32 protein-coding genes (1 of these 32 cut by a window edge) are annotated in these 53,517 nt (G+C 44.2%); 18 read left to right on the forward strand and 14 right to left on the reverse strand.

What is annotated here, in order from left to right; genetic code table 11:
- From AC04NP_RS09770 to AC04NP_RS09785, 4 genes are all read right to left on the reverse strand, one after another.
- Window positions 1-101: the 5' portion of a ParA family protein gene (locus tag AC04NP_RS09770; RefSeq protein WP_482859472.1), read on the reverse strand. 676 nt of this gene lie to the left of the window's left edge; only the first 101 of its 777 coding nucleotides appear in the window; it begins with the start codon at window positions 99-101; its stop codon lies off the left edge, out of view.
- A 10-nt stretch (window positions 102-111) separates the two neighbouring features.
- Complete coding sequence (locus tag AC04NP_RS09775; RefSeq protein WP_482859474.1) at window positions 112-792, reverse strand: metal-dependent hydrolase; 681 nt, start codon at window positions 790-792, stop codon at window positions 112-114.
- A gap of 192 nt (window positions 793-984) precedes the next feature.
- Complete coding sequence (yidC, locus tag AC04NP_RS09780; protein WP_482859475.1) at window positions 985-2,829, reverse strand: membrane protein insertase YidC; 1,845 nt, start codon at window positions 2,827-2,829, stop codon at window positions 985-987.
- Window positions 2,830-2,850: 21 nt separating this feature from the next.
- Entirely contained in the window at window positions 2,851-4,482 is a 1,632-nt protein-coding gene (locus AC04NP_RS09785; RefSeq protein WP_482859477.1) for a CTP synthase, read from the reverse strand.
- 591 nt (window positions 4,483-5,073) lie between these two features.
- Here AC04NP_RS09785 and AC04NP_RS09790 point away from each other — a divergent pair.
- The 14 genes from AC04NP_RS09790 to priA all read left to right on the forward strand — a co-directional run bounded on the left by AC04NP_RS09790 (window position 5,074) and on the right by priA (window position 35,914).
- On the forward strand, window positions 5,074-10,440 hold the full coding sequence (locus AC04NP_RS09790) for a PKD domain-containing protein (RefSeq protein ID WP_482859479.1): 5,367 nt from the start codon (window positions 5,074-5,076) through the stop codon (window positions 10,438-10,440).
- A gap of 340 nt (window positions 10,441-10,780) precedes the next feature.
- Window positions 10,781-12,448, forward strand: coding sequence for a tail fiber domain-containing protein (locus AC04NP_RS09795; protein ID WP_482859480.1), 1,668 nt, complete (start codon window positions 10,781-10,783; stop codon window positions 12,446-12,448).
- A 23-nt stretch (window positions 12,449-12,471) separates the two neighbouring features.
- Window positions 12,472-13,671: a T9SS type B sorting domain-containing protein gene (locus tag AC04NP_RS09800; RefSeq protein WP_482859481.1), complete on the forward strand. Its 1,200-nt coding sequence runs from the start codon at window positions 12,472-12,474 to the stop codon at window positions 13,669-13,671.
- A 6-nt stretch (window positions 13,672-13,677) separates the two neighbouring features.
- A complete protein-coding gene (locus AC04NP_RS09805) occupies window positions 13,678-14,808 on the forward strand; it encodes a PorP/SprF family type IX secretion system membrane protein (protein ID WP_482859482.1) in 1,131 nt (376 codons plus the stop codon).
- Between the two features lie 416 nt (window positions 14,809-15,224).
- Window positions 15,225-15,362, forward strand: a complete 138-nt coding sequence (locus AC04NP_RS09810; protein ID WP_482859484.1) for a hypothetical protein — start codon at window positions 15,225-15,227, stop codon at window positions 15,360-15,362.
- Window positions 15,353-26,902: a PKD-like domain-containing protein gene (locus AC04NP_RS09815; RefSeq protein WP_482859485.1), complete on the forward strand. Its 11,550-nt coding sequence runs from the start codon at window positions 15,353-15,355 to the stop codon at window positions 26,900-26,902. Before AC04NP_RS09810 ends, AC04NP_RS09815 begins: the two co-directional genes overlap by 10 nt.
- A 51-nt stretch (window positions 26,903-26,953) precedes the next feature.
- Complete coding sequence (locus tag AC04NP_RS09820; protein WP_482859486.1) at window positions 26,954-27,964, forward strand: PorP/SprF family type IX secretion system membrane protein; 1,011 nt, start codon at window positions 26,954-26,956, stop codon at window positions 27,962-27,964.
- A 234-nt stretch (window positions 27,965-28,198) separates the two neighbouring features.
- Window positions 28,199-28,726 carry a hypothetical protein gene (locus AC04NP_RS09825; protein WP_482859488.1) on the forward strand — a complete coding sequence of 176 codons (528 nt, stop codon included), beginning with the start codon at window positions 28,199-28,201 and terminating at the stop codon, window positions 28,724-28,726.
- Between the two features lie 15 nt (window positions 28,727-28,741).
- A complete protein-coding gene (locus AC04NP_RS09830) occupies window positions 28,742-30,169 on the forward strand; it encodes a CCA tRNA nucleotidyltransferase (protein ID WP_482859490.1) in 1,428 nt (475 codons plus the stop codon).
- A 139-nt stretch (window positions 30,170-30,308) separates the two neighbouring features.
- Window positions 30,309-30,998, forward strand: coding sequence for a tetratricopeptide repeat protein (locus AC04NP_RS09835; RefSeq protein WP_482859492.1), 690 nt, complete (start codon window positions 30,309-30,311; stop codon window positions 30,996-30,998).
- A 149-nt stretch (window positions 30,999-31,147) separates the two neighbouring features.
- Window positions 31,148-31,717, forward strand: coding sequence for an RNA polymerase sigma factor (locus AC04NP_RS09840; protein ID WP_482859493.1), 570 nt, complete (start codon window positions 31,148-31,150; stop codon window positions 31,715-31,717).
- On the forward strand, window positions 31,702-32,250 hold the full coding sequence (locus AC04NP_RS09845; RefSeq protein WP_482859494.1) for a hypothetical protein: 549 nt from the start codon (window positions 31,702-31,704) through the stop codon (window positions 32,248-32,250). The genes AC04NP_RS09840 and AC04NP_RS09845 overlap by 16 nt, the downstream gene beginning before the upstream one ends.
- Entirely contained in the window at window positions 32,231-33,307 is a 1,077-nt protein-coding gene (locus AC04NP_RS09850; RefSeq protein WP_482859495.1) for a DUF4097 family beta strand repeat-containing protein, read from the forward strand. The genes AC04NP_RS09845 and AC04NP_RS09850 overlap by 20 nt, the downstream gene beginning before the upstream one ends.
- A gap of 78 nt (window positions 33,308-33,385) precedes the next feature.
- Window positions 33,386-35,914 (forward strand): replication restart helicase PriA, encoded by a 2,529-nt coding sequence (gene priA / locus AC04NP_RS09855; protein ID WP_482859522.1) that lies wholly within the window; start codon window positions 33,386-33,388, stop codon window positions 35,912-35,914.
- Window positions 35,915-35,916: 2 nt separating this feature from the next.
- On the opposite strand, the gene AC04NP_RS09860 is transcribed toward priA, so the two are convergent.
- Both AC04NP_RS09860 and AC04NP_RS09865 read right to left on the reverse strand, forming a co-directional pair.
- Window positions 35,917-37,335: a hypothetical protein gene (locus tag AC04NP_RS09860; protein ID WP_482859496.1), complete on the reverse strand. Its 1,419-nt coding sequence runs from the start codon at window positions 37,333-37,335 to the stop codon at window positions 35,917-35,919.
- Window positions 37,313-37,870: an RNA polymerase sigma factor gene (locus tag AC04NP_RS09865; protein WP_482859497.1), complete on the reverse strand. Its 558-nt coding sequence runs from the start codon at window positions 37,868-37,870 to the stop codon at window positions 37,313-37,315. The genes AC04NP_RS09860 and AC04NP_RS09865 overlap by 23 nt, the downstream gene beginning before the upstream one ends.
- A 151-nt stretch (window positions 37,871-38,021) precedes the next feature.
- Here AC04NP_RS09865 and AC04NP_RS09870 point away from each other — a divergent pair, with 151 nt between their 5' ends.
- Entirely contained in the window at window positions 38,022-39,320 is a 1,299-nt protein-coding gene (locus tag AC04NP_RS09870; RefSeq protein ID WP_482859498.1) for a type IX secretion system plug protein, read from the forward strand.
- Here AC04NP_RS09870 and cas6 read toward each other — a convergent pair whose 3' ends face one another.
- From cas6 to AC04NP_RS09890, 4 genes are all read right to left on the reverse strand, one after another.
- Complete coding sequence (gene cas6, locus AC04NP_RS09875) at window positions 39,321-40,142, reverse strand: CRISPR-associated endoribonuclease Cas6 (RefSeq protein WP_482859499.1); 822 nt, start codon at window positions 40,140-40,142, stop codon at window positions 39,321-39,323.
- 301 nt (window positions 40,143-40,443) lie between these two features.
- Window positions 40,444-41,538, reverse strand: coding sequence for a redox-regulated ATPase YchF (gene ychF / locus AC04NP_RS09880; protein WP_482859500.1), 1,095 nt, complete (start codon window positions 41,536-41,538; stop codon window positions 40,444-40,446).
- 12 nt (window positions 41,539-41,550) lie between these two features.
- On the reverse strand, window positions 41,551-42,615 hold the full coding sequence (locus AC04NP_RS09885; RefSeq protein ID WP_482859502.1) for an AI-2E family transporter: 1,065 nt from the start codon (window positions 42,613-42,615) through the stop codon (window positions 41,551-41,553).
- A 125-nt stretch (window positions 42,616-42,740) separates the two neighbouring features.
- Window positions 42,741-43,079: a DUF3276 family protein gene (locus tag AC04NP_RS09890; protein WP_482859504.1), complete on the reverse strand. Its 339-nt coding sequence runs from the start codon at window positions 43,077-43,079 to the stop codon at window positions 42,741-42,743.
- A 133-nt stretch (window positions 43,080-43,212) separates the two neighbouring features.
- Between AC04NP_RS09890 and AC04NP_RS09895 the strand changes: the two genes are divergently transcribed.
- Both AC04NP_RS09895 and AC04NP_RS09900 read left to right on the forward strand, forming a co-directional pair.
- Window positions 43,213-43,575, forward strand: a complete 363-nt coding sequence (locus AC04NP_RS09895) for a septal ring lytic transglycosylase RlpA family protein (RefSeq protein WP_482859506.1) — start codon at window positions 43,213-43,215, stop codon at window positions 43,573-43,575.
- A gap of 1 nt (window position 43,576) precedes the next feature.
- Window positions 43,577-44,482, forward strand: coding sequence for a DUF58 domain-containing protein (locus AC04NP_RS09900; RefSeq protein WP_482859507.1), 906 nt, complete (start codon window positions 43,577-43,579; stop codon window positions 44,480-44,482).
- 148 nt (window positions 44,483-44,630) lie between these two features.
- Here AC04NP_RS09900 and AC04NP_RS09905 read toward each other — a convergent pair whose 3' ends face one another.
- A complete protein-coding gene (locus tag AC04NP_RS09905) occupies window positions 44,631-44,978 on the reverse strand; it encodes a 4Fe-4S binding protein (protein WP_482859509.1) in 348 nt (115 codons plus the stop codon).
- 130 nt (window positions 44,979-45,108) lie between these two features.
- Here AC04NP_RS09905 and AC04NP_RS09910 point away from each other — a divergent pair, with 130 nt between their 5' ends.
- Window positions 45,109-46,125, forward strand: coding sequence for an acyl-CoA reductase (locus AC04NP_RS09910; protein ID WP_482859511.1), 1,017 nt, complete (start codon window positions 45,109-45,111; stop codon window positions 46,123-46,125).
- Window positions 46,126-46,579: 454 nt separating this feature from the next.
- Here AC04NP_RS09910 and AC04NP_RS09915 read toward each other — a convergent pair whose 3' ends face one another.
- The 3 genes from AC04NP_RS09915 to AC04NP_RS09925 all read right to left on the reverse strand — a co-directional run.
- Window positions 46,580-47,767 carry a carboxypeptidase-like regulatory domain-containing protein gene (locus AC04NP_RS09915; RefSeq protein ID WP_482859513.1) on the reverse strand — a complete coding sequence of 396 codons (1,188 nt, stop codon included), beginning with the start codon at window positions 47,765-47,767 and terminating at the stop codon, window positions 46,580-46,582.
- A 55-nt stretch (window positions 47,768-47,822) separates the two neighbouring features.
- Window positions 47,823-48,557: a porin family protein gene (locus AC04NP_RS09920; protein WP_482859515.1), complete on the reverse strand. Its 735-nt coding sequence runs from the start codon at window positions 48,555-48,557 to the stop codon at window positions 47,823-47,825.
- Between the two features lie 868 nt (window positions 48,558-49,425).
- Window positions 49,426-53,517, reverse strand: a 4,092-nt coding sequence (locus tag AC04NP_RS09925) for a T9SS type B sorting domain-containing protein (protein ID WP_482859517.1), incomplete at its 5' end; no start/stop codon positions are given.

Here is a 53,517-nt window from a genome sequence, read left to right on the forward strand (position 1 = left end):
ACCTTTTGCTCCAGCGCAGCTAAACTTGCTGATAGATTAATGGCTGTAGTTGTTTTTCCTACCCCACCTTTTTGATTAGCTATCGCTATTATCTTGCTCATTAATGACTATTTAAATGACAATCGTTTCACCTATTTTTAATAATTGCAGTTTTTTGTTTTGTGTTTCGGCCTTGGCTATAGCTTCATCCTGATTTATTTTTATTACTGGAAAAGTATCATAATGTACACCGATGATGTGGTTGGTTCCTACATAATCTGCGGCTTTTAGCGCATCATCAATACCCATGGTGAAATTGTCACCAATCGGCAATACCGCGAAGTCGAGTGCAAACTCATCTGCAATTTGTTTCATATCCTGATGCAATGCCGTATCACCGGCAAAATAAAAGGTTTTCTCCGTGGCACTGATTACAAACCCGGCCGGATGGCCACCATAAGAGCCATCAGGCATGCTGGAAGAGTGCACGGCATTGACCATTTTGGCCGTACCGAAATCTAAACTGATCTTCCCGCCATGATTCATCGGATGGGAATTCTCTATTCCTTTTTGTTGAAACCAGTTAACAACTTCAAAAGTAGAAATCAGTTGCGCCCCTGTTTGGGCATACACTTTTTCTACATCCGATACATGATCACCATGCCCGTGTGAAACCAGGATAAAATCTGTTTCAATGTCATCCACTTTTATGTCGGAAGCCAGAGGATTACCTTCTATAAAAGGATCGAAAAGTACTTTTACTCCCTCGCTTTCAATCTGAAAGCAGGAATGGCCAAAATAAGTTAATTTCATAGATTCCCAATGTATAGTTTATTTAACTTTTACCAGAAATATACAACCCGATTGCAAAGATAAAAGTTTAATTTAAATTATTTCACAAGAAAGGAAAAGGCTAAAGTTTAATTCAATATATATCATTCTAATATACTGAATATCAATTAATTAAAAAGTAAGCAGGGCGCCGTTCGCCCTCAGATGGTGCTGTCATCGCTTTTTTCTGGCCTCTTCGCTGGCCTTCATCGCTTCTTCAATTTTAAGCTGGAACTTCGATTTCTTCTTATTCCGGTTTTTCTTCCTGTTTTCATCCAAAACTTTTCTGATTTTTTCCTCATTGACAAATTGTCTGATGATATATTGCTGACCAAATGTGACAATGTTGGAAACAAAATAATAGAAGGTCAGTCCTGCCGGATAGCTGTTCAAAATAAACATAAACATTACCGGCATGATGTACCCTATACTTTTCATAGGTCCCTGCACCGCACTCATTTGATTATTGGACCAGGTGTATAATATGGTAGACAAAGTCATCAGCAAGGTAAAGAGGCTAATGTGGTTACCATAGATAAAACTAATCAAAGGAATGTCGGCGTTCCAGGACAGAATGGCGTCATAAGTAGATAAATCATTGGCCCAAAGAAAAGACTCCTGCCTCAGCTCGACAGAGTTTGGAAAAAAGTTGAACATGGCAAGGAGTATCGGCATCTGTAACAGCACCGGAATACATCCGCTTAACGGATTCACCCCCACCTGTTGATAAAGCTTCATCTGCTCGGCCTGAATCTTCTGCATATCATTGCCATATTTTTCTTTCAGCTCATCCAGTTCAGGCTTCAACACCTTGGTTTTGGCCATGGAAATATAGGACTTATAAGATAAAGGTGACAGAACAAGTTTTATGAGAAGCACCAAAATGATGATGATGATGCCATAATTGCTGATATAGTTTTCTAAAAAATTGAAAATGGGTATAATGATAAATTTATTGATCCAGCTAAACAACGCCCAACCCATATCCACATTTTGTGAAAACCCCGGGGTAACTTTCTTGAGTATCTGGTAATTGTTGGGGCCGAAGTAAAACTGGAAATTACCTTTATCGCCTTTCAATACATCGGCAGATAATCTCAGCACCGACTTTGTATCTTTAACTACAGAAGAGTCATTCGGGTTAAAAGCTGTCCTGAACTCCCCACCTGTAAATCCGTTTTCTGCGATAATGGCCGCGCTAAAGAATTTTTGTTTAACACTCACCCAATCTATAGACAGATTAGCCACTTCCTGCTCTGTTTCGTCACTGGACGGGTTAAGATCCTCAAAGGAACCGGCAGAAGTATAATAATTGATAGTAGCCTTTTTCCGGGCGCCGTGATAACCATCGAAATGCTCTTCCAGTCGCTTGATTTTATTGTGCCAGGTCAGCACCACATCCTGATTGGCAATCACACTTTCAAGCCCTTCAAATTTTAGCTGATGCCATAACTGGTACCCTTTGGCCGGAAGTTTATAAATTTTTTCAATACGGCTTCCGGAGGCTACCTCCATGGTAAAACGGACTTCAGTCGTGTCATTGCTGCCGGTTTTGCGGGTGTTTACTTCATAATATAACTGGTTTAAATCAATGATACTGCCCTGGCTGTTAACTGCCAATTCCATTTGGCTGCTCTCAGCATCCAGCAAAATCAGTGGTTTTTGATCATAAGTCACATGATTTTTAAGTGTTACCTCTTTAATTGCACCGCCTTTGGTATTAAAAGTAATTTTCAAGTCTTCATTTTCAATGGTAACATCCTGCTCATCTCCTTCTACCCCCTGGTAAAATGCGCCAAATTGCTGTTGTTTCAGAAGTAAATCGATAGAGTCGGATGTCGCCAGGTCTGTCTGTTCGATAGCTTTTGGTGTATCGGCTGTTTCGGGCAGTTTTTGTGTTACGGCAGTGGTGTCTGCAGCCTGCTCAACGGGCAGCTCGGGCTTTGGTGCGAAAAAGTAAAAATAGACCAACAGCAACAATGAAATTAACAATAATCCGATTGTCTGATTCTTATCCATATTCCAAAAATAGCATTTAAATTAATTATTATTCTCCCTTTTGCACTCAAGTGCCGCTTTGATAAACTTCACAAATAACGGATGGGGGTTCAACACCGTGCTTTGTAACTCAGGGTGATACTGCACACCAATAAACCATGGATGATCCTTCAATTCCATGATTTCCACCAAATCGGTCTTGGGGTTTATTCCGGACGCGATCATTCCGGATGCTTCAAATTGTTTTTTATATTTATCGTTAAACTCATATCGATGACGGTGGCGTTCTTTAATTTTTGCTTTGCCATAAATGGCAGAGGCTTTGGTGTGCTTTTTGATCTCACATTCGTAGGCTCCAAGCCGCATAGTGCCCCCCATTTCCTTGATGTTTTTCTGATCTGCCATTAAGTCGATAATAGGGTTTTTGGTATTCGGATCCATCTCGGTCGAGGCCGCGTCTTCTATCTTCAAAACATGTCTTGCATATTCTATCATGGCACATTGCATACCCAAACATATCCCGAAAAAAGGAATTTTCTGCTCCCTGGTATATTTAACGGCACTTATCTTACCTTCGATGCCTCTTTCCCCAAAGCCCGGAGCTACCAAAACGCCATGTAAATCATTCAATATAGCATCCACATTACCATTTTCAATGGCTTCCGAAGAAATACATTTAAGATTGATCTGACATTCATTGGCTGCCCCCGCGTGAACAAAAGACTCTACGATAGATTTGTAGGCATCCGGTAATTCGACATATTTTCCAACCAACCCAATATTTACCTCATTGGTAGGGTTTTTCAGTTTGCCCAGGTATTCTTTCCATTGATCGATCTTAGGTTCTGTTTTGTTTGAAAGCTTGAATTTGGTTAACACCCGCTCATCCAGTTTTTCCTTTCTCATTAACAGGGGCACATCGTAAATAGTATCCGCATCGATGGCTTCCACCACCGAATTGATATGCACGTTGCAAAACAAAGCCAGTTTTTTCCTGATTTCATTGGGTAAATTGTGCTCTGACCGGCATACGAGAATATCCGGCTGAATACCTGATTCAAGCAACTGCTTAACAGAATGTTGCGTTGGTTTGGTTTTTAATTCCCCGGCAGCACTCAAATACGGCACGAGGGTCAAATGTATCACAATGGAATCATGGGCTCCGAGTTCCAGCTTTGCCTGTCTTACCGCCTCGATAAAAGGTAAAGATTCGATATCACCCACACATCCGCCAATTTCGGTAATAACGATATCATACTTTTTTGTTTCCCCCAGCAGGTAAATATTTCTTTTGATTTCATCAGTGATATGGGGTATCACCTGCACGGTTTTACCCAAAAAATCACCCCTTCTTTCCCTGGTAATCACATTATAATATATCCTGCCTGTGGTAACGTTATTGGCCTGGGATGTTCTTACATTCAAAAATCTTTCATAATGCCCCAGATCCAGATCGGTTTCCGCACCGTCTTCGGTGACATAACATTCTCCGTGTTCATAAGGGTTCAAGGTTCCCGGATCGACATTAATATAGGGGTCGAATTTTTGAATGGTCACAGAAAATCCCCTCGCTTGCAATAACATTCCCAATGAGGCCGAAATTATCCCTTTTCCCAATGAAGAAGTTACCCCGCCGGTGACAAATATATATTTAGTCGATCTAACTGATGCCATAAGTTTTATTCATATCATACTTATGGGACACAAAGGTAGAAATTTTAAATGGAAAAGCGCATGATATTTTTTTGATATATTATTTGTATACCACGGCTTGCGGGCTTTTCAACCTGTTAAATAGTTATTCCCGATCCGGCAGGCTTTCAGCATTTTTAATAAGGTCAGGGTTAATGCTAAAAGGATACCTGAATAACAGGTAGATAAATAGCACTAAAAGTATCATCCGGCAGTTTTCCATGCCTCTTTTGAAAAGAACACCCTTTCATCAATCTCAAATGGCATTTTAAATAATATATTATATAATTATTTCAAGAACAACATAAATTGGATTTTTAAATTCAGATAAAATAAATACATCTAAAAACAAAGAATTAGCCTATAAAACTTAAAAAAATACAATATGTGGTTACCTTATACAATCTGCCTGTATTAATATTCAACCAAGATTACGACCTGAACTTTAGCCTACCTTTACTCGACAAAACGCCATTTGGGAAAAACTGGCTTTTTGTGCTGACTTTATAATTTCAAATAAACCTTCTTGCCGGTACCGGCAAGACATGCATGTAACTGACTAAACAAAGGGCTATGATCAAATTGAGGTATTTCATCGTCTTATGGATGATACTTTCATTCATGAATGAGGTGGGTAAAGGGCAATCCTGTAATCCTCCGCCACTGGCCGGATTCAAGTTTGTTAGAAATGGTATCGGTTGTGCCCCTCTTCAAACTGAAATCGAAACTTTGTTTAGTAATTTGAATGCGGGATCACAAATTACCGTTGACTGGGGTGATGGCAGTCCTCCTGACGTTTTTATCACCACCCCTACGCAAATGAATACCTTATTTGTACATAACTACCCTCAAAATTTTACAGTTTGTGAATATACAATCACTGCTACAGCAGTAAAAAACTGTGACGATCAGTCCAGTGCAACATTCAGTTCTGAAGTAGTTGTCTGGGACGATGATCAGGCAGGGATGGATGTTTCCGGTCCTTTCAGGGTTTGCCAGGGTTTTGCGGCCAATCTGCAGTTTACCGATAACAGTACATGGAATTGTCTTCCGGGTACCGGAATACCTAATGATGATGACCGGACTTTGCAATGGATTTACGGAACCGGTGGTACCAATTTGCAGGGAGTTACCGTAGCAGGTACGCCAGCCTCCCCGACGATTACCGGGGCGCAATACACTGCCGGTAATCCGGGTGGCCGGAGTTTACAGATCGATGTCCCTGCTACGAGACCGGATGGAACAGCCCATGATATAGGCGATCGTTTCTACGTACGCTTAAATAACTGGAACTTTTGTAACCCTCAACCGATGCCTCCGGTCACGGATAACAGTTACATAGAAATCGTAGCACCGCCTGCTCCTTTCTTCGAAACTAAACTGAATAACAATTCAGGCCCGGCCAGAAACGACTTTTGTCCGGGCGATGTGGTTTTCTTTGATAATGATACCCCTAATCAGGGAAACAACACCTATGTATGGCATGTTTTTGATGACCCAACCGGTACGAACTTAATCAGTGATGTCACCACCACAAACCACACGTTTTCTTTTGAAAATTCAGGCCAAAAACTGATCAGGTTATATGCCAGTACAAGAAACGTCATTGGTGGTTGCAATGTCATGTTTGAGAAAACCATTAACATTGTCGATGTGCCCCGGGCCGATATTCAGATCAACGCCCAGGCCTATGATGATGATTTGATTCAGTTTTGCGAAGACCCCTCACTGCCCAGTGGAGACTCAGTGACATTCCATAACGTGTCAACAGGGTTTTTACCCAATACGGAATTCCATCTTGACTTTTATGATGAGAAGGATGTACGGTTTCTGTTTTTTTCCTCAAACTTTTCGACACTGACTGCAAAAACCGTGGCGTTCGCCAACCCGGGTGTGCATAAAGTGATCCTTAGGGCCGTAGATCCGGTAACTACCTGTGAAACTGCAGATACTGCCTTTGTGGAGATTTATTCCAGGCCGGAAGCTGATTTCAGCGTGGCGGGAAGTACGGATTTATGTTTGGGAAAAGCTGTTGACTTTGACGATCAATCTGTCAATTTTACCACAACCGAGAGCGGCATTCCCGGTGATACCATTACAGAATACCGGTGGTGGTTTGATTATAACGGTAACCCAGCCAGTCCGCCTGACGCGGTTATTACCAACGCCACCGACGGGGATATTTCCCATACGTTTAATACCGCAGGAACCTATGATGTCAGACTACAGGTATCCAAGCCCTTTTCCAGCCTCTGTGAAGTTGACAAGATTATGCAAATCCAGGTCTACGATAACCCCAATGCCAGTTTTGTCGCGGATGTAGCCGAAGGCTGTCCGGATTTGCCGGTGACGCTGACCAACACCTCATTTCCGCAACCAGCGGGCCTCACCATTACCTATAACTGGATAGTCACCGATCTCTTTGACGGAACCATCAGAACCATTCCGTACCAAAACCCTACTGCAGATACGACATTCAACTTCAGCCATATCCGGGGAGACAATAATAATCACCAATACACCCTTCAACTGGAGGCAACCTCCAATATTGGGTGTAAGACCCTGAGTCCTGTCGAAACTATTTCAGTATACCCGGCGCCGAATTCAGGATTTTCTTCGGATTTCGATCCGTTTGCACTTAACTGTTCACCCGTTGCGGTAAACTTCCTGATCGACACCTACACGCAAAACATACCCAACGTCGACGAGTTTATCTGGACAATCGACGACGGAATTGGTAATGTCACAATCATTACGAAACCTGCCGGTGATCCGGCCTTGTCACATACCTTTACAAACAGTACCTCGTCCATTCTTAATTATTCCGTAAAACTGGACGTCACGCTGACTAACACAGGCTGTGTGGTCCCTTTTCAAAGACTGGTGAGGGTAAACCCCAACCCAGATTCTGACTTTACGCATTCTGTAATGGACCGGCGCTGTGATTTTGTGACGGTTAATATAGATGCCTTACAAAAAGGCCTGGCTGTATATGACTGGTCTTTGTCAGCACCGGTTGTGAACAGCCCGGTCTTCGATGATAATTTTGACCTTTTGTTCGACAGGCCGGCAGCCACCGATGGGGATTTAACAGTGACTATGACCCTGAGAACCGAAAACCTGCTGGGTTGTGAAAGCCCGACAATCACTACCGATTCCTTTATTATTCCTAAAAAAGAAGAAATTACGGTGGACCTGGCATTATTGAGCAACAATACCGTATGTAATTATTTTGATGCGCAATTTGAGAACAATACCGCGGCCTTTCCTACGGGCACCAGTTGGCAGCTATTCATCAAAAATGGTCTGGGTGCACCACAGGACATCACCGGTGACATTACCGGTAACCCGGATGGATCCGGAGGTGGATTCAGCTACCTTTTCACTGTACCAGGCAGTTATTTGGTAGAATTAATCGCTACCTCGCCCGATGGCTGCACTTTCAAAGACAGTGAAACACTCACCGTGCACCCGGATGTAACTGCATCATTTACACCGGGCATTACCGAAGGATGCGGTCCCCTCGAGGTGCTGTTTAACGAAAATTCGTACAACCAACCCGACATACAAGCCAAATACTGGACTATCCAAAACCTCACTGCCGGCACGACAGAGTTGCCAAGGCAAAATATAAACCTGACAAACTATACTTTTGGAAACCCTACCAAGCGTTACATAGACTACGCTGTCACGTTGGATATAACGTCATTTAACAACTGCGTGGATGACAGCACAATCGTCATCAGGGTTTATCCTGAAACCGAAGTGGATTTTAATGTAACCGGTCCGGATCCAAGCTGTGAACCCTATCGGGTAACTTTCGAAAATATTTCCAATAACCCTGCCGGAACCAGGTACACCTGGACCTGGGGGGATGGTACATTATCAAGTGCCGCAGATACCGACCCGGGCTACACCACCACGATGACCCATACATTTTCAAACACTTCATATCTGTCAAACAAAACAGTAAATGTGAAGCTGACTGCTGTCACCCCCGATAACTGTACAAAAGAAATAACCAAAACCATCACTCTGAATCCCCTGGTGGCCGCCAACATTATGCCGGACCGGACCAGCGGCTGCTCGCCACTGACAGTAAACTTCGATAACTTCTCCCTGGGCGACAGCTCCCCTAACAGTGCCTGGTACTATACAGACATAAGTACGGGAATAAGAAACAGGTTTTCGCAGGACTTTATCACCTCCAATACTTTTGTCAACAACAGTGGTGTCGATAAGACATTTCTGGTGGAGTATGAAGCCATCAATATGGGTGGATGTACAGATGTAGCCAGTACAACCATAACCGTATATCCCGGGGTTGATGCCAGCTTTTCCTTCCAGGGAGCCAATGAGGCCTGTAGCCCCTACCCGGTAACATTTTCCAATGATGGCATCAGAAGCGGTGTTACCTATGTGTGGAATTGGGGAGACGGAAGTTTAAGTGATACCACCACAGTAGAAAATACCATTGTACATACATTTGAAAATGCCTCGACCAGCGTGACAAAGAACTTTAATGTGGTCTTAACCGCCATTGATAATAACACTGGTTGCAGGACAAGCACCAGTGAAGTCATCACCATTTTCCCTACCATTGTGACCCGGGTCGAAGCCGATATTCCCCGGGGCTGTGGCCCATTAAGGGTGAACTTTACCAACAACTCCTCCGGGATAGGATTAATGCATACATGGTATTACCGGATAAAGGGCACCAATGATAAGACGGGGATACTCAACACCGCATTTGCGAGCTACGAGTTGGGGAATAAAACACAGGATAATATTGTATATGAAGTAGTCTATGAGGTAAAAAACCCCAGGAATTGCCAGGCTATGGAAACATTCGACATTACGGTATTCCCGGAAATCGAAGCTAATTTCACAGTGGCCCCACAGCGGCAAATATTACCCGACAAGACGGTCGATGTGACCAATCTGTCAACCGATGGGAATTGGGAGTATTTCTGGGATTTTGGGGATGGAAGAGGCATAAGTGATGATAAAAATCCAGCCTCCTACGAATACGAAACATATGGTGAATACCTGATAACACTCACTGTCAAAAACCCTATAGAACAATGTGAATCGCAACACGCTGAGCTTATCGTCATTGAGCCGATTGTACCCATCGTGGATTTCACATATGATCCCGGAAACGGCTGTTTACCGGTAACGATTAACTTTACCAACCTTTCAACGGGCGCTGATGTCAACTCATTTAAATGGGATTTTGGCGATGGTGTGGGTTTTTCCAGCGAAGTAAACCCCTCATACAACTATTATAAACCGGGAGTTTATACCGTCACGCTTTCAGCGACCAATGAGATCGGACTGGTGGTGACAGAGATCAAAGAGCAAATGATAGAAGTTTATGATTTGCCCAGGGCATCATTTGTCGCCAGGCCATCCATTGTCTACCTTCCCGAAGCACCGGTTATCGTCCGGAACTATACTGTCGGTGGAGCGGATTACTTCTGGGATTTCGGTGACAGCACCACCTACAATGAATATGAACCAAGGCATTTCTATCAGGAACCGGGTGAGTACTTTATCGAATTGGTGGCCTTGAATGAGTATGGCTGCTCAGACACCCTGAAAGTAGAAAGTGCCGTGACAGTGATCAACGGCGGACAGGTTAAAATACCAAACGCCTTTACACCAAACCGCAATGGTCCTCCCAGTCAGGGTGGGGGCGTCGGTGTAGCCAGCAATGATGTCTTTTTGCCTATTGTTGAAGGGGTTACTGATTTTCAAATGGAAATTTATAACCGGTGGGGCGAAATGATGTTTGCCACCAGCGATCAAACGATCGGTTGGGATGGCTATTACAAAGGGCGCCTGAGTCCTCAGGGTGTGTACCTGTACAAAATCGAACTTAAATTTGTCAGCGGTGAAAGAACCACCCGGGTTGGGGATATCACTTTGCTAAGGTAAAAAACAGCTATTTTATCCATAAATTCAGATAGATAACCAGAGTGGGATTTCAGGCCGAATAATCGGCCTGATTTTTTTATTCCAACTCCATCCAATAACTCTAAAACCATCAATAACGGCTAAATCTGTTAAAAATCCACCATCCGCCGTTAATTTCTTCGAGAAAAAATAAGTGGGTAATAAAAACCCCCTAATTAAATTTTTATTGGCTGCTACTTTCAGGAATTTTCATGATAGCCGATATTCCATTAAAATGGATGATTACAGCCTTGTTTCGGGGAAGTATTCAATTTTTTGGAGTGAGGAAGCGAAACAAAAGGGTGTCAAAAAATTAAAGGCCATGAATAAAACCAATGTAATAACATATGTCTCCTTTAACATTAAGTGGGTAAATAACTCATTAATAAAAATTTATATTGTTTTATGCTGCCTCATGGCTTCCCCGGCTTCGGCCCAGGTCGGTATTGGTACCCAAACACCCGATAACTCCGCTATTCTGGATTTATTTTCCACAGAAAAAGGCCTGCTGATACCACGAATGAATTCCACACAACGGCTTGCTATTCCCAATCCGGCCAACGGGCTTTTGGTTTATGATGGCAACCTCAGCAAGCTTTACTTTTTTGACGGTACAGGCTGGAATGAGTTGGGTAGAGAGGGACCACAGGGACCTCAGGGGCCTAAAGGTGATCAGGGTGATGCAGGAAGCCCCGGAGCTAATGGAGCAAATGGAACTAATGGCGTTGACGGGCAAGATGGTGTGGGCATTTCAAATATTGTTGATAATGGCAATGGCACCTTTACGGTGAATTATACAGATGGGGGTAATGATTCGTTTAGCGTACCGGTTGGAGGCGGAGCCGGTTGGGAATTATCCGGAAACGGCGGTACGGACCCCCTGACTGAGTTTCTGGGAACTACCGATGCTCAGGACCTGATTTTTAAAACACAAAATATTGAAAGGCTTAGAATTAAGCAAGGTAATGCCTCAGGAGGATACATTGGTGTCAACAATAACAACCCTGGGGCGAGGCTGGATGTGACGGGAGGCGTTTCATCTGCAAATTACGCGCTGAGAGTGCAAAATAGCACTCAGAATAATTTCAGTGTGCGGGATGACGGCCATGTTTTTGTTAATCATGAGCTGGGTATAGGTACCGAAGAGCCGGAAGATGCTTTGCATATCCAGAAAGGGCTGAATGCAAGATTGATAGTGGAGGCCACCGCCATCACCGCTCGCCGAAGATTGGAAATTGGCACCTCATTCACAGGTATTGGGCCCTCTACCTCTTTTTTGAGAATGAATAATCCGCTGCAGGATTTGGTTTTCATCACCAATAATGCTACTGCAGCGGAGAGATTACGGTTTAAGGACAATGGCCAGATGATTCTTGGGGAATCAGCCGGGGCATTAACCCCTGTTGGTGCAAACCGGTTAACAGTCTATGGTGATGCGCATGTTAGCGGTGTCATCACCCATGGTGGACTAGTAGGCCCCTCTGATGGCAGGTTCAAAAAAAATGTGAAAAATATTGATACGGGGCTGGACATTGTTCTGGGCTTGCGGCCAGTCACCTATCAATGGAAAAAATCTTATACTGCTGGCAAAGGGATGGAAGCAAATAAAGAATATTACGGTTTCATTTCGCAGGAGGTGGAAAAAGTATTTCCGGAAACAGTTATCCAAAAAGAAATCTCCGTAGGCAACGAAAAAGTCGACGACTTCAGGTTTATTAACCAGACCAACTTTACACCCATCCTGGTAAAAGCCCTGCAGGAACAACAGGCTTTGATAGAAAAGCAAAACATAGAAATTAACAAGCTAAAAGAAAAAATTAAAACGATGGAAAACAAAAAGTCACACAAAAACGGTGATAAGACCATAAAGGAAAAAATAGTTTCACTGGAAGCAGAACTGGATTTATTAAGGACTTACATTTATAATAACTCGACTTTATCAAAAGACTTTAGCAAAAATCAAAGGGAAGTTAAGCTATCGGAGAAATAAAGGCAGGTTTGGTATCCGGGGTTATGAGATTTGGCAATCATCTTGTATCACATACATTGAGCATACTGACCCTGTTTGGCTTCACCATACAGGTCGAAGCACAAACCCTGTTTAACCTGGGAGGAGATGACATAGAGATTTTTGTGTCGGATGGAGAAATACTGACAATTACAGGCGATCTTAACAACAGTGGGGATATTATCAACGCCGGTTCGATCTTTATGGGGGGAAACTGGGTTAATAACGGCACTTACAACTCCCTGCAGGGTTCTTTTACGCTGAATGGTGCGAATGAGCAGCAGATCAGTCACAATGGCCAGGATTTTTTCAACCTGACTATTAACGGGAGTGGCAATAAGGTGCTTGAATCGGATGTTTTTGTCAATAATCAGATTACGTTTGAAAACGGCCTGCTTTCCCCGGCTGGGGATGTAACCTTATTCGTTCGCGAAAATACCATGGTTATGGGCGGGAATGAGACTTCTTATGTGAATGGCAGGCTGGCCGTGGCAGGCACCGGCGACCTGTTTTTCCCGGTAGGCAAAAACGGAAACTACAAGCCTTTAAATCTGTACAACCTGCAGGGGACATCGCCCGTCCTGGGATTTGAAGTTTTTGAGCCAAACCCGGACCCGCAGACACCCAGAGAGCTACAGGCTATCTCCGAAACGAGGTATTGGCAAAAAACACAGCTTAGTGGCACTACTTCCGGCGGACGTGTTGAGCTTAGCATCAGTGAGGACGATGGCCTTACAGACCTTTTCCTGACCGTCGTAACAGAAACAGACCGGCCCGGCGAGGTTTTTCAAAATCTCGGACGTTCTCAAACTACCGGTGACTTGAGCAATGGGAGTGTTACCTCCGAGGCTTTCATAGGAAATGGGAATAAAGTCTATGCTTTGGGTCAGGAAGTCGACCTGACAGGCATTGATTGTGTCCCCAATGCATTTTCTACCCTGTCGCCCGATAGGGAAGAGCGGGTGATAAAAGTTTATTGCAGCAATATTTCGGAAGATGATTTCTCATTCAGGATATATGATAAATGGGGTTTGATCGTCTATGAGACCACATCGCTGGAAGAAGCTACGCAGTCAGGATGGAATGGTATTAACAGCAATACCGGCAACCCTGAAAAGAACGATGTATACAGATATGTTTTATCCGGAAAATTTTTGAATGGCAATGAGTTAAGCAGGGTAGGAACCATCACCAAAATCAATTGACGGTTAATGAAAGACAGGATGTGGTATACTGATAAGAAAGAAAAAATGGGTGATGAATGCTCTGTTACCACCTTCTGCAGGTATGTGTTTACATTGACTTGTTTTTTCTTCGCAGCGCTCACTTCTACTGTCACCGTTCATGCGCAGGATGCCAATTTCTCACAGTATTATGCCGCCCCACTGTATTTAAACCCTGCTTTGGCGGGCGTGGATCCAAGCATTACAGTGGGTTTAAATTATCGTTCCCAGTTAGAAAATGACCTGTTTCCCAATCAATCCAGCCAGTTTTCATTCATTTTACCCATCATGGGTAAGGGAGATGCTTTAAGCCATAAAGGAGGTCTTGGCCTGTCTGCTTATAATGAAATTGCCGGTCAGCAAGCCAACTTCAAAGTAGTGGGAATAAACCTGACAGGTGCCTACAATCTCTATTTAAAACAAGATGGCAGCCAAAAAGTCACTTTTGCCATCCAGGGAGGTTTTATCAACAAACAAATCGATTTCACCAACCTGACCTGGGGGTCACAATTCGATCCGTTTGTCGGTTTTGATACAAGCGTTAACCCCGGCATTAATTTTTTGAATGAGCGTGCCCTGTACCCGGTATTCAACGCCGGTCTCATGTGGTACACAGCGCTGGGGGGTGAAGGGGACAGCTACGGTTCGGGGGCCTACTTCGGTCTGGCGGTAGGAAACCTCAACGAGCCCGATGAGTCCCTGATTGAGGGTGAGACCATCCGTCTTCCTAAACTTTTTAAACTCAATGCCGGCGTGGACCTGGGGGTAAGTGAAAAATTTACAATTTCCCCCAATGTACTGCTGAAATATCAAAACGGAATCTTTCAGTTTAACGCCGGTACTTATTTGTATTATGATCTCACAGGTTCCGGTGGTGACGGGCGGACCAACTTAACCAGGCTGGTGTTAGGGGCCTGGTACCGTTACAATGATTCATTTATCGTAGCTACAGGTATTGATAAAAATCAATTTGCGGTTGGGTTTAGTTATGACATGCGGATTTCTTCTTTAAGGCATCCCGATATTGGATCAGGGGCTTATGAAATCTCGTTTACCTACCGGTTCAGCCGCAAGGAAAAAGAGGTACAATACCAGCATAAACCAAGGTTTTCGATATAGTATTTCGACGCTCCGGACAAAAGTTAAATACCGTTTTGTCAGAAGTCATACTATGGCTTTGAGCCATAGTATGACTAAAGGCGCTGAAAACATTCACAACACTTTAATCATTAAAATTACACAAGTGGTTACTTTTATAATGCATCAAATCCATCGTTAGATTTTGATAATATTTGAACTATTTTTATTTTTTATATAAAAAAAATAAATACAATCTACAGTAACTTCCGCTGCTTCTTGCTTAATATCCCGAAATAATACACAAGTCAACTTCCCATTTATATTGCCGATTTTGTGCCTTTCCATTCCACTATTTTTGATCGATTGGGAAAATGTGGAGTCCCCTTACTAAAGTTAAACGGAAGATTTTCGATTCAAATGGTCTGAATATCAAACCTTTAAAGTATTGATAAAATATGTCAAAAGGAAAAAAATGCATTCAGGAATGGGTATTAAGCACTTTGAAAGCCAAAATTCAGGAATTGTCGATGATTTTGGGGCCGTTGGGTAATGTAAGGGTTCCTTTACAGGAGAAAACAAAATTATGGGATTAAAAAGGATTTACGGGGTACTGTTGCTTTTTCTGCTTATGGGGTTGTCTGCCATCGATGCCAGGGCGCAGTGTACGCGTTCACCAAATGCTATTGCGGGGTTTGTACCTTACCAAACCTGTCAACCGGTACGAGTAGAGCTCCAGAGTGCATCACATGTCCTTGGCGGGCCTAATAACATTCCGGCGGGTACAACCTATACAATGGACTGGGGCAATGGTACCATACAAACATATACTACCATAGTTGACAATGAACCCATTCCATCATTTATGGAAGAACATATTTATGACGATGCTGATACTGATTGTGACTATACGCTACGTTTCGAAGTATCCAATACATGCGGCGAGGATGTTATAGCCGGTAGGGTAAATGTACATGATACGGATGAAGTCGGGTTGGCTATAACCCAGGATTATACTGTCTGCGAAGGATATGGCGGTACTTTTACCTTTACTGACGCCTCCGCCATGAACTGCCTGGCTCCGCCTTACGGAGATGCTAATGATGAAAACAGGACTATCCGCTGGGACTATGGTACCGGTGGAAGCACCCTACCCGCAGTCACTGCCGGCGGCTTTGACGCCAGTAGTGCGGTTCACCAGGGTACTGCTTACACCGTTGCCGGAGCCGGATCAAATAGTTTGACAGTCGTGGTGCCGGCCGCCTCCACAGTGGGTCGCGACGGCGAATATTTTGAGGTTACCATGTATAATTGGAACTCCTGTAACCGCTATGACAACAACCCGGGTATACCCGGGGGCCCGGCAGACCCCATTAATGGCGATAACCCGCCTGTTAGTATTACAGCCAGAATTACCGTAGTAGCCTCGCCGCCCGCACCTGCCGCTCCGGATCGTGACTATTGCTTCGGAGCAGTAGGACCATTGACCGCCTCAGCCGGATTCGGCGGAGTTTTACGATGGTATGAAAATGCTACTTTGAGTCCTGAAGGAATTGTCACTTCGGGTACACACGTCTCGAACGGAGGAACATTTGCCCATGGACAAACCGCCGCGGGAACTTATACCTACTGGGTAACTGAAACGCTGCCCGGCACTAACTGTGAAGGCCCTGCAACGGAAGTGACCCTGAATATAAGAGAAGGTTTAGAGATTACGAATGCGATTACAGGAGACGACAACGTATGTCCGGGTGAAACCGGCCTTACCTACTCATTGCCTAACCCTCCCACTGCAATGCCTGTAGGCGGAAACACGGAATATGTATGGAGCGTACCGTTAAATTGGCACATTACCGGAGGACAAGGCACCGAATCAATCACTGTAGAGAGTTCTACCTCAGCCGTAAGTGGTAACATCAGTGTGGTATGGCAGTTTACCAGCGCACCGCATTGTACTTCAGGTGCGGAAACCCTGCCTGTTACCGTAAACGTATTGCCGGCGGGGAATATTACTGGTACTGAAACCATTTGCGAGGGTGATGCCGCGGAATTTACCATCGAGCTTACCCAGGGCGTTGGAAACACAGGGCCATTTGAAGTTGATTATACAGATGGTACCAATACATTTACCGAAACCCTGGCTTTTGGGTCAAACACCGTGACGCCCGGTATTGATCCACCACCCGGGGTTACAACAAATTATACCATCACTGAAATCCGTGACCTTGCTCCCAATGGCTGTACCGTCAATGCCTCCAACCCTAACCATTCAGGCAACATCAACGGAACTGCCTCTGTGTTCGTGAGATCAGATTTGGTAATCACCGATCCCATTTCCGGGCCAACAGAAGTATGTCCGGGAGATATGGTTATCTTTTCGCTGCCGAACCCTCCTCCCCTGGTTGACGGGCTGACGACGATATATCAATGGCAACTACCTAACACCGCCGGCTCGGATCTGGGAACAATTACCTCCGGAAACAACACTGAATCAATTAATGTCACCGTAGGAAACAACACCGGCACCAAAAGGGTAAGGGTAAGGTGGCGATATGCCAACCAACCCAGATGTTCCTCTCCATGGGTACAGCTTTTTGTTAATGTGAATATACAGCCTGAGGCCGAAATCAGCGGGGATCAGTCTATTTGTCTGGGAGACAATCCTGTTTTAACTTTCAGCAACCTGGTAGGAGTAGGTGGCACAGGGCCGTTTGATATTGATTATACGCCTGATGGCGGAACTACCATTCATACCGCTACCAATGTTCCGATTGGCGGAGGTATGGTAAATGCGCCCGCACCTGCAGCGGCAGGGAACTACACCTATACTATTCGGGAGATAAGAGACTTAAACGCAAATGGTTGTGTTACCACAGCCCCAAGCGCCAATATTAGCGGGAGCGCCAATGTCACGGTCAGGGAGACGCTCAATCTGACCGATCCGGTCACCGGCCCCTCTAATGTGTGTGCTAACGAAATCGGCGTCAATTTCACTTTACCCGGCGCCCCGCCTGTGCAACCGGCAGGAGGCGCCACGGAATACCAATGGACAGTACCCGCAGGCTGGACCATAACCGGAGGCCAGGGAACCGAGTCGATTACCGTAGACATCGGATCTTCGACCGGACCAGGCAGGATTGTCAGTGTCGTCTGGCAATATCCGGGTTCACCTAACTGTACTTCCAATACGCAAAGTACCAGTGTAACTGTAGATCCGGGACCTACCGTGGCTACTGTCGGGCCTGATCTGTTTTATTGTACTACCGCTACCCTGGTGTCATTAGCCGGCTTAGGTGGAAATACACCCTCGGTAGGAACCGGTGCATGGAGCCAGGTAAGCGGACCTTCGACAGCTAATATTACTAATCCGGCTGATCCCAACACTACCGTAAGTATAGCAAGTGCAGCTAATGCCGGTGTATATGTATTCCGTTGGTCAATTACCAGTGGCACCTGTCCTCCAAGCACCGCCGACGTAACAGTGGATTTTGGTACGGCAGCGGCAGTACCGGATGCCTACACACCCAGTGACCCAAACGAGGATGCCACATGTGGATTAACTATTGGGTTAAATGGCAGTACGCCACTTACTGCCCTGGCTGGTCCGGCGAATGGGCAATGGACACAACAGGCAGGCCCTGGGATTTCTGTTTTCGACGATGATACTGATCCCACTACCAACGTGACCGTGGATACCTATGGTACCTATACCTATAGATGGACGGTAACCAGTGGGGCATGTCCGGCCGAAATAAGCGATGTGGATATCACTTTTTATGAATCAGCAGTGGTTACCATGCCGGCAGATTTTGACCAATGTATTAATCTTACTGATTTAGCTACTACCAATATAACTGCAACCGGCACCGTCAGCGGAAGTGTAAGCACAGGTACCTGGTCGGTAGTCGGTGGGTCCGGAGCCGGAACAGGAGCTATTACTACCAACGACCTGACAGGAGGCGTCATGGAGCTTGTGTATGAGCCGGTTGCGGGGGATTTAAATGAAACTTTGGTTTTTCAGCTGGCCTCTGCCGACCCGTTAACCAGTTGTACCGTGGTAACCGGCCAATTTACGGTAACAATAAAACAGGAACCTAATATTACGAATGCTACAGCCCCTTCCGGTAATATAGAGCAGGTCATCTGCTCAGGTGGAACAGCTGCGCTGGCGCTAAACTCAGATGCCCCGGGGACGATGACGGTGCAATATGACTGGACTGCCTCGGGCTCGAGTGCAAATGTTACCGGATTTTCCGCATCCAATAGCGGAGATATTTCAGAAATACTACTGAACAGCGGCAACGATATTGAAGAAGTCACCTATGTTATTACGCCTTCCCTGAATGGTTGCACCGGCCCGTCTGTAAATTTTGTGGTCACCGTAAACCCCACACCAACAACGCAGCCCGACAAAACCGCCGAGACCATCTGTGACAATGGAACAACAAGTATTGATCTTACTGCCGGGGGGGTAGCGGTAACCGCCGGAACCGGAACTTCCTACACATGGACAGTGACCAACAATCCCCTTGTTGACGATGAATCCGGTGATGCATCGGGTACGTCGACAGTAATTAATCAAACGCTTGACAATACAACCAACACTACCCAAACCGTCACTTATACCGTGACGCCAACTGCCAATTTATGTCCAGGGCCAACCACCGACGTGGTAGTTACCGTCCGCCCGGAACCGACCTTTACCAACGCGGGGACAGAAGCCATTTGTTCGGGCGATCAACTTAATTTTGAGCCTTCCGGAGACGTAGGCAGCACTAATTTCAATTGGACTACCACAGCGGTAGGCCCTGATATTAACGGTCACAGTGCATCCGGTTCGGGGCGCATCACAGATATTTTGACAAACACTAGTACTGCTCCTCAAACTATCACCTATAACATTACGCCGGAAGCCAACGGATGCACTGGTACTATGGGAACTTATATAGTTACTGTCAATCCGAAACCCGAGATCACAAATTTACCCGCCGGCGCGCAGGCGCTTTGCTCAGGAGGTACTTTTACTTTTAACCCGACTTCTAATATTACAGTAGGTACTACAACCTACAGTTGGACCGTATCAAGTAGCGGAAATATTACCGGCTTACCAGGACCTGGTATCCATACAGGCCCCATTTCTCATACCTTAACAAATCCAGGAAACGGCGTAGAGACTGTCACATATTCTATTACTGCGAGGGCCAATGACTGTGACAGTGATCCATCTCTGGTTTCGGTGGTTGTATCACCGGTTGCCGATGTATCTAACAGTTCATTGACCGATGCTATTTGTGATGGTGAGGCCTTAAACTTCTCACCGGAAAGTAACGTCTTTAGCGCCACATTTCACTGGACAGCCTCGGTTACAGCGGGTACAGTCACTGGTCTTACCCCCAACGGTAGCGGCACTATCACCGATCAACTATTTAATGCTACAGATGCTATTGGAGAAGTGACTTATGAGATCACCCCCCGTATCAACGGATGTGATGGCACCCCTGAAGATTACTTGGTAACCGTAAAGCCATCCCCGGAGGTGACAAATCCCATGACTGATGAAATATGCTCTAACGATGAGATCCACATAATCCCTACATCTGATGTCGGTGGCGGTGCGGCCACATTTTCATGGACAGCGGTAGCAAGTTCACCTTTCATAAACGGGTTTACTCCGGTGGAAACAGGAGCAAGTGAAATTAGGGAGCGGGTTAAAAATACCGGAACTACTCCCGAAACCGTGACCTACACGGTAACCGCCCATCACGACGGCTGCTCAGGCACGGCGGTTGACTTTGTTATCATCGTAAATCCGGAGCCGGGCATTTCCAATCCCGGAACTGATTTATCGCAGGTGCTTTGCTCGGGAGACGCCGCCACCTTCACACCAAATGAAACGGTATCCGGAACTACATTTGCCTGGCAGGTATCTGTGACAAGCGGTACAGCCACCAGCGCCGATATTACAGCAGTTAATGGAACAGGCCCAATTAATGATGTTATCACTAATACGGGTACTGTTGATGCGGTTGTAACTTACGAATTTACACCTTATACCTCTACTGGCACCACTTGTGTCGGACCAACATTTTTCTATGTAGCCACAGTAAAACCGGTAGCAGTTGTTGACAATTTACCGGCAACCGATGTCATTTGTTCAGGTGAATCTTTAAACTTTACGCCCACAAGTCCTATAACCAACATATTTTCATGGAGTTCTGCAGATAATCCGAATGTGTCTGGAGAGTCAGCTTCGGGCGCAGGGGCTATCACCGATAATCTTACTAACAACTCTGATGCACAACAAACCGTCACCTATGCGGTAACCCCAATGGTCGATGGTTGCCCTGGTACGCCGGGAACATATACTGTTAATGTAAACCCAAGACCCCGTGTTACAAATTCACCACTCACAGAAGAAATTTGTTCCGGAGATGCCTTGAGTGTGAATTTGGGTGGGAGTGTTCTCTTTGGCACCGGTACTACGTTTACCTGGACCTCAACTGCAGGACCTAATATAAACCTCAACAACGCCAGCGGTTCAGGTGACATTACTGACATGCTGACAAATGATGGTCCAGGTCCGGAAACGGTCGTTTACGAGATAACACCCAGGGCCAACGGCTGCGACGGGGATCCGGTAAATTATACAGTTACAGTTCATCCCATACCTAACATAACCAATCCGGTTTCTGATCTTACAGACGAGATCTGTTCCGGGTCGACAACCTCATTCAGCCCCGCCGGGGATGTAACCTCAACAGATTTTAACTGGACAGTAACCGCTCCAATTACTATTAGCAGTGGAAATGCCGATTTTACAACCGGCTCCGGCGCCGGCGCGATAAGTCATGACCTGATCAATTCCGGATTCAACGTAGAAACGGTTGTTTATGAATATACTCCCAGTACCACGAGCTGCACCGGCGCTAGGGTAACTTACACCGTAACGGTTAAACCGACACCCAATATTAATAATAGCCCTGGTGATCAGACTATTTGTTCAACGGATAATTTCACTTACGACCCTCAGGGTGAAGTAGGCAACACCACGTTTGGCTGGAGATCTTCCAGTTCATCACCAAACCTGGTGGGCAACACCTCGTCAGGCAACGGACAGATAAACGATGTCCTCATTAACAACGGCACTGAACCAGCAACTATTACTTACCGAATAACTCCTTCCGCTGATAATTGTGACGGTCCTGTGGAAACGATTGTCATCACTGTTAATCCCAGGCCTTCGGTGATTCCTTCTGTATTTTCACAGGAAATATGCCATGGAGAGACTACTAATATAGCTTTGGGGCTGAATGTGACCGGAACAACTTTCAGCTGGACGATTGAGAACGCCGGACCCGATATTGGTGGCGCTGCAGGAGGTTCAGGAGATTTAATCGATCAAACACTAACCAATGCCGGGGCTGCCACTCAAACAGTCGACTATCGCATCACACCCACGGCCAATGGCTGCGACGGCAACCCGCTTGATATTACTGTAACGGTTCACCCAACACCGGTAACAGATCCCATTGTATCACTTTCCGGCGCTGTCGATGGCTGCATCAATAGCGCCAATGTTTACCGCGTCGATGGTGCGGCAGGCACGCCCGGCTCCTCGTATAGCTGGTCTATTTCGCCACTGGGTCCCAATCAACCTACGCTTACTTCTTTTAACAACAATGCTATTCTTGATTTTGGCGCTACTGCCTGGTCAGGAACTTTGTCGGTAGTAGAAACCACCAACGGATGTGACGGTCCACAGGTCGACCTGGCGGTTCAATCTTTTCCTACACCTTCGGTAGATGCAGGTGCAGATCAGGAAATTTGCCTGGGAGCCACAGTGGAATTGGGTGGAGCGCCTACGGCTACGGGTGGTTCCAATAACTATGATTATCGATGGACTCCGCCCGCTGGTCTTGATAACCCAATCGACGACAATCCCAATGCGACACCAACTTCCACCATTATTTATACAGTGGAGGTGACTGATGTGGCCACCGGTTGTACTGCTACGGATCAGGTCAGGGTGGATATTGTGTTACCGCCCACCCAGCCTTTTATTTCGGTACCTTCGGGAAGTCCGTTTGTGTGTGTAGGAGACAATATAACACTACAATCCAGCAATATCGGAGCAAATAGTTATCAGTGGTACAAAGACGGTGCACTATTGGGTGGCGAAACCAACCAAACTTTAGTACTTAACAATGTTGGTGCCGGCGATGCTGGCAACTACCAGGTGCTGACAATAGGCACAAATCCTGTCGGTTCACCATGTGAAAGCCCCCTATCTCTGGTACAGGCGGTAGAGGTTAATCCCGTGCCCCTTGAACCTACCATCACCATTATGGGTGCACCGCAATTTTGCGACAACGGAACAAACGTAACGGTGTTACAGGCAGGTACCTCGCCTCCTGACCCTGCGGCCGACAGCTATGAATGGTATTTCGACGATGGCAGTGGTTTTACGCTTATTGCCGGACAAACTACAAATCAGCTTTTAGTGAGCTCCTACACGCAAAGCGGTACTTACAAGGTAAGGGCTATCGGTGTGGGCAATAGTTTCTGTGCCGGCCCGGACTCAGACCCCGAGACAATAGAAATTTATCAGGGCCCGGATGTGCCTGTGTGGTCAGGTCCTTCACATGCCTGTGACGGGGATCCGGTAAATTTGCAGGTCAACTTTACAACAGGAACGGAGCCTTATGATATAGAATTCACGGATGATCAAAATAATAACTTTGTCTTTTCGGATGTCCGTAATGGAGATAACCTATCGATTATTCCTGAACACACCGGCGGCGCCTTTCCGCAGATTAGAACTTACACGTTAACCTCGGTAATAGATTACAACGGTTGCTCTCCTCCCAATCTTGGAACGCCATTTCAATTAGAAGTGCGACCATTGCCCATTGCCTCGGCTATTACCGGCAGGCAAAATCTATGTGTGAACGAGACAAATGTACGATATCAGGTAACTCCCAGTGCAGGGGCGCAGTATTTGTGGGATGCTAGTGACCTGACCTCCTCCGGGATCACGATTGCGGCGGGTGGAGGATTTTCGGATAGTTTTATTGAACTAAATTTTGGAAGCACGCAGATACTTGGGGAGTTGAGGGTATCAGAATTTAAAAATCTATGCCCCGGCCCTGCCTCAACAATCGCCATAAACGTATTTGAGCCGGCAGTGGCTGATGCGGGGAATGATCAAACCATCTGTGTAGGCAAATCTGCAGTTATCGGTGGGACGCCCACTGCCAGTGGGGGATCGGGACCACCCAACCTCGATATTACCTGGTCACCCAACTTAAGTATCAGCGATGTAAAGGATGCCAACCCAACAGTCAGCCCCGGCACCACCACCGACTATACAGTTACCGTAAGAGATAATCGGTCAGGCTGTACGGTATCTACCAGTACCGTACGGGTTAATGTTAATCCGCTGCCGGACATAACCTTTAACCCCATACCAGGTATTTGTTCCGCCGCACCGTCCCCTTACGTTTTAACCGAGGCTTCTCCGGCAGGCGGAGAATATTCGGGGGCAGGTGTATCTGAAACCTTTCCCGGATCGGGTATTTACCATTTCGACCCCTCGGCGGTGGCAAGTAATAATTCGTATACCATCAGATACGACTATACAGACGGAAACGGATGTAGCAACTTTAATACCGCAACCATCGAAGTATATGATCAACCGATAATTACGCTGGATCCTTTTGCGGATGTTTGTATTGATGATCCGGCCTTTATAATCGGAGGAGGGTATGCCAATGGTATAGATATTTCAACATTGACGGGAGTCACCTATGCCTACACCGGTCCGGGTGTATCCGAAACGCCGCCGGGATCGGGTGTCTTCGAATTTGATCCGGCAGCGGCAGGCAGCGGATCGCATACCATTAGTTTAAGTTTCTCGGATGCCAATCGTTGTCATGCTTTAACCAATGCCACTGCCACCATTACTGTTAACCCGTTACCAGTGGTGACTATGGATCCGCTACCGAATCAGGGTATTTGTGAATTACCTTACACGCTTACCGAGGGAAGAGTCGGTGGTGCCCCGGTAGCCGGTGGCAGGTATTACGAGATGAATGGCCTTTATGTAACGGAGCCTTCTCCCGGCACCTTTGTCTTCGATCCGGGTGCGGCAGGTGTAGGTACACACGATATTATTTTTGAATACGAGGACCCGTCCACGGGATGTATCAATTCAGTTACCGGACAGATCGTGGTGGAGGATTATCCGGTTATTTCACTCGCACCATTTCCCGACGTAGGCTTATGTACCGCTCCTTTTATACTTTCAGGCGGACTGCCCATTGATCAAAACAGAACGCGCCTGGAAAGTGGGGTATACAGCGGGCCCGGTGTGTCGGAAACAGCCCCGGGTTCTGGAATCTATGAATTTAACCCGGCCAGTGCAGGAGTCGGCTTACATCTTATTCAATATACCTACGTCGATCAATATGGCTGTACTACGCTTGTTGGTGTGGGCAAAACCATTACTGTTAAACCATTGCCTTTTGCATTATTTACACCCATTGAAAACATCTGTGTGGATGCTGCACCGATTGAGCTAACCACCGGACAACCCGGCGGAGGTGTTTACAGCGGTTCCGGGGTTTCTGAAACCTTTGCCGGTTCAGGTGTATATGAGTTCGATCCGAATGCCGCAGGTGTCGGCACACATATTCTGGATTACGAAGTCAGCGATGGTTTTGGGTGCAGCACCACAGAGCAACAAACCATCATAGTAACTGATCTGCCCTCAGGTACACTTACCGCAACAGGAACATTCTGTAATGGTGGCCCCTTGCAATTTGAACTTACGGGTGTTGCCCCTTTTGATCTGGTGTATGAGGACGATAAAGTAAATAGCTTTAATGTAGTGAATGTGGGCAATATCTATGTGCAAAACGTCGACCCCACTGAAAACACAACCTATACGCTGGTTTCTGTCACCGACCGGTACGGGTGTACCCAAACCAGTTTGCCGCCTGCTGCGGCCACTATTACAATTACGCCGGTGGCCAGTTTTGATGTGGATCCGCCACTGCAAATTTTACCTGGTAAAACAGTGACAATTACCAACAATACCAACCCCGGAAACTGGACCTATACCTGGCAATTCGGCGATGGCAATACACTCAGCGGTTCATCAGGGCCGGTTAACATCACACATTCCAATGGCGCCCTCACTACGGGAACCATTGAAAATCCGGTGCACACCTATGCCACCTATGGTAATTATCTGCTGGAGCTTACTGTCACAGACGGTAATTGTGTAGGTGAAGCTACGAATATTGTGACCATTGAACCATTACCTCCTGTGGTAGATTTTGATATTGACGTGGCTTCGGGCTGCGCTCCGGTAACCGTAACTTTTACCAATTTAACGGAGTTTGCCGATGAAGATGCCTATCTATGGCAGTTTGGGGAAGGGGAAGGATTCAGCAATGCACAAAATCCGACCTATATATACAATAACCCCGGCGTCTATACAGTCACACTTACCGCCTTTAACGAACTCGGCATTGCGGTAACAGCAACCAGGGAAATGGCCGTCGAAGTTTTCGAGCAGCCACAGGCAAGATTTTCTGTCAGGCCCACTACCATTTATTTACCCGACAAACCGGTTTTCTTTACCAACCTTTCATTTGGCGGCGATTCTTATTTGTGGGATTTTGGCGACGGGAACACTTCAACAGAGTTTGAACCAATACACATATATGAAAATCCCGGTATTTATGATGTAAGCCTTACCGTATTCAATGGGGATCAATGCCCGGATATACATACCATTGAAGAAGCGGTAATTGTCTTAAATGGTGGCGATATCAAAGTACCGACAGTATTTACACCAGACCCGGGAGGGCCAAACGGTGGAAATGTATCATTAGGGACCGTGGAAAATAACGTTTTTATACCATTGATTGAGGGGGCAGTGGAATTCAGGATGGAAGTCTACAGTCGATGGGGTGAGTTGATGTTTGCCACTAATAGCCAAACTGTCGGATGGGATGGCTATTACAAGGGCAAAATGGCCAAACAGGGGGTTTACCTGTACAAATTGACAGCCACATTCCGGGACGGTGAGAGAATCACCCGGGTTGGTGACGTCACCTTATTAAGATAAATCCCGGAAAGCAAAAATGATTAGATCGATTTAAGATTAAAATGAGCATTTATGTTTAAAAAGTTATTGATATTATCCCTGCTAATTCTTGCTACCGCACTTAAATCGTACGGTCAGGATCCACAGTTTTCGCAATTCTATGCGGCGCCACTGTACCTTAATCCGGGATTCACAGGTACAACGTTGGAGCACCGATTTATCATAAATCACCGGTTACAATGGCCGGCTTTGCCTCAGGCTTTTGCCACATACGCCTTTTCATATGATTACAATATGAGAAAACTGAATAGTGGTATCGGTATTTTGGCCACGACAGACCGGGCCGGATCCGCAGATCTGAGATCCACCAATATAGGTCTTAGCTATACCTACAAAATCCGGATGGAAAATGGCTGGATCATATCACCCGGAATCCAATTTGGCTACGGAATCAGATCGCTCAACTTCAGTAAGTTATTGTTCGGTGACCAACTGGACTTCGGTAATCCCGATGCCCCAACCCTGGATCCGACGTTTAATAATCTTGAAAATAATAAATACTTTGATTTCAGCTCAGGTGTGGTCGTGTATAACAAGGACTTTTGGTTCGGTGTCTCAGCGCATCATATGAATGAGCCCAACCATTCACTGATTGGAGAGGTAAGTGAATTACCCATGAAGTTCTCTATTCACTCCGGATTCCGGATTACTTTATTTCCCAGTCCGCTGAAAGGCGAAAGGTTATCCAGCATTGCACCTTCTTTTATCTATAAAAGACAAGGGGAGTTTGATCAGTTGGACCTCGGTTTGCACTTCCACTATAATCCGATTATGGCCGGAGTCTGGTACCGTGGCATTCCTATTCAACAAAATGTGGAGGATAATATAAACCAGGACGCCATTACGGTTTTATTCGGCCTCCGGTTCGATAAATTTGATGTTGGCTACAGTTATGACATCACCATCTCCGGCCTTGGACCCAATACCGGTGGTGCCCATGAAATATCCATGACTTATCAATTCCATAATTTTAAAAAGAGAAAGAAAAAACCCATGAAATTTGTGCCCTGCCCGGCTTATTAACACCCAACTCGCCAAGGCAACCCTGGTGCAAGTGGCTGTGGCACAATATTTTCGACAAAATTCTTGGTATCTTGGCGCCTTCGTGGTGAAAAATGGCTAACCACGAAAGCGCCAAGACACCAAGAGTTCCCTAAACACTTCCCAATTCAATAAGATCACTGCCACTAAACGCCTGCTAGAAAGTAGGCCCCTGTTTCCTTGAATTAACCCGCCAGTATTTGTTACCTTTGCCCCATGACGCATGAGGATTTAAAAGTATTCAGACAAAATTTAAAAGACCATCATCTGGTTCTGGTCAAACATGAGGACAAATACGGCCTCTTATCATCCCTGGATCCTGCGGCGTTAGCCAGGTTCAACAAGCTCACCCCTCCCCCTTCTCTGCAGGATTTTTGTATTTTGATTGCAGATATTAGCCAATTATACAATTATGTTGTCCGGATTCCTGAAATTGCATGGGACATTGTGGATTTTGAAGAAAAAGCGTTGATCATCAAGTACCCAAAAGGAAAAAACCTGCCGCCATCGTTGCTTGCCGACGGTCAGGGCGTGAAGGTCATGCTACTAAAAAACCATCCCCTTGAAAAGCCCCTGTATAACTATGGAAAAGGGGTGTTCTTTACCTATAACCTCTCCTCTGAAATTGCGGAACAGAATTTGACCCATTTCGATTATGTGCTAAATTTGGACAATAGTCAGTTTAATCTGTTTACTCCAAAAACCATTCAATTGGCGTTGAATGGGGAAATTAAATTTTTGTAGAAGGTTTTCTGTGTTATGAATCTTTCCAAGCTGCTCAAACAAAACAAAATATTTGAAATAGTTGGCCGTTGCGCTGATGAACTCGATTTGGAAACCTATGTGGTCGGCGGATATGTCAGGGACCTGATGCTGCATAAACTTTCCAAAGATATTGACTTTGTTTGTGTTGGAAACGGCATGAAACTGGCAGGGATGGTCAGCAGCAAACTGGGTGGGCTAAAGGTATCTTATTTTAAAAATTTCGGTACCGCCATGATTAAGGCTGATGGCTGGGAACTGGAGTTTGTCGGTGCCAGGAAGGAATCGTACAGGCGGGAATCCCGAAAACCTATTGTGGAAAACGGAACCCTGCAGGATGATCAAAGCAGGAGGGATTTTACCATCAACACCATGGCAATAGCCCTGAACAAATCCGGTTTCGGTACCCTGGTTGACCCTTTTGAAGGAACCGAAGATTTAAGACGAAAGTCCATAAAAACGCCATTGGACCCTGTGATTACATTTTCTGATGATCCTTTGCGTATCATGAGGGCGGTGCGGTTTGCCTCCCAACTGGGCTTTGATATCGAGGCACATACCTTTGAGGCAATAACTAATACTACGGAACGGCTATCGATCATTTCACAGGAAAGAATTACCGATGAACTCAACAAAATTATCCTTTCCCGTACCCCCTCCTATGGATTTAAGTTACTTTACCATGCCGGAATTCTTCAGCAGATATTTCCGGAACTGGTAGCGCTGAAAGGTGTGGAAACCATCAATAACCAGAGCCACAAAGACAACTTCTACCATACCCTGCAGGTGCTCGACAATGTAGCCAAGGTATCTGATGATTTATGGCTGAGATGGGCAGCCATTTTACATGATATAGCCAAACCCAAAACCAAGCGGTTTAATAAAAAGGTAGGCTGGACATTTCACGGGCATGAAGACTTGGGCGCCCGGATGGTGCCGGGCATATTCAAAAAAATGCGGCTTCCCCTGAATGAACATATGAGATTTGTACAAAATCTGGTGTTACTGCACCTGCGGCCTATTGCCCTTGTGAAAGATCATGTGACTGACTCGGCCATAAGAAGGTTGATTTTTGAGGCCGGTGATGACCTGGAAGCCCTGATGATACTTTGCCGTGCAGATGTTACTTCCAAAAACCTCGAAAAGGCAAAAAAGTTTCTCGATAATTTCGATAAGGTTGAAAAGAAAATGGAAATCGTGGAGTCCAAAGACAAAATCAAGAATTTTCAACCCATTATTACCGGCAAAATCATTATGGAAACTTTTAACTTAAAACCGTCTAAACTCATCGGGGAAATCAAAGAGGCCATTAAAGAAGCCATACTCGATGGAAAAATCAGGAATACCTATGAGGAGGCATTTCCTTACCTGTTGGAGGTTGGAAATGAAAAAGGCCTGAAGCCTGTGGCCCGGAACCTCGGTTAAAAAACGTTAAACTTTCAGTTAAAGCGAAATTATTGCCGGTACATTCATCAGCCTTTTGAAAATTCATGGTAATTTTGGTTATATTTAAAGGTTTTTTTAAAAATATTTGGTCTGTAACCCTTTAACCGTGTTTAAGCTAATGAAATTTAATTTACTATTAATAATCATCACATTTATATCGATGGGTGCATTTGCTCAATCTAATCCCAAGGAATCAGCGGAATATAAATTGAATAAAGCCGTATATCTCCAAGCCAAAAAATACAGTGATGTCGGGGTCGCAAAAAATGCCCTGTATAAACTAATTGCCCTGGACCCTAACGATGTTTCCCTGCTGGACTCCCTGGTTTTACTATACTTCGATTATAACCAGCATGCTCCCAGTCTACTGGTGTCCCTTGATATTCTTAAAAAGAATCCCAATAATCTGGTGGCATTGGAAATCAACGCCGTCAGTTATGAGAATTTGCAGCTTTACGATAAGGCCCTGAACTCTTATGAGGCGCTTTATCTCAGAAACAATAACCTCTACACACTGTACAAAATCGCATTTCTACAGTTTAACCTGAAAAGGTTCAGCGAATCAAAAACCAGTGCCGATATCCTTTTAAAGGATGAGAAAGCCAATGAGTTTAAAATCGTCTTTAACCCTGACAGAAATACTTCGGAGGAAGTAACCATGAAGGCCGCCGTACTAAACCTAAAAGGCCTGATCGCCAAAGAAGAAGGGAATAAAGAAGAAGCCAGAAAGCTCTTTAACGAAGCTATCGCCGCCGGCAACCCATTCACATTCGCCCGGCAAAACCTGGCATCATTGGACGATAATTGATTTTTATTTTCGAACGTTTTGTTGGTGGCTTGTGCATTAGCTGATATAATTATAATGGTGGTTGTTCTCCATAAAAGCGTGATAATTTACCCAAACCTTTCATGCAACCCTAACTGCCCTTACCTGTCTTTATAGCAGAAGATGTAAAATTGGAAGTTGAATACACAAATATTCACCAGAAGATTGTCGACCGCTGTAAATCCGGTGATAAGATGGCGTATAAGGAGTTTTACGACCTTTATTCAAAGGCCATGTTCAATATTTGCTATCGCATTACCAATGACCGGTATGAGGCTGAAGATATTTTGCAGGAGGCATTTGTGAGTGCTTTCAGGAATATTGGTGCCTTTAGGGCGGAGTCATCATTTGGTGCATGGTTGAAAAAGATTGTTGTTAACCGCTCGATTAATCATATGAAAAAAAAGAGGTTGGAAATGACAACTCTTGAAGAAAACATGGATAAGGCGGAAATAACTTATCGCGATGAGGTGCCGGATGACCCGGAGCAGTTCACATATAATATTGCATTGATTAAAAAGGCTGTGAATTTGCTCCCTCATGGCTACAGAATGGTACTTTCATTGTATTTGCTGGAAGGGTATGACCATGCTGAAATAGCGCAGATAATGGAAATCTCCGAATCAACTTCCAAATCTCAATATAACCGGGCAAAAAAGAAACTTAAAATTATTTTAGCAGAATTATGCACGACAAATTAGAAAAGTTTATCAGGGATAACCGGGAACTATTCGACGATAAGACTCCTGACAAAAGTGTATGGAGCAAAATCGAAAAGGAAATCGATGGGGATCATAAAAAAAAACACATTGATTTCACTTTTGTTTGGAAGGCTGCGGCCGTATTCTTTTTCGGTGTAAGTGCCTACTTGCTGTTCCAGCTAAACAACTCCCGCGACAATGCCGATCTCTATCCTGAACTATCAACCACAGATATCATAGAAGAATTTAAAGAAACAGAGGCATTTTACATAGCACAGATATCGGAAAAAAGGGCAAGTATTGAAGCCATCGACCACATCAAACCAGACCTCGCCACGAGTTTTCAGCAAGATATTCATAAGTTGGACAGTATGTACAATGAACTTAAAAAAGAACTCGACAGAGATAGTAACGAACAGGTAATCAACGCATTAGTACAAAATCTTCAGATCAGAATTGAAATTCTCAACCAACAATTAGACATTTTGAGAAGCTTGAAAAAATCGGAAAACGATGAAAAAGTCAATATATAAATTCACGATACTCATCATTATCACCCTGGTATTCGTCCGTTTTCAGGGCACCGCTCAGGGGAGGTATAGTGAAAAGACGAAAGAGATAAAAAAATCATACAATCTTTCAAGGAAAACCAAACTGGCGGTATCCAGCAAATACGGCAATATTCATATCAATACGTGGGATAAAAACCAGATGGATGTAAAGATTACCATTACAGCCGAAAAATTCAGTGAGAGGAGGGCCCAGGAACTGATTGACAATGTAGACATTGACATCAGGGGTGACGGCAATTCGGGCTTGATCGAATTTACCACCAGGATCAGCGGAAATATCAACAACCGCAGAAATGAAAGGTTTTCGATAGATTACGAAATACATATGCCTAAAATCAGTCCTATTAACATCAACCATAAATATGGCAACCTTTACTTGTCCGATCTCGATGCGACGGCTGATATTGATGTAGCTTATGGAAAGGTACGCATTGATAAAATTAATGGGGATGCTAACCTGGAGTTGTCGTATGGTGGAGGCGAGATTGAAAAGATAGGTTCAGGTGAATTGGATATCAGCTATGCTAACCTGAATATTGAAAACTGTGCCGACATGGCGCTCAACAGTAAGTACTCCAACCTCAATTTTGGCACTGCCGGAAGGCTCGATATCTCCAACAAATATGGAAACCTGGAAATCGATAAGGTGAGCAGCATCGTAGGAGGCAGCAAGTACGGCAGAATAAAAATAGATAACCTGACCAAAGTTCTCGACCTTGAAATAAAATATGGCGGTGGCCTGCGGGTCAGAAACATTTCCAAAAATTTTGAGAGAATCGTGGTCGATGCGGAATATGCCACCTCAGAGTTGGCCTTCGAATCAGGCAGTTCGGCAAAGATAGAAGCCCAAACCCGCTATGGCAAAGTAAGATATGATAGTGGGGATTTTGATTTCAATTATGTCAACACCTCTAATAATGCTAGTGAATACCGGGGTAAGATAGGCAAAGTGGCCAATCCCGAATCTGTTGTAAAATTATATGCTTCCTATGGAAGCATTATTTTAGATATCGAGTAGGGACATTGCCATAAACTTTTCCCGGCTATCTCCCCTATTAAAGTGCCAAATCATCTAAATTCGCTACAGAATATTGACATTGATTTGACACGACTCCCGCTAAACAATGATATAACGCCGGAAAGAAAAACATTCTTCGCCGATGTTTTGCTGCCTGTTCCAATTCCCAGGTCTTTTACCTATCGTATACCCAGGGATATGGAATCATTGGTCGAAACAGGTTCCAGGGTGATAGTTCAGTTCGGTAAGAAAAAAATACTCACTGGCATTGTCGCAAAATGTCATGAAGACCCACCCCTGGCCTATGAGGCGAAATACATTTTAGAAGTCCCGGATGAATTTCCGGTAATGACCTCATTGCAAATACATCTGCTATACTGGGTTTCGGAATATTATATGTGCACGATAGGGGAAGTACTTAATGCAGCCCTGCCTTCCGGCCTTAAGCTAAGCAGCCAGTCAAACATACAACTGCACCCTGATTTTAGCCAGGAAGCAGATAACCATGAGTTTTCAGAAAAAGAAGCAATGGTCTTACACGCACTTCAGCACCGGTCCCATCTTACCTACGATGAAGTCACGGACATTTTACAACAAAAGTCAATCTATCCTGTCCTGAAGTCATTGTTATCCAAGGAGTCCATTCTGATTTTCGAAGAGATAAAAGAAAAATTCAAACCCAAAAAAATCACCAAAATCAGGTTGGCACAATCGTTCATCGACGATCCTGCATCGCTGGAGGATTTATTCGAAAAGCTGGAAAAGAGGCCCAGGCAAATTGAAATTCTGTTGAAATACCTGCAGGAAGTACCCATATATCACCACCCCGAAAAAAATTCCTACGGACTGGACAAAAAAACATTATTATCGGCCAACCTGTCCCCTTCTTCATTGAATACGATGATTAAAAACAAGATTTTTGACACTTTTGAGGAGGTCATTTCAAGATTCGATCATCACAATGATAACATCACCACGGCACAAATAGATTTTTCCGTAAAACAACGCCAGGCGTTGGAAGAATTATTGGAGGTATTTTCCCGGAAAGATATCGCCCTCCTGCATGGGGTCACCGGTAGTGGAAAAACAGAAATCTACATCGATTTGATCAAAAAAAACCTGGAAAGCGGCAACCAGGTACTCTATTTATTGCCAGAAATCGCGCTGACCACCCAGATTGTGAAAAGACTGATGAGAGTTTTCGGATCAAAGATGGGGGTTTTTCATTCCAGGTACTCCGACAATGAACGCGTTGAAGTGTGGAACGGGGTATTGTCCGGAAGATTCTCCCTGGTGGTCGGCGTCCGGTCGGCCGTGTTCCTTCCCTTTGACAGCCTCGGATTAATCATCGTCGATGAGGAGCACGACAGTTCTTACAAACAATTTGACCCGGCTCCGCGGTATCACGCCAGGGATTTAGCCATGGTACTAGCGGGCTTTCACCATGCCAAAGTATTGTTGGGCTCAGCCACCCCGTCTATGGAAACTTATTATCTTGCCTCCCAAAACAAATACGGGCTGGTTGCGTTGAGTCAGCGCTTTAACAATGTGGCATTACCTGATTTTCAGCTTATCGATATATTTAAAGAACGCAGGAAAAAAACCATGAAGGAGGACTTTTCCCCGCAATTGATCTCGGCGATTCAAAAAGCCCTGGAGGAAGAGGAACAGGCAATAATCTTTCAAAACCGGCGGGGTTATGCACCTTATATCACTTGCGAGATATGCAACTGGATTCCAAAGTGCGAAAGCTGTGCGGTGAGTCTCACCTATCATATGTATGTGCATCAACTGCGTTGCCATTATTGCGGTTATCAGGAAAAGCCGGGCCCTGCCTGCCCGGCCTGTGGTTCCACCAAGTTGAAAACCATTGGTTTTGGAACCGAAAAACTGGAGGAAGATTTAAAAACATTTTTCCCCGAAGCAAAAATAAGGCGCATGGACCTCGATACCACGCGCTCCAAATATAGTTATCAAAACATCATTGACGATTTTGAAAAAGGGGCAACCGACATTCTGGTGGGCACACAAATGCTGAGTAAAGGGCTGGATTTTGGTAAGGTAAACACCGTGGGCATTTTAGACGCTGACAGGATGCTTAATTTTCCGGATTTCAGATCGACAGAAAAGGCTTTTCAGTTGATCACCCAGGTTAGTGGCAGGGCAGGAAGAAGGAACAAAAAAGGAAAGGTCTATATTCAGACTTCCCAACCCGGTCATCCCTTATTTCATAGAATTATGGATCACGACTACCGGCAAATGTATTTGGATGAGCTTGCGGAAAGGCGAAAATACAACTACCCGCCATTTGTCCGTCTTATAAAACTAACTATAAAACATGCCGAAAAACCGGTTTGCCACAAAGCTACCGGCCATTTACACAGCCTGTTAAATACCGACCTGGGCAAAAAACGTGTTCTTGGGCCTAGCGAACCCCTGATCGGCAAGATAAGAAACCTGTATTTAATGGAAATACTTGTAAAAATCGAACGGACTAAGGTGAATTTGAAAGCCGCCAAAAAAGCTTTAAAGGATTGCACGACAGCTATCGAAACGGACAGGCAATTCAAAGGAGTAAGGATAGTTATTGATGTGGACAGTCTGTGACTTTATTTAAAATGATATTTCAACCCCACCCCTATCCTGAAAACATTGGGGAAGCTATTCAGATCATTGTCGGATTTGGAAAATGAATTGATTGCTATGGAATATGAAGGTTCAAAGGTGAAGCTGTAGTGCTTCGAAAACCGGTATCTAAGCTGTGTACCCATTAATCCGTTAAAATAAACCGATCTGTAGGGAGATTCTTCCCCGGGCTTTACGTTAAATTCTTCCAATCCGTCGGCATCCGGGGAAACACTGTTTTCAAGAAAAAAATCCGTCCCTACTCCTGCTGACAAAACTACACTTACCTTTTTATCTAATAAAACATAACCTGCTTTCACCGGAATAGATAAAAACTCAAATTGGTTATCAAAATTTATGACCGATGAGGCTAAGTTAAGACTTTCTGCATTGGAAAAACTGAACAAATTGCTGGCCGGTGTCCGGGTGTTATCATCTAATTCATAAAAAGCGTTGGTTGATCCGTCTGAAGAATAATTCAGGTAGTTAATGCCACTTTGCAAAACCCATTTTTTGGCTATCCTTTTACCTACACTAAACCCAAAGGCAAATGACTGCCCTCCGGAGTTATCCTGTGCAACACTTCCCGGGCCGACACTATTATTGTCAGCCAGTATGCTGCTGGAGGCCAGGAACTCATTGGCAGTCAGCATGGCATCTGCTCCACCTGACTCAAAATTGGGATCAAAATACCCGGAAGAGACATTAATTCCCGCCCACAGATTTTCTTCATACGCAGTGTAGTCTTCTTTTTTCATAAAAGGGTCATCTCCATAATTAATTACTTTCTGTATGGTTAAATGATCCACTTGCGGCTCAGTAGGTTGCCGTTCAGCCCCTTTACCGGCAAGCAAGCTGACATGCTCCGAATGGTTATTTTTCCCGTCCCGGTCTCCAGTGACAGCGAAATTCCGGAATGCGGGAGAACCCGTTTCTTTAACATCACTTAATTGCGTAATGGCCTGATTATGGCCCCGGTCGTCCTGGCCGGCAGGGTGATGGGCTTTGGGGTTTGTATTATCTTTTGCGCTACCACCTGGGTGTTTCCCGGAGGCAATGGGTTGTGTTGCGGCTACTACTGGCTGGTCACCCGGTTGCCTGGTTCCGGTCTTTGATCCGGCGGTACCTTTATTTTCCGTTTCCACTTTGCCTGCCTGCGGTGCCTGGCCAGTGAAGGTGCTATAAAAATAAATGCTGCTTACCGCCAAGGCAATCGCTATGGAAGCTGCTGCAACCCACTTGTATATAAAGATGCCCTTTCTATACTTTTTCGATTCCTGATTGGCCAGGTGCCTGTCCAGGTTTTGCCATAATCCGGGAGAAGGACTCATCTCTTTACCATCGAAAGCGTCCTTCCAGGCCTGCTCAAACTTCCCATCCCTATTTTCGCTGATATTTTTCATAACTTATTCGCTCATTTTTATGAATCTTTTCCTGCAACAGGCTTTTGGCCCTTGCATACTGAGATTTAGAGGTACCTTCACTGATGTCAAGCATTTTGGCAATTTCATGATGCTTGTACCCCTCGATAGCATACAGGTTAAAAATAACCTGACACCCCGTGGGTAAAAACTGCACTAACTCCAGCAAGTCCTTTAACCCATAATCTGTTAAATCATAATCAAACTTGGTATCTTCTTTTAAATAATCCACATCTACCATAGGATACAGATATAATTTGCTTCTTTGGCTATTAAGGGCCGTGTTTACAACAATTCTTTTAATCCAATAGTATAGGGGAGAGTCCTGCTTGAAGCTTTTTATATGATTAAAAACTTTTATAAAGGCCTCTTGTAAAACATCTTCCGCTTCCTGTACCCCTTTGGTATACCTCATGCTTATCACCATCATTCTCTTGGAATAATTGGCATACAACTGTTCCTGGGCTTTTCGATCTCCTTTGATACATCCGGAGATTATTTGCGCTTCATCGACCATTTATAAAGTCTTAATCAATATCGATCTTCTTTAAAAAGACACCGGTATATTGAAAATAGTTGGAAAAACTAGCTGTAAATTTACTAACCTTTGTTTTATTTAACATTGATATTATTGAATTTTGCCGGTTCTTTAACACCCTTACCTAAATATGAAAGCAATCGTCCTTTGCCTTATCCTTGCATTATATGGCTGTGTGCCATTAAATCCAGACACCGCTGCCAGCTATACGGGCAACAAAAAATTAATCTATGATAATCATGCTTATGAGCCCGATGTAAAAACCATACTGCTTAATCCTACCCGGAATAATCTCGTAGAACTAACACAACCGGCTGTACTTCCTATTCGTCAGCGGGACAAACTGGTACTGTCCTTTGACTATTTGTATGGAACCCATGAAGATTTCAGGGCCAGGATCATACATTGCGACACGGATTGGACACCCTCTGACTTCGACAATATTGACATACTTAATGTCTTCAACGAATTCAGGCTGGAGCAGTTTGAACAATCCTTTAATACCAGGGTACCTTACATGCATTATACTTTTGAAGTGCCCCGGGTAAACCTTCCCGGCAACTATCTGCTGGTTATTTACCGGGGAAACAATCCGGATGACCTGATTCTTTCCGCACGGTTTATGATTGTAGATAACCGGGTGCCGGTAGCGCCGCAGGTGGGGCTGTCAACAGGCATCGTTGAAAGGGCCATCAACCAACAAATAGATTTTACCGTTGACTATTCCAGTCTCGGGGTCAATGACCCAGCCACCGAAATCAAGGTTATCATACGGCAAAATCAACGGTGGGACAATGTTATCTCCGGCTTAAAACCCACTTTTATCAAAAATTTTGAAAAAAAACTGAGTTATGAATTCTTTAACCTTGAGAACAACTTTCCGGGGGGAAACGAATTCAGGTTTTTTGATCTGCGCTCCATCAATTTTCCCGGCCAAAACGTTGATAAAATCGGATTGACAGAAGATAGTATAACGGCTAATTTGATGCCGGACAAGTCAAGGGAGAGCGAAGCGTACGCTACCAACCGGGATTTAAATGGTGCATTTATTATCGAAAAGGCAGATGCCAACAATCCGGATATCGAGGCTGATTATGTGCATGTAAACTTCTTCCTGCAATCTTCCCAACTTGAGGCAGGAAAAGTCTTTGTTTTGGGCGCTATGAATAATTGGGAAAGACGGCGGGAAAACCAAATGATATTTAGCGAACAATTCGGCGGATACCTGGGAAGGCAAACGGTAAAGCAAGGTTGGTACAATTATATTTATTATGTGGAAAATGGCAAAAGCAGCAATCCTTATTTCTTTGAGGGGAGTCACGCCCAGACTGAAAACCTTTATGAGATTCTGGTTTACCACCGTGGTATTGGCAGCCGCGGCGATCTATTGGTGGGCTATTTGCGCACTAACCCCAATAATTTGAGATAGCTATCGTGTTGTTTGTTTGATACCCGTGCTCGAAAACTTATAATTTTCGGCTCTTAACACCGGATCAACATTGGCGAGGTCAACCATACCAAATCCCTTATGGGTGAAAATACCCAGCCCACTGGTGAAAACAAATTCCTGAACCAAGGGATCAGCATATAACGTAAAGGGTAAAGTATACCCTCTTACTTCAAATTTTACATCCTGATCATAGACCGGATAGATACGGGCAAATTTCTTTTGCTTCTCTTTGATCTTTTTCAGATAGTGCTTGTCAGGCACCAGTTGAAATTTGTAAAACGAGGCAATTTGTTCGGCGGTGTATTTTCCATATTTCTCCATTCTGGCCATGAGTGACTCATAAAGTAAGTCTGAAAACTGATCTTCTTCAGGAGAAATAAACTTTTTACTTTCCTCATTATCGAAACTTGGTGTGGTTAACACCAGCGGCGATATACAAATAAATTTGGACTGATCGCCAAATTCGGGCACATACTCCCTTTCCACATGTTCGGGCGTTAAAATCAAATTACCGACATCCACCTTGGGTAGTTCAAAGAGACTAGTAAGAAAGTAATCATTAAATTCCTTGCTCGGACTGGAAAAAACCAACGTAACCTTACTGGAAAAGTAATGAAGTCCGTTTCTGCTGATTTTCGTTTGTCCTTTTATCGCAGAAAAATTATAGTGGGAGAAATTAACGTAGTCCTGTTTCCCTCCTCTTAATATTACTCCTTTAATAAGTTGGGCAAGCAGGTATTGATGATGAAAAGGAACACTTGCACCTTTATTCTTTAAATTGAATATAATTCTAACTCTCAAAACTTAATACAACTTACGTTAAAAAAAAACTAAAAAGTTACTCCTTGCATTTTCAAAATAAACTGGTATGTCAATGAAGAAAGCAAATTGAGAGCTTAATTCATTACATAATTACAACAGAATCCCTCCAATTGTTCACCGTAGGAAACCAAAAATTGAAAGAAACTTATTTTTAATAATCAATTGATTCCAATATGTAAATTTATTTGATACCTCAATTTCAATAGAATATACTAAAATTTAGGTTTCTATTCAAACAATTATCGCTTGATGGGCCTTATTCAACGGCCACTGATCAATTCTACACGTTGAACCTGAAGTGCATAATATCGCCATCCCTGACAACATACTCTTTACCTTCTATGGATATTTTGCCAGCTTCCCTGCATCCTAACTCTGTTTTATATTTTTCATAGTCAGGCAGTTTGATGACTTCGGCCTTGATAAAACCTCTTTCAAAGTCAGTATGAATAACGCCGGCGGCCTGCGGTGCCTTCCAGCCCCTTCTGATCGTCCAGGCTTTCACTTCTTTCTCCCCTGCAGTAAAATAGGTAATCAGGTTCAGTATGTTGTACGAAGCCCTGATAAGCCTGGTTAAGCCTGACGCTTTTAATCCGTATTCCGCCAGAAACATTTCACGTTCTTCCGGGTCAAGTTCGGCAATTTGAGATTCGATGGAGGCCGAAACCATGATCACCTCCGCACCTTCCTTACCGGCAACCTCCTTCAAAGCCTTTACATATTCGTTACCGGATTGAATATCTCCCTCCTCGACATTGGCCACATAAATTACCGGTTTGGCAGTAAGTAGGAATAAATCCGCTATCGCAGCCTTCTCCTCCTCAGAAGTTAAGCCCTGCCGGATGTTTTGCCCCTTTTCAAGGTGCTCCTTACATCCTTGCAATATTGCCAGCTCCTTTCTGGCAGCGGCATCGCCGGATTTTGCGATCTTTTCAAGCCTGGCGATTTTTTTCTCCACAGATTCCAGGTCCTTTAACTGAAGTTCCGAATCAATGATCTCTTTGTCAAAAACCGGGTCTACCCTTCCTGCTACATGTACGACGTTGTCATTCTCAAAACACCTGACAACGTGTATGATAGCATCGACTTCCCTGATATTTGCCAAAAACTTATTACCCAGCCCTTCCCCTTTGCTGGCTCCCTTGACCAAACCGGCAATATCGACAAATTCAATGACTGTCGGCAATACTTTTTGGGGGTGAACGAGTGACTCCAGTTTTTGCAATCTTTCATCGGGTACGGTAATCACCCCTACATTAGGTTCAATAGTGCAAAATGGAAAATTAGCCGCTTCTGCCCTGGCATTGGATAACGCGTTAAACAAAGTAGATTTACCCACGTTTGGCAGACCTACGATTCCACATCTAAGAGCCATTGTTTATATTAATCAGGTTAATTTAAAAATTCGATATTGTTTAAACCCTTTATACAGTTCGACCACCGACACCCGCAAAACAGTATAAAACGGAATTGCCACGATCATACCCACCACTCCGGCAATGGTAGCGCCCGCAAAGATAATAACAAATATTTCTAATGGGTGAGCTTTTACACTTTTTGAGAAAATCAATGGCTGCAAAACAAGGTTATCGGTCAGTTGCACGACAGAAAACACAGTAACTATCTTCAACAACAAAAAAATGTAATCCTGGGTATTGAGAAATGTTCCTGCGGTAGATACCCCTACAATGATGCCGAAACTCGCCCCTAAAATAGGTCCTGCGTAAGGAATCAGATTAGCAACTGCCGCGAACACAGCGATGGTTAACGCGTATTTTATACCAAGAATACTGAGGCCTATGGCAGCAATACTAAATATGGAAATCATCTGAAGCAAAAGGCCAATAAGATAATTTGAAAGCAGTTTTTCAATTTTATGTATAGCAGAAATCGTGACTTCGAAATAACCGTTTGGAATAAATGATATCAACTGCCGGCGACGGGTAGCTGTCTCGAAAAGAAAGAAAAAGGTGATAAAACTCACAGCCAGAATACCGACCAAAACATTCCCTGTAATGGATAAAATACGGTTGATTATCTCCTGTACATTAATTTTGGCAATCAGGCTCAAAAAGCTCTCTTTCAGGCCTTCCACTAAAAACCCATCCTTGGCTTCCCAAAGCTGATTTTCAATGATATACATTTCAAGGCTTTGCAGGGGTTTTGTCATCCGTCGATATAAACTCTCATAATTAAGGTTGGCAATAACCTGGATCTGTTCGGAAATCAGGGGCACAAAAAGCAAAATAAACAACCCTAAAACCAAAATAAGTAATAACAGGCTGAGAAATACTGCTACAATTCTGGGTGTCTTTATTTTGTAAAATTGGGTCTGTGCAATGTAGTTGGTTAACGGCCTTAATATAGTAGCCAGCACCAGGGAAATGATAATGTAAATGGTTATATTGGAAAAATACCAGGCAAGAAACAAAAGGGCTGAAATGCCAATCAATAAATAAATAATTGTTTTATTAAGGAAGGGTCCAAATTTTGGCAGATATGACTTAACCATTCGCAAAAAAAATAAAGCTCCCGATTAAAACCAAGAGCTTCATTTAAAATCCTTTTTGGTAAATACTAATCCCACCTCAGCTCAGTATTGGTATCGGCAGCCGCATCTTCTTCAGGTTTCACGTCATATTGGCTAAAGTCTACTTCCGGTAGCAGTTCCGTTTTTACATGATCAACCGTTTCAGTCAATGCTTCCTTAAATTTTTGAAAATCCTCTTTATACAAAAAGATCTTATGCTTTTCGTATACGTAGCCATCGTCCTTAAATTTTCTTTTACTCTCGGTAATGGTGAGATAATAGTCGTTAGATCTGGTAGACTTCACATCAAAAAAGTAAGTCCTTTTCCCTGCACGTACTCTTTGTGAATATATTTCTTCACGCTCATTTTGCTTGTTCTCTTCCACAATCCTAAGTGTTTAAGTTGAAGTAAATAAGTTATAAATATGGGTTAATTGATTTTTTTTCTCCTAATAAATGTTAAATATAGTATATTAATGTACACAAATCAAATTCTGATTTTAATAAATAATTTGAAGAATGCCAAAAGTTATGGCGATTGTTTTATTATTTTCCATCATTTTTTGTAACATTTGCATAAGCCAACAGCGGCATACAGAGGAGGGAATAGCGTCATACTACCACCATCGATTTCATGGTAAAGCTACGGCAAGTGGTGAACTTTATGATAAAGATAAATTCACCGGAGCCCATAAAAAGTTGCCTTTCGGCTCAAAGGTGAAGGTAACTAATCTGGCCAACCAAAAATCCGTTGTTGTCATTATCAATGACAGAGGCCCCTATACCCCGGGCAGGGTTATAGACATATCATACGCTGCCGCCGAAAGGATCGATATGATCAAACAGGGGGTCGTTAAAGTCAGGGTGGAAACTTTAGAATGACATGAACATCGAATTAAAAAAAGTGAAGGAGTTTGGCAATATTGAGTTATTGGCCAGACAATTGGTAGAGGGGTTTATTACCGGCATGCACAAATCACCCTATCACGGTTTTTCTGTGGAGTTTGCCGAGCACCGGCTATATAATACCGGTGAAAGTACCAAATACATAGACTGGAAAGCCTTCGCCAAAACAGACCGCCTGTATTCGAAAAGATTTGAAGAGGAGACCAATTTACGCTGTCACCTTGTGATCGATAACTCTTCATCTATGTACTATCCGGTTGAAAATAAGGGAAAAATCACCTTCAGCATCTTATCGGCCGCCGCCCTGGCCTATTTGCTGCAAAAACAACGCGACGCGGTTGGTATTTTTTCCTTTTCAGAGAAAATCGACCTGCAAACACAAATAAAATCCACCTCCTCGCATCTGCACAAGCTTTTTATCAGCCTCGAAAGAATGCTGGACGAAACACCCAAAACCAGAAAAACATCGGTCGCCCCGGTTTTGCATGAAATCGCCGAAAAAATACATAAACGTTCTCTGGTTATTATTTTCAGTGACTTTTTTCAGAACACCATAGACAATAAAGAAATATTTACCGCCCTTCAGCATTTAAAGCATAACAAACACGAAGTGCTTTTATTTCATGTAACTGATGTAAATACCGAGTTGAATTTTGAGTTTGAAGAAAGGCCCTATGAATTCCTCGATATGGAAAGCGGTGAAAAGTTAAGATTGCAACCTTCCCAGATTAAGGAAATGTATAAGGAAAAAATGGGAGAATATTACCATAATCTGAGACTTAAGTGCGGGCAGTTTAAAATCGACTACGTACAGGCCGACATCAACAAAAGCTTCGATCAGGTCTTAAGCGCCTTTCTTATCAAAAGAAGCAAAATGCAATAGCCTCCTATTCAGTCGATCCACACCCCATAGCAAGAGTGTCCGTGACTGTTGCAAAACAATTTCTGCAAAATTCTTTGTGTCCCTTTGTGTCTTGGTGCCTTCGTGGTGAAAAATGGTTAACCACAAAGGCACCAGGAGACACAGCGTTTTAGTCCCCGTGCATGTTGGCTTTTTTGGCTAATAGCTCCTCTTCTGTTTCCCTGTGATCGGGATCATCAACGCAACAATCAACCGGGCAAACGGCGGCGCATTGAGGTTCTTCATGAAAGCCCATACACTCGGTACATTTCTCGGTAACAATATAATAAAATTCGTCAGATACAGGTTCCTGTGGCTCGTCTGCTTTGACGAGCGTGCCGTCCGGTAATTCAACCTCATTGAGGCTGGTTCCTCCACCCCATGTCCATTCCATTCCTCCTTCATATATCGCGGTATTAGGGCATTCCGGCTCGCAGGCGCCACAATTAATACATTCATCAGTTATCATTATAGCCATGGCAACTATGTTTTTTCATTTCCCAAATATTTACCTACTTAATTAAACAAAAATAGAAACAATATGTTCAACAGCAAATAATTCATTTGATCATTTAAACCAAAAAAATATTTACTTTGCGGTTATGAAAATGACGGAAAGAATCTCAGCGCTGGCGGCCCTGGGTAAGGCAATCAATGATTTGACAGAGGAAGAAAAGGAAATGCTGCATCAAAAAGCCGCATCCTGTAATAACTGGTTTACCAAAGACAGCATTGAGCTGGCATTACAGGGTATTGAGTTGTTTCTGGATAAAAACAAACTGGAAAAATGGGTCGCCCCTTATCGACTGGAACCGGAGGAGCCCAAAAAAGTGGGTGTGGTTATGGCCGGAAATGTTCCGTTAGTGGGATTTCATGATTTTTTGAGTGTATTGCTCAGTGGCCACCAGTTACATATGAAGTTCAGTGCGCAGGATCCATACCTGCCTGATTATCTCAGCCAGAAGCTGATCACTATCGCGCCTGAATTCACTTCATATATTGTTAAAGCTGACTTGCTAAAGGGTATGGATGCCATCATTGCCACCGGCAGTGATAACTCCTCCAGGTATTTTGAGTATTACTTCTCCGGGCTTCCCCATATCATCAGGAAAAACCGCACTTCCTGCGCTGTTCTCACAGGCCTGGAAACCACTGAGAACCTCACAGCCTTAGGCAAAGATATTTTTCAATACTATGGTTTGGGCTGCCGTAACGTTTCCAAGCTGTATGTACCCCAAAACTTTGACTTCAATCCGTTGTTTGAGCGCCTGCAGTCCTATCAAAAGGTCATCTCAAACCACAAATACAACAACAACTACGATTACAACAAGTCCATCTACCTGGTGAACAAAGAGGCCCATCTGGATACAGGATTTTTACTGCTCAGGGAAACACAGGAAATGGTTTCTCCCATTTCGGTCGTTTACTATGAATATTATAAAGACCGTGATGATTTGGAAAAAAAGTTAACCGGCCAAAAAGATAAAATTCAGTGTGTGATAGGTAACCATAAAGAAAATTCCGGTTTTGTAGCTTTTGGAAACTCCCAGATGCCTGGTCTGCAAGATTATGCCGATAATATCGATACTTTGAAATTTTTAGAAGATTTTTCCTCCAAAAAGTAATAAAAGCTCTAAATATATTCTTATTGGCATTTTATTGAAACAGCATCCTTGCTTTTGACCACTTCTCGATAAGTAAACACTCCGGTGAAACCGGGAACATCAGGGTGTTATTTTATTTTTTTGGCCACACGCCCGCTTTGGCTCAATAAGCTCCGCCGTTCACAATCGATTCCCATAACAGGCAGATAAATAACTAAAACCCTATCTGAAAACAAAAAAGAGACTGTCTCAAAAGGGTAGCCTCTGATTTTTTTGCCAAATATTATTTTACTTGGTTAAAATCTCACTGAGAATCGATAGAAGACAAGGGGTGTTTTACTCATATCTTGAGATAAATACCCATTCAACCTGTATCCGACAAAAGGATATTTGGCGTTAAAAAAGGCCATCTCACTTTTGAGACAGCCTCTTTCCATAATTTATGAATATTAACTATTAATACTATCTGTCTGATTTAATCCAGGTTATCGGCACGATAAATACCTGTGCCGTAGTCAACATTTATAATAGTAGTAGTACCTGGCCTTACGTTGGTATAATATTTCCTTTCCGGATTATCAACTGTAGGAGACTGATAGGATGTCTTATTGACAAATTCATCAGAATAACCCGATCCCTGGCTTACAAACCGGTATTCACCGAAAAAATAAGCATCTGATAAATCATTGAAATTTTGAACAGATATTCTTAACAGTGCGCCGGAGCCGGCACCGGTAATATCAGTAAATGTTACATCGACTGAATCAGTTGCTGCTCCTGAGTAATTTCCACCTTCGCTAAAGCTTACACCTGATATCTCTTCATCATTATTGACTAAAACCTGTGAGACAATAGCTGTCTGCTGTCCTGAAGGCGCATCGCCGGCAATCCCGTAGACAGTATGAATACTATTGAAAGGATAATTAGCGGCATTCTGAGATCCCCCGGCAAACATTGTGAAAAGAGTTGGGTAGGTAGTGATACTGGGTAGCACTTCAGGGAAAGTGCGCGGATCAGAATTTATCTTGGTATAAGCAATAGTCTGGTCCATTTCCAAATCAGGAAAACGGATGTTCAGACCGGTACTCCCATTGGCATCGGTCGGAACTTGCAGTTCCCATTTACCTTGATCATCTGTTGTCGCTGAAAAATTGAGTGTCTTGTTATCCAGGTTAACCTCTACCAGTAGTTCTATCCCACTTGCATACTCTGTCGCATCATTGGTCAGATCCGATTCTATTTCAACAGTACCTCTTATTGTCGCCATATTCTCTGGTACGTTAAGAGAATTCAGCTCGAAACGTGCTGTGACCTGTCCTATTCTGAAGTTAGACGTGCTTAAACTAGAGCTGCCGCTCAGTGTAGTGTAGTTTTCTGCTTCGATTTTGTAAACGTAGCCACCAATTTTTGCATCCGGAAACAAAGCCGCTCCATTGGCATCGGTAGTTACTTCTCTTGTTTCACCATTTTGGCTAACGGTTACTTTAGCTCCTTCAATGGGATCTTCATTGTCTGTAGAATTGTTGACTACATAAATAGAAAGGTCAACAGATTGCTGGGCATTTAATGCATCTTCCTCTGAAAATTCCTCTTCGCAGGAAATGGCGAAGATGGCCATGGATAGCATCATTAACGAAATAATCTTTGTTCTTACCTTAGTCATTGTTACAATTTTTGTTTATTGATTTCGATTAAAAATGAATTGTTTTATGTTATTGTTAAAATCCTAGTCCTATCGTAAAATAAGCACTATGGGTGGTCAGATCGCCTTGAACAGCCCTGAGATCGATGTAGCTAAAAGAAGGTTTTGCTGTGGTAACACCGTACCGGTATCTCAAATCCAGCATCAAACGCTTTGCCCCCAGGCTTACTTCACCCCCAATACCAGCGGTAGCACCTATCTGAATAGTCTCGTATTCATTGGAAATATTATCATAACCTCTAACAGTCATGTAAGTCTGGTTGTGATGATAAGTCCTTTCAAAATGCGTATCCACCAAAAAGGTATAAGAGACAGCAGGGCCCAAAGCAATGTTCGGCACAAAATTACCAAATGCCGGAAGCCGGTATTTGGCTAACACCGGTACATCGACACTATGGATGGTGATCGCGTAGTTGGTCGTTGACAAACTACCCAATGACTCTACATCTCCAAAACGGGTGTTGTCTACGAACTTCAACAACTTACCCCCTTGCTGCAAATAGGAGGGTTCGGCCTGAACCGACAATTGATCGTTAAATCCGTACTCTACTACCACACCGGCAGTAAAGCCAAGTTTTTCAGAAGTATGGGGCTGAGTGTTACTGAATTCACTGACAACAAATCCGGCTCTGAACCCATACCGCAATCCGGTGTTGCTGCTTGTGATGTCGCTTGCCTCATCTTGTGCTTGTGCTTGCAGTTTTATCAGCAAACCCAAGATTGTTAGAATTGTGAATCTTTTTAAATTCATAATTTTTTTAGATAAATACAATGATTAAATTTTCAATATGAAAACAGGAGGCTTTGGCCGGCGCAGTCAAAAAAACTCAAGCTGATTGGCTGTGTTACACGCTTTATCCTGTCCTAAATTCACCCGCTAATTTCTGCTTTTAGAAAAAAAAAAATATACCACAGGTAAAGCGGAACAAACAGTTGTAATTTTTTGAGAATAATTGTAATTTTTCTTTTATCTATTTTAAAAGTTTACAGGCTGACGGTTAAATAGTGCCTATCTGTTCTGTAATCAAATACTAATTTATGATGTTTGTTTTCTTCTGGTTTTCAAAAAATCAGGGCTGGAAAGGAAAAAAGATCAGGCAAACTACATGATGCTCAAAACTTTATAGGATTTTTTGGCTACTCTCTCTATAACTTACTTCTAACCTGGCGCCAGCGTCCTTGGCCGTTGCACAACGCAAGAATGCACCTGTACGCTCACCTCATCGGCCAGAACCTCTGTGACTCTTTGTGTCTTCGTGCCTCCGTGGTGAAAAATGGTGAACCATAAAGACACCAAGAATTTTATCGAAAATGTTGTGCAACAGCCACGTCCGCTCGTGCCAGAAGTTATAAAGTTGGTGGCGAGCTGCAATCTTTTCCTCCATCTGTTATCAACCAATTATAGGTACCTATCAAGCTTGTACTGGTTTTTCAGACTTTTTTTGGTACAAGGCTGCCTTTAGTATCATCTGGTTGTGACAGCCTTTTGGATTACTAGTAGCTAAGATAAGTTCTCCCGGTGACGTATTATGTCACCGGGAATTTTTTTTTGAAAAAATCTTTCTTTAAAAGGGATTGTGGGTGGTAGAGCGAACGTGGATGGGTCTGTTTTTCAGATGCTACTTATCAATTCCTCCCCTCCAGAGCTCTATCCAACCGGAATACTTTTCATCCCCGATCTGAATCGTGTAGTAATAAATACCGTCGGCATGATCTTCACCGTCCCAATCGTTCCGGTAGTTGTCTGTCTCATAGACCTTTCGGCCCAAGCGGTTGGAAATTAGCAATTTGGTGCCATCCAAAGGTAAGTTTCGGATGAAGAATGTTTCATTAAAGTTATCCCCGTTAGGTGTGAAAATGTTGGGGATGAATATCTCAGAGTCTCGTGGGATCTCTACACTAAACATGATTTCACAACCTAACGAGTCACTGATAAACACCTCATAAGCGCCAGGTAGCAATTCAGTAAACTGAAATTCAAACTCCTGATTGGTTTGATTTTGTGGTATATCGACCCATACTCCGCCTGAGGGCTCAATCAAAATTCGGTATCCGCCTGCACCACCTATTACGTTGTCGATCATAATGCTACCGGTGCCACGCTCGGGCAGGGACTGGGTTATTTCACCGAGTGTCGCGGATAATGGCAGATTAATGGTTAAATTCTCGACATCGCTGCTTAAGGAAGTGCCACAAACAGCCTGTTCTTGCGTAAGCAGTAATTGATAATTTCCTGTAGCGTTCAGGAAATTGGCTGAGGTAATCCTGTAAACATTACCGGCTGGCAAATCGGGCAAAGTGATAACATCGATAGGGCTGATTTCCCCTACCCTGTATACTTCTATATCAAAAGGGGTATTATCTTCGGCAGTGATGTTGCTTAACAAAATCGCCTGTCGGTTATCAAAACATTCCAATGCCAAATCAAAGCCCAATCCCACAGGGCCACTGTTAATCGTGATCGGCACTTTGTTGGGGCAACCACCGGCGGCAACTACAGTGACGTAGTAGGTGCCTACGGAGAGATTAGAAAACTCCATGATGCCGTTTGTGGGTACAAACTGGAATTCCCCGTCCTCATCGATTTCAGTTGATATGGCAGCTTCGAATGATCCCGGTAGCTGCAAGGGATCGATTTGAATGGTTATGGAGCCATTCTGACCATTGCCATTGCAATCAGGAGTGATCACTGAGGAAGTAAACAGCACAAGGCCAGGGGCGTCTACTAAAACATTATAGTTTTTTTCGCAATTATTGTCATCGATGACTGTCAGGAAATGAAATCCCGCTGTTAAGTCTTCAAAAGTATTGTTTGCCGGCAAATCGCTGAAATCTACCCCATCCAGGCGATATCTGTAAGGAGCCAGCCCCCCTGTAACATTTAACACCTTGATGCTGCCGCCGGCATTACTACAGGTGGCTTCGTTGGTATTAAAGGTTAAATCAATTTCCTGTAGGGCATTGTCGATCGTAACTGCTACTTCGGCCGGACACTGGTCCGAGACATCATTTCGCACTAAAACATTGAAATTTCCCAGCGCAGGCAGGTTGGATACCACCCCGTTAGGAGGCAGGTTATTCCAAACAAGGCCATCGATAGAATACTGATAAGGAGCGCTTCCACCTTCGGTAATGGTGATCCTGGCTTCACCGGTAGCAGCGCCAAAGCATACTACATCCACAAAATCTGAGGCTGTAGCCTTGACGGTTGTTTGTCTCACCAATGAATAAGGTAAGGTACAAACATTGCCAGCCCCATCGTCAACGGTATATTCATAGTTATCTTCTGTCAAATCCTGGAATGAAATGTTGGCGGCCGATGTACCTGTTTCACCTTTGTTGAATCCATTGTTATTGGTCAGCAAGACTGTGTAGCTGCCGGAACCGCCGGTTATGCCAAATGAAATGATCCCGTCGTCGTTGTTTACACAAGAAGGGCGCACTTCGGTGACACTGATCACAAAGGCGCCACAGTTTATGCCCCCTCCTGAGCAGAGCGGATCGGTTGGATTCAGCACATTTATGATTACATCATCTTGCGTCGGGGGACAAACGCCATTGTCATCCGTGATCGTCCACCTCAGAACGTTCGTTCCTACAGACAAGCCATTTACACGAGTGTCTCGGATGCTGCTATCAACAAAAACCGCGCCGCCCGAAACAACGCTCCATGCTCCCTGTTCATTGCCTCCAAATCCATTGGCAGCCAACGTGGTGCTCGTCGTACAAATATTCTGATCAGGGCCAGCATTCGCCACTGTATTCGCGCCTACCTCAACCGTGACTGTATCAGTCGAGGGCGGACATGGGCCTGTAAAAGCTTCGATCGTCCAAACAAACCGGTTGATACCCACTGAAAGACCCGTCACTGAAGTAGCAGGATCGTTCGCATCGGCAAAAATACCGCTACCGTCGGTAAATGTCCAGGTACCTTCTTCATTGGCACCTTCCGTATTGCCGGCCAGCGTTGTAAACGCATCACAAATATTCTGATCTGGACCGGCATCGGCGGCGGTAATGGTGCCGATCACATCGATGGTTACAAAATCATCATTACCCCCGCAACCAAATGGATTCTGATCCGCAATGGTCCAGATGAAATCGTAGGTTTGACCATCGATTAATCCGGTCACCTGGGTATTTGGATCGTTTGGATCCACAAAAACGGGTGCCGGCACGACTGGTCCGGTGTACGACCAAATACCGACTTCAGTAGCATTATCATAATTATTGGCTGCTAACGTTGTGAAACTTGTACAGATATTGTGATCAGGGCCAGCATTTGGCAGCGTTAATTCGGTGAAGTTTACATCGACAAGATCTACTTCAGTACAGTTGGTATTGACATCCGTAACTTCCCATTGAAAGGTATTTACCCCTTCTGTCAAACCGGTAACTTCGGTGTTGGGATCGATAGCATCTGTAAAAGATCCGGTTCCCGCCACGACCGTCCAAACCCCTGTTTCATTGGCTCCCAAAGATGCGTTCAGGAAAGTGCTGTTGCTACAAACTGATTGGTCTGTACCGGCATTAGCAGCGGGGGCAGCCGAGACATCCACAGTGATGGTTTCGGAATCCGGTGTACATCCGGGGGCTGCGATGGTGTAAGTGAACTGATAACTTCCAGGTGCCACGGCGGAGGCGTCGAACAAATTTCCGGTCAAAGCACCGGTGGCGTCATCGTCGCCCCAACTACCTCCGGCATCATTACCGGTTAGACCTGTAAACAGATTAAATGCTGTCTCATTGCCACAAACATCGATGTTGGTCAGTGCAGTACCGGCATTTAAATTAGGCACTACATTAACGGTAACCATGGTAGCTCTGGGAGGGCAGGTGGGACTGGACACAATATAGGTAAAATCATAAGATCCTATCCCTACTGCACTGGCATCAAAAATTTCATTGTTTGTACCTGACAAAGCGAGGGTCAAATCATCATCATTCCATATGCCGCCGGGATCAAAGCCGCTCAGCAATGTGAATAAATCAAAGTTGGTAGTGGTAACACAGGCCGTTCCGGTTGATCCTGTTCCTGCGTTGGGCTGGGCAACGATGTTGACCGAAACCGTTGCCGAAGCAGGCGTACATCCGGGATTGCTAACAGTGTAAGTAAAATTGTAGGTATTTCCGGCTGTCACACCGGCTACTGTAGCATCGAAAATAGCCCCGGTTAATCCCCCGCTTCCGTCATCATCATTCCAGGTACCACCTGCTTGCGGGGTTCCACCTAAAGCCGCAAACAGATCAACGGCATTGTCACTTTTACAAACGTCTATGGTGGCATCAACGCCGGCATCTGACAGGGGGCTGACCTCAATGTTTTCCGTATCTGTACCAATACAGCCATTCCCGTCTGTTATCTCATAAGTAATCGTATGCGGTGATGATGCCGATCCGGCTACGGATGGATCGAAAGTACCATTTACCCCATCGGTTATACCGGGACCGGACCAAGTACCTCCTGGCGTCGCCGCTATCAGGTTCACAGGGGCGGCATCTTCACAAAACGGACCGGCGGGGGTAATCGTTGCGTCGGGCAAGGCATGAACAACAATAGCTTCAGTATCTGTACCAATACAGCCATTACCGTCTGTTATCTCATAGGTAATCGTATGCGGTGATAACGCCGACCCAGCTACGGATGGGTCAAAAGTGCCATTTACCCCATCGGTTATACCGGGACCGGACCAAGTACCTCCTGGCGTCGC

Source organism: Agaribacillus sp. DX54 (genome assembly GCF_056858335.1).

Coding starts and splice junctions, on each gene's coding strand:
- AC04NP_RS09920 (WP_482859515.1), bottom strand. CDS start 48,557: ATGAATTTAAAAAGATTCACAATTCTAACAATCTTGGGTTTGCTGATA.
- AC04NP_RS09825 (WP_482859488.1), top strand. CDS start 28,199: ATGACGCATGAGGATTTAAAAGTATTCAGACAAAATTTAAAAGACCAT.
- AC04NP_RS09845 (WP_482859494.1), top strand. CDS start 31,702: ATGCACGACAAATTAGAAAAGTTTATCAGGGATAACCGGGAACTATTC.
- yidC (WP_482859475.1), bottom strand. CDS start 2,829: ATGGATAAGAATCAGACAATCGGATTATTGTTAATTTCATTGTTGCTG.
- AC04NP_RS09805 (WP_482859482.1), top strand. CDS start 13,678: ATGAAAGACAGGATGTGGTATACTGATAAGAAAGAAAAAATGGGTGAT.
- ychF (WP_482859500.1), bottom strand. CDS start 41,538: ATGGCTCTTAGATGTGGAATCGTAGGTCTGCCAAACGTGGGTAAATCT.
- AC04NP_RS09865 (WP_482859497.1), bottom strand. CDS start 37,870: ATGGTCGATGAAGCGCAAATAATCTCCGGATGTATCAAAGGAGATCGA.
- AC04NP_RS09905 (WP_482859509.1), bottom strand. CDS start 44,978: ATGGCTATAATGATAACTGATGAATGTATTAATTGTGGCGCCTGCGAG.
- AC04NP_RS09900 (WP_482859507.1), top strand. CDS start 43,577: ATGAACATCGAATTAAAAAAAGTGAAGGAGTTTGGCAATATTGAGTTA.
- AC04NP_RS09910 (WP_482859511.1), top strand. CDS start 45,109: ATGACGGAAAGAATCTCAGCGCTGGCGGCCCTGGGTAAGGCAATCAAT.
- AC04NP_RS09775 (WP_482859474.1), bottom strand. CDS start 792: ATGAAATTAACTTATTTTGGCCATTCCTGCTTTCAGATTGAAAGCGAG.
- AC04NP_RS09895 (WP_482859506.1), top strand. CDS start 43,213: ATGCCAAAAGTTATGGCGATTGTTTTATTATTTTCCATCATTTTTTGT.
- AC04NP_RS09795 (WP_482859480.1), top strand. CDS start 10,781: ATGAATAAAACCAATGTAATAACATATGTCTCCTTTAACATTAAGTGG.
- AC04NP_RS09785 (WP_482859477.1), bottom strand. CDS start 4,482: ATGGCATCAGTTAGATCGACTAAATATATATTTGTCACCGGCGGGGTA.
- AC04NP_RS09790 (WP_482859479.1), top strand. CDS start 5,074: ATGATCAAATTGAGGTATTTCATCGTCTTATGGATGATACTTTCATTC.
- AC04NP_RS09835 (WP_482859492.1), top strand. CDS start 30,309: ATGAAATTTAATTTACTATTAATAATCATCACATTTATATCGATGGGT.
- AC04NP_RS09830 (WP_482859490.1), top strand. CDS start 28,742: ATGAATCTTTCCAAGCTGCTCAAACAAAACAAAATATTTGAAATAGTT.
- AC04NP_RS09815 (WP_482859485.1), top strand. CDS start 15,353: ATGGGATTAAAAAGGATTTACGGGGTACTGTTGCTTTTTCTGCTTATG.
- AC04NP_RS09915 (WP_482859513.1), bottom strand. CDS start 47,767: ATGACTAAGGTAAGAACAAAGATTATTTCGTTAATGATGCTATCCATG.
- AC04NP_RS09800 (WP_482859481.1), top strand. CDS start 12,472: ATGAGATTTGGCAATCATCTTGTATCACATACATTGAGCATACTGACC.
- AC04NP_RS09870 (WP_482859498.1), top strand. CDS start 38,022: ATGAAAGCAATCGTCCTTTGCCTTATCCTTGCATTATATGGCTGTGTG.
- AC04NP_RS09820 (WP_482859486.1), top strand. CDS start 26,954: ATGTTTAAAAAGTTATTGATATTATCCCTGCTAATTCTTGCTACCGCA.
- AC04NP_RS09860 (WP_482859496.1), bottom strand. CDS start 37,335: ATGAAAAATATCAGCGAAAATAGGGATGGGAAGTTTGAGCAGGCCTGG.
- AC04NP_RS09850 (WP_482859495.1), top strand. CDS start 32,231: ATGAAAAAGTCAATATATAAATTCACGATACTCATCATTATCACCCTG.
- AC04NP_RS09810 (WP_482859484.1), top strand. CDS start 15,225: ATGTCAAAAGGAAAAAAATGCATTCAGGAATGGGTATTAAGCACTTTG.